This window comes from Streptomyces sp. NPDC007863 (genome assembly GCF_040633895.1).
In the GTDB taxonomy this organism is placed as follows: domain Bacteria; phylum Actinomycetota; class Actinomycetes; order Streptomycetales; family Streptomycetaceae; genus Streptomyces.
In genome coordinates, this window is record NZ_JBEYEI010000015.1 from 1 (window position 1) to 57297 (window position 57297).

Annotated in this window: 49 protein-coding genes, 1 tRNA gene and 1 pseudogene (1 of these 51 only partly in view); 32 read left to right on the plus strand and 19 right to left on the minus strand. The window is 72.9% G+C overall.

Features of this window, described 5'->3' with window-relative positions:
- Positions 1 to 266 precede the first annotated feature (266 nt).
- Positions 267 to 1154 (plus strand): helix-turn-helix transcriptional regulator, encoded by an 888-nt coding sequence (locus ABZ621_RS23100; protein WP_360607445.1) that lies wholly within the window; start codon positions 267 to 269, stop codon positions 1152 to 1154.
- A gap of 26 nt (positions 1155 to 1180) precedes the next feature.
- Positions 1181 to 2818, plus strand: coding sequence for a class I adenylate-forming enzyme family protein (locus ABZ621_RS23105; RefSeq protein WP_360607819.1), 1638 nt, complete (start codon positions 1181 to 1183; stop codon positions 2816 to 2818).
- A 24-nt stretch (positions 2819 to 2842) separates the two neighbouring features.
- On the opposite strand, the gene ABZ621_RS23110 is transcribed toward ABZ621_RS23105, so the two are convergent.
- Positions 2843 to 4114, minus strand: coding sequence for a M6 family metalloprotease domain-containing protein (locus tag ABZ621_RS23110; RefSeq protein ID WP_360607448.1), 1272 nt, complete (start codon positions 4112 to 4114; stop codon positions 2843 to 2845).
- Positions 4115 to 4356: 242 nt separating this feature from the next.
- Between ABZ621_RS23110 and ABZ621_RS23115 the strand changes: the two genes are divergently transcribed.
- Both ABZ621_RS23115 and ABZ621_RS23120 read left to right on the plus strand, forming a co-directional pair.
- Positions 4357 to 5040, plus strand: coding sequence for a TetR/AcrR family transcriptional regulator (locus ABZ621_RS23115; protein WP_360607450.1), 684 nt, complete (start codon positions 4357 to 4359; stop codon positions 5038 to 5040).
- Positions 5041 to 5175: 135 nt separating this feature from the next.
- On the plus strand, positions 5176 to 6717 hold the full coding sequence (locus ABZ621_RS23120; protein WP_360607452.1) for an MFS transporter: 1542 nt from the start codon (positions 5176 to 5178) through the stop codon (positions 6715 to 6717).
- Positions 6718 to 6775: 58 nt separating this feature from the next.
- Here ABZ621_RS23120 and ABZ621_RS23125 read toward each other — a convergent pair whose 3' ends face one another.
- On the minus strand, positions 6776 to 7288 hold the full coding sequence (locus ABZ621_RS23125; RefSeq protein ID WP_360607454.1) for a MarR family transcriptional regulator: 513 nt from the start codon (positions 7286 to 7288) through the stop codon (positions 6776 to 6778).
- A gap of 102 nt (positions 7289 to 7390) precedes the next feature.
- Here ABZ621_RS23125 and ABZ621_RS23130 point away from each other — a divergent pair, with 102 nt between their 5' ends.
- Positions 7391 to 8182 (plus strand): class III extradiol ring-cleavage dioxygenase, encoded by a 792-nt coding sequence (locus ABZ621_RS23130; protein ID WP_360607456.1) that lies wholly within the window; start codon positions 7391 to 7393, stop codon positions 8180 to 8182.
- Between the two features lie 18 nt (positions 8183 to 8200).
- Here the strand turns inward: ABZ621_RS23130 and ABZ621_RS23135 are convergent, their stop codons facing one another.
- Positions 8201 to 9235 carry a questin oxidase family protein gene (locus tag ABZ621_RS23135; RefSeq protein WP_360607458.1) on the minus strand — a complete coding sequence of 345 codons (1035 nt, stop codon included), beginning with the start codon at positions 9233 to 9235 and terminating at the stop codon, positions 8201 to 8203.
- Between the two features lie 373 nt (positions 9236 to 9608).
- Between ABZ621_RS23135 and ABZ621_RS23140 the strand changes: the two genes are divergently transcribed.
- Complete coding sequence (locus tag ABZ621_RS23140; protein WP_360607460.1) at positions 9609 to 10610, plus strand: sigma-70 family RNA polymerase sigma factor; 1002 nt, start codon at positions 9609 to 9611, stop codon at positions 10608 to 10610.
- 73 nt (positions 10611 to 10683) lie between these two features.
- Here the strand turns inward: ABZ621_RS23140 and ABZ621_RS23145 are convergent, their stop codons facing one another.
- Positions 10684 to 11652 carry a YafY family protein gene (locus tag ABZ621_RS23145; RefSeq protein ID WP_360607462.1) on the minus strand — a complete coding sequence of 323 codons (969 nt, stop codon included), beginning with the start codon at positions 11650 to 11652 and terminating at the stop codon, positions 10684 to 10686.
- Positions 11653 to 11715: 63 nt separating this feature from the next.
- On the opposite strand from ABZ621_RS23145, the gene ABZ621_RS23150 reads away from it, so the two are divergent.
- Positions 11716 to 13278, plus strand: coding sequence for an MFS transporter (locus ABZ621_RS23150; RefSeq protein WP_360607464.1), 1563 nt, complete (start codon positions 11716 to 11718; stop codon positions 13276 to 13278).
- 274 nt (positions 13279 to 13552) lie between these two features.
- Here the strand turns inward: ABZ621_RS23150 and ABZ621_RS23155 are convergent, their stop codons facing one another.
- Positions 13553 to 14746, minus strand: coding sequence for a hypothetical protein (locus ABZ621_RS23155; protein WP_360607466.1), 1194 nt, complete (start codon positions 14744 to 14746; stop codon positions 13553 to 13555).
- A gap of 340 nt (positions 14747 to 15086) precedes the next feature.
- Between ABZ621_RS23155 and ABZ621_RS23160 the strand changes: the two genes are divergently transcribed.
- Positions 15087 to 16148 carry a glycosyltransferase gene (locus tag ABZ621_RS23160; protein WP_360607468.1) on the plus strand — a complete coding sequence of 354 codons (1062 nt, stop codon included), beginning with the start codon at positions 15087 to 15089 and terminating at the stop codon, positions 16146 to 16148.
- Positions 16149 to 16173: 25 nt separating this feature from the next.
- Here the strand turns inward: ABZ621_RS23160 and ABZ621_RS23165 are convergent, their stop codons facing one another.
- From ABZ621_RS23165 to ABZ621_RS23175, 3 genes are all read right to left on the minus strand, one after another.
- Positions 16174 to 16950 (minus strand): DUF6227 family protein, encoded by a 777-nt coding sequence (locus ABZ621_RS23165; RefSeq protein WP_360607470.1) that lies wholly within the window; start codon positions 16948 to 16950, stop codon positions 16174 to 16176.
- A gap of 161 nt (positions 16951 to 17111) precedes the next feature.
- On the minus strand, positions 17112 to 18191 hold the full coding sequence (locus ABZ621_RS23170; RefSeq protein WP_360607472.1) for a P1 family peptidase: 1080 nt from the start codon (positions 18189 to 18191) through the stop codon (positions 17112 to 17114).
- A 14-nt stretch (positions 18192 to 18205) separates the two neighbouring features.
- Entirely contained in the window at positions 18206 to 19384 is a 1179-nt protein-coding gene (locus tag ABZ621_RS23175) for a low temperature requirement protein A (protein WP_360607474.1), read from the minus strand.
- A 244-nt stretch (positions 19385 to 19628) separates the two neighbouring features.
- On the opposite strand from ABZ621_RS23175, the gene ABZ621_RS23180 reads away from it, so the two are divergent.
- The 9 genes from ABZ621_RS23180 to ABZ621_RS23220 all read left to right on the plus strand — a co-directional run bounded on the left by ABZ621_RS23180 (position 19629) and on the right by ABZ621_RS23220 (position 29824).
- Complete coding sequence (locus ABZ621_RS23180) at positions 19629 to 21050, plus strand: MFS transporter (RefSeq protein ID WP_360607476.1); 1422 nt, start codon at positions 19629 to 19631, stop codon at positions 21048 to 21050.
- A gap of 159 nt (positions 21051 to 21209) precedes the next feature.
- Complete coding sequence (gene pflB / locus ABZ621_RS23185) at positions 21210 to 23489, plus strand: formate C-acetyltransferase (RefSeq protein WP_360607478.1); 2280 nt, start codon at positions 21210 to 21212, stop codon at positions 23487 to 23489.
- A gap of 130 nt (positions 23490 to 23619) precedes the next feature.
- Positions 23620 to 24417, plus strand: a complete 798-nt coding sequence (pflA, locus tag ABZ621_RS23190) for a pyruvate formate-lyase-activating protein (RefSeq protein WP_360607480.1) — start codon at positions 23620 to 23622, stop codon at positions 24415 to 24417.
- Positions 24418 to 24502: 85 nt separating this feature from the next.
- A complete protein-coding gene (locus ABZ621_RS23195; protein WP_360607481.1) occupies positions 24503 to 25630 on the plus strand; it encodes an MFS transporter in 1128 nt (375 codons plus the stop codon).
- Positions 25627 to 27939 (plus strand): molybdopterin oxidoreductase family protein, encoded by a 2313-nt coding sequence (locus ABZ621_RS23200; protein ID WP_360607483.1) that lies wholly within the window; start codon positions 25627 to 25629, stop codon positions 27937 to 27939. Before ABZ621_RS23195 ends, ABZ621_RS23200 begins: the two co-directional genes overlap by 4 nt.
- Positions 27940 to 27945: 6 nt before the next feature.
- Positions 27946 to 28545, plus strand: a complete 600-nt coding sequence (locus ABZ621_RS23205) for a 4Fe-4S dicluster domain-containing protein (RefSeq protein ID WP_360607485.1) — start codon at positions 27946 to 27948, stop codon at positions 28543 to 28545.
- A complete protein-coding gene (locus tag ABZ621_RS23210) occupies positions 28542 to 29195 on the plus strand; it encodes a Rieske (2Fe-2S) protein (RefSeq protein WP_360607487.1) in 654 nt (217 codons plus the stop codon). Before ABZ621_RS23205 ends, ABZ621_RS23210 begins: the two co-directional genes overlap by 4 nt.
- The gene (locus ABZ621_RS23215; RefSeq protein WP_360607489.1) at positions 29192 to 29563 is read left to right on the plus strand and encodes a DUF6755 family protein; all 372 of its coding nucleotides are present in this window, start codon (positions 29192 to 29194) and stop codon (positions 29561 to 29563) included. The genes ABZ621_RS23210 and ABZ621_RS23215 overlap by 4 nt, the downstream gene beginning before the upstream one ends.
- Before the next feature lie 42 nt (positions 29564 to 29605).
- Positions 29606 to 29824, plus strand: a complete 219-nt coding sequence (locus ABZ621_RS23220; protein WP_360607491.1) for a hypothetical protein — start codon at positions 29606 to 29608, stop codon at positions 29822 to 29824.
- Between the two features lie 19 nt (positions 29825 to 29843).
- Here ABZ621_RS23220 and mscL read toward each other — a convergent pair whose 3' ends face one another.
- The 5 genes from mscL to ABZ621_RS23245 form a co-directional block, all read right to left on the minus strand.
- Positions 29844 to 30332, minus strand: a complete 489-nt coding sequence (mscL, locus tag ABZ621_RS23225) for a large conductance mechanosensitive channel protein MscL (protein ID WP_360607493.1) — start codon at positions 30330 to 30332, stop codon at positions 29844 to 29846.
- Positions 30333 to 30446: 114 nt separating this feature from the next.
- Entirely contained in the window at positions 30447 to 31079 is a 633-nt protein-coding gene (locus ABZ621_RS23230) for a hypothetical protein (protein WP_360607495.1), read from the minus strand.
- A 152-nt stretch (positions 31080 to 31231) separates the two neighbouring features.
- Complete coding sequence (locus ABZ621_RS23235; RefSeq protein ID WP_360607497.1) at positions 31232 to 31549, minus strand: FmdB family zinc ribbon protein; 318 nt, start codon at positions 31547 to 31549, stop codon at positions 31232 to 31234.
- Positions 31550 to 31617: 68 nt separating this feature from the next.
- Positions 31618 to 32910 (minus strand): MFS transporter, encoded by a 1293-nt coding sequence (locus ABZ621_RS23240; protein ID WP_360607499.1) that lies wholly within the window; start codon positions 32908 to 32910, stop codon positions 31618 to 31620.
- A gap of 266 nt (positions 32911 to 33176) precedes the next feature.
- Positions 33177 to 34703, minus strand: a complete 1527-nt coding sequence (locus ABZ621_RS23245; protein WP_360607501.1) for a potassium/proton antiporter — start codon at positions 34701 to 34703, stop codon at positions 33177 to 33179.
- A gap of 270 nt (positions 34704 to 34973) precedes the next feature.
- Between ABZ621_RS23245 and ABZ621_RS23250 the strand changes: the two genes are divergently transcribed.
- Positions 34974 to 37703, plus strand: a complete 2730-nt coding sequence (locus tag ABZ621_RS23250; RefSeq protein ID WP_360607503.1) for a penicillin acylase family protein — start codon at positions 34974 to 34976, stop codon at positions 37701 to 37703.
- Here ABZ621_RS23250 and ABZ621_RS23255 read toward each other — a convergent pair whose 3' ends face one another.
- Complete coding sequence (locus ABZ621_RS23255; protein ID WP_360607505.1) at positions 37704 to 38288, minus strand: 5-formyltetrahydrofolate cyclo-ligase; 585 nt, start codon at positions 38286 to 38288, stop codon at positions 37704 to 37706.
- Positions 38289 to 38405: 117 nt separating this feature from the next.
- Here ABZ621_RS23255 and galU point away from each other — a divergent pair, with 117 nt between their 5' ends.
- From galU to ABZ621_RS23295, 8 genes and pseudogenes are all read left to right on the plus strand, one after another.
- The gene (gene galU / locus ABZ621_RS23260) at positions 38406 to 39317 is read left to right on the plus strand and encodes a UTP--glucose-1-phosphate uridylyltransferase GalU (RefSeq protein WP_360607507.1); all 912 of its coding nucleotides are present in this window, start codon (positions 38406 to 38408) and stop codon (positions 39315 to 39317) included.
- A 100-nt stretch (positions 39318 to 39417) separates the two neighbouring features.
- Complete coding sequence (glp, locus tag ABZ621_RS23265) at positions 39418 to 40686, plus strand: gephyrin-like molybdotransferase Glp (protein ID WP_360607821.1); 1269 nt, start codon at positions 39418 to 39420, stop codon at positions 40684 to 40686.
- A 59-nt stretch (positions 40687 to 40745) separates the two neighbouring features.
- Positions 40746 to 41231: a cyclic pyranopterin monophosphate synthase MoaC gene (gene moaC / locus ABZ621_RS23270; protein ID WP_031007335.1), complete on the plus strand. Its 486-nt coding sequence runs from the start codon at positions 40746 to 40748 to the stop codon at positions 41229 to 41231.
- Positions 41228 to 41755 (plus strand): MogA/MoaB family molybdenum cofactor biosynthesis protein, encoded by a 528-nt coding sequence (locus ABZ621_RS23275; RefSeq protein WP_360607510.1) that lies wholly within the window; start codon positions 41228 to 41230, stop codon positions 41753 to 41755. Before moaC ends, ABZ621_RS23275 begins: the two co-directional genes overlap by 4 nt.
- A complete protein-coding gene (locus ABZ621_RS23280; protein WP_360607512.1) occupies positions 41752 to 42372 on the plus strand; it encodes a GNAT family protein in 621 nt (206 codons plus the stop codon). Before ABZ621_RS23275 ends, ABZ621_RS23280 begins: the two co-directional genes overlap by 4 nt.
- A gap of 165 nt (positions 42373 to 42537) precedes the next feature.
- A complete protein-coding gene (glpR, locus tag ABZ621_RS23285; RefSeq protein ID WP_360607514.1) occupies positions 42538 to 43587 on the plus strand; it encodes a gephyrin-like molybdotransferase receptor GlpR in 1050 nt (349 codons plus the stop codon).
- An 87-nt stretch (positions 43588 to 43674) separates the two neighbouring features.
- Positions 43675 to 43751 (plus strand) — tRNA-Ala (locus ABZ621_RS23290).
- 100 nt (positions 43752 to 43851) lie between these two features.
- Positions 43852 to 44028, plus strand: a pseudogene (locus ABZ621_RS23295) (helix-turn-helix transcriptional regulator); the annotation flags it as partial.
- 884 nt (positions 44029 to 44912) lie between these two features.
- On the opposite strand, the gene ABZ621_RS23300 reads toward ABZ621_RS23295, so the two are convergent.
- The 3 genes from ABZ621_RS23300 to ABZ621_RS23310 form a co-directional block, all read right to left on the minus strand.
- The gene (locus tag ABZ621_RS23300) at positions 44913 to 46325 is read right to left on the minus strand and encodes an MFS transporter (protein WP_360607516.1); all 1413 of its coding nucleotides are present in this window, start codon (positions 46323 to 46325) and stop codon (positions 44913 to 44915) included.
- Between the two features lie 83 nt (positions 46326 to 46408).
- Positions 46409 to 48142, minus strand: a complete 1734-nt coding sequence (locus ABZ621_RS23305; protein ID WP_360607518.1) for a VCBS repeat-containing protein — start codon at positions 48140 to 48142, stop codon at positions 46409 to 46411.
- Positions 48143 to 48237: 95 nt separating this feature from the next.
- Positions 48238 to 48723, minus strand: a complete 486-nt coding sequence (locus tag ABZ621_RS23310) for a GNAT family N-acetyltransferase (protein WP_360607520.1) — start codon at positions 48721 to 48723, stop codon at positions 48238 to 48240.
- A gap of 50 nt (positions 48724 to 48773) precedes the next feature.
- On the opposite strand from ABZ621_RS23310, the gene ABZ621_RS23315 reads away from it, so the two are divergent.
- Positions 48774 to 49577 (plus strand): exodeoxyribonuclease III, encoded by an 804-nt coding sequence (locus tag ABZ621_RS23315; protein ID WP_360607522.1) that lies wholly within the window; start codon positions 48774 to 48776, stop codon positions 49575 to 49577.
- A gap of 32 nt (positions 49578 to 49609) precedes the next feature.
- On the opposite strand, the gene ABZ621_RS23320 is transcribed toward ABZ621_RS23315, so the two are convergent.
- A complete protein-coding gene (locus tag ABZ621_RS23320) occupies positions 49610 to 50233 on the minus strand; it encodes a MerR family transcriptional regulator (protein WP_360607823.1) in 624 nt (207 codons plus the stop codon).
- 171 nt (positions 50234 to 50404) lie between these two features.
- On the opposite strand from ABZ621_RS23320, the gene ABZ621_RS23325 reads away from it, so the two are divergent.
- From ABZ621_RS23325 to ABZ621_RS23345, 5 genes are all read left to right on the plus strand, one after another.
- A complete protein-coding gene (locus ABZ621_RS23325) occupies positions 50405 to 51961 on the plus strand; it encodes an NAD(P)/FAD-dependent oxidoreductase (RefSeq protein ID WP_360607524.1) in 1557 nt (518 codons plus the stop codon).
- Positions 51958 to 52851 (plus strand): alpha/beta hydrolase, encoded by an 894-nt coding sequence (locus ABZ621_RS23330; RefSeq protein WP_360607526.1) that lies wholly within the window; start codon positions 51958 to 51960, stop codon positions 52849 to 52851. The genes ABZ621_RS23325 and ABZ621_RS23330 overlap by 4 nt, the downstream gene beginning before the upstream one ends.
- Entirely contained in the window at positions 52848 to 53729 is an 882-nt protein-coding gene (locus ABZ621_RS23335; protein WP_360607528.1) for an SDR family oxidoreductase, read from the plus strand. Before ABZ621_RS23330 ends, ABZ621_RS23335 begins: the two co-directional genes overlap by 4 nt.
- Positions 53730 to 53850: 121 nt before the next feature.
- Entirely contained in the window at positions 53851 to 54033 is a 183-nt protein-coding gene (locus ABZ621_RS23340; RefSeq protein ID WP_360607530.1) for a hypothetical protein, read from the plus strand.
- A gap of 133 nt (positions 54034 to 54166) precedes the next feature.
- Positions 54167 to 54691 carry a GNAT family N-acetyltransferase gene (locus ABZ621_RS23345; RefSeq protein ID WP_360607532.1) on the plus strand — a complete coding sequence of 175 codons (525 nt, stop codon included), beginning with the start codon at positions 54167 to 54169 and terminating at the stop codon, positions 54689 to 54691.
- On the opposite strand, the gene ABZ621_RS23350 is transcribed toward ABZ621_RS23345, so the two are convergent.
- A protein-coding gene (locus tag ABZ621_RS23350; RefSeq protein WP_360607534.1) for a S41 family peptidase crosses the window boundary here: on the minus strand, positions 54634 to 57297 show its 3' portion. Its footprint extends 642 nt past the window's final position; the window shows 2664 of its 3306 coding nt (coding positions 643–3306); the start codon falls outside the window, past its right edge — the gene reads right to left on this strand; its stop codon occupies positions 54634 to 54636. The genes ABZ621_RS23345 and ABZ621_RS23350 overlap by 58 nt on opposite strands.

A 57297-nucleotide genomic window follows, 5' to 3' on the forward strand; every position in this document is an offset into this window, starting at 1 on the left:
GCCTGTCCGGCACCGGCTCACCGGCACCACCACTCGCCGCCGCGCTCGCGTCCGGACCCGGACGCGCACTCTCGACAACCGACATGACCAACCAGCCTTTCCGGTGAGGTGAGGGGTGAACGGCCCCGACGGGCCTTCCGGAAACGACTCTGCTGCGGTCGGAGCGCGTTACCCAGCCCCGTGGTGTCGCCAGCGCCGCGGAAGCTAGCACTCACAAGGCCACCTTCGGCTCCCCGTTCCGCCCGCCGTCCCGGCACACTGGGGCCATGGACACCCCCACCGCCCTGGGCGAATTCCTCCGCAACCGCCGCGCGCAGCTGCGGCCCGAGGACGTCGGTCTGCCGGCGCACGGCCGCCGCCGGGTGCCGGGGCTGCGCCGCGAGGAACTGGCCCTGATCGCCGGGGTCAGCATCACCTACTACACGCACCTGGAGCAGGGGCAGAGCACCAACGCCTCGGACAGCGTCCTCGACGCGCTCGGGCGTGCCCTGCGGCTGACCCCGGACGAGCACACGCACCTGCGGAACCTGGCCCGGCCGCCGCGTACGCACCGGGTGGCGTCGTCCGTGCCGGAGCGGGTGCGGGACACGACGCGCAGGCTGCTGAAGGCGATGCCGGACGTGCCGGCGGTCGTCCTGGACCGGCGCAACGACGTGCTGGCGTGGAACCCGCTCGGGCACGTGCTGCTCGCCGGCCACCTCGACCCGGCGAGCCCGGAGGACCCGGAGAACCGGCCGAACCTCACCCGGATGCTGTTCCTCGACCCGCACACCCGTGACCTGTACGTGAACTGGCGGGACGAGGCCCGGATCTCCCTGGCCGCGCTCCGGCTGGTGGCCGGGCGCTGCCCGGAGGACCGGGCGCTGGCGGAGCTGATCGGCTCGCTGATGATCCAGAGCGAGGACTTCGCGGACCTGTGGGCCGAGCATCCGGTGCGGGACTGCACGACGGGTTCGCGGGCCCTGCGGCATCCGGTGGTGGGGGCGCTCACCCTGGACTTCGAGAACCTGCGGCTGAGCGACGGCACGGGTCACCGCATGCTCGTGTACACCGCCCCGGAGGACTCGCCGGCGGAGGCGGCGCTCCGGCTGCTGTCCACGACCCTCCACTCCGATCACTCCGACCGCTCCGAGGCGTCCGGTGAGGGCCGGTGAGGGAGGAGAGGGACGAGGTCGGGCGGCTGAGCGCGGCCGGGGGGCTGTTCGAGGCGCGGGACGGGGTGTACGTCCGGGGGCCGAGGACGCTGCGGGAGTTCGTGGAGGCGGTCTGGGCGTTCGGGGACCGGGTCTTCCTGGTCTCGGAGGACGGTCCCGTCACCTACCGGGAGTTCTTCGACGAGACCTGTGGTCTCGCGCGGCGCCTGGTGGGGGAGTACGGGCTGGGGCGCGGGGACCGGGTCGTGGTCGCGATGCGGAACGTGCCGGAGTGGCAGGTCGCCTTCTGGGCCGTGCAGTTGGCGGGGCTGGTCGCCGTGCCGCTGAACTCCTGGTGGCGTGAGGCGGAGTTCGCGCACGCGCTGGACGACTGCGGACCCCGGCTGTTGCTCGTGGACGGCGAGCGGGCGGAGCGGGTGGCGGACTGGGCGGCGGCGGCCGGGGTGCCGGGGATCGTCTTCCGGGGCGGGGCGCGGCCGGGGTTCGCCGCGTACGAGGCCGACGACGACCCGCTGCTCGGGCCGCCGGACGTCGAGGTGTCGGGCGAGGACGACGCGACGATCTTCTACACCTCGGGGACCACGGGCCGCCCGAAGGGGGCCGTCGCCACGCACCTCGCGCAGGCCGGGGCGGCCGTCCATCCGCGGTACTTCGCGGCGGCGGCGGCCGCGGCGCGGGGGGAGCGGCCGGGCGGCGGGGCGCCGGTCGTGTCGCTGATGACGTATCCGTTCTTCCACGTGGCCGCGTTCACCGCGCTGTACGGAGTGATGGCGGGCGGCGGGACGCTGGTGACGATGCGGAAGTGGGATGCCGGGCGGGCCCTGGAGCTGATCCGCGAGCACCGCGTCACCCACTACGCGGGGGTGCCGACGACGGCGCTCCAGCTCCTCGCGCTGGCCCGCGAGAGCGGCGACCCGCTGGAGACCCTGGTGCAGCTGAGCAGCGGCGGGGCGGCCGCCCCGCCGGGGATCGTCGCCGGGCTCGCGGAGGCGTACGGGGAGCGGATCCAGCCGCGGAACGGGTACGGGCTCACCGAGACCTGCGGCGGGATCTTCGCGAACACGGGCGACGAGTACCGGGAGCACCCGGGGAGCGTGGGCCGGCCCTCGCCGGCGACCGAGGCGCGGGTGGAGGCGCCGGGCGCCGACGGCGTCGGCGAGCTGTGGGTGCGCGGGCAGTCGCTGTTCCGGGGGTACTGGCGGAACGAGGAGGCGACCCGCGCCGCGTTCGCGCCCGGCGGCTGGTTCCGCACCGGCGACCTGGCGCGGATGGACGCGGACGGGCGGGTGTCGATCGTCGACCGGCTCACCGACATGGTGGTCAGGGGCGGCGAGAACGTGTACTGCGTCGAGGTCGAGGGGGTGCTCCAGGAGCATCCGGACGTGGTCGACGCGGCCGTCGTGGGGGTGCCGCACCCGCTGCTCGGCGAGGAGGTCGGGGCGGTCGTGCGGCTCCGGCCGGGGGCGGCGGCCGGTGCCGGGGAGCTGCGGGCGCACGTGGGGGAGCGGCTCGCCGCCTTCAAGGTGCCCGCGCACGTCCTCGTGCGGGACGAGCCGCTGCCGCGCAACGGCGGCGGCAAGGTCCTCAAGGGCGAGCTGCGGGGACTGCTCGCACCCGTCGGCGGCCCCGGAGGCCCCGGCGGCTCCGACGGCCTCAGGGGCTGAGCCGCAGGGGCTCGTCCCGCGCGTTCAGCCCCGGCTGACGCGGACGCGGAAGTTGCCGGCCGCGTCCTCGTCGAGGACGCCTATCCGGATGCCGTTGGCGCGGTCGGTGAAGGTCTCGCCGGGGCGGAAGGGGGCGTCGGAGAGTTCGGCGTGGACGTTGGGGCGGCGGGTGCAGCCGCCGCTGGTGCGGTCGCTGTCGGCGACGGTGACGGGGCCGTGGCCGGTGTCGACGTCGGCCTCGACGCGGTAGACGAGCACGCCCGGTTCGCAGACGGCCTCGTCGTTGCCCTCGCGGGTGCGGACCTCGACGGCGTAGCCGGTGGTGTCGGAGAGCGGGACGAAGACCACCTTGGGGCCGCCGGCGAGGGCCAGCGGGGTCAGCAGGTGGTCGCTGGTGCCGGTGGCGGAGGCGCAGCGGATCTGGTCGTTGTCGAGCCAGCCGAGCTTCCACTTGTGCCAGCCGAGGAGGTCGTTGTTGGCCCCCCAGTCCTCGGACATGATGTCCCAGTGGCCGACCGTGCCGCCGCCATCGGCGGTGTAGAGGTCGGGCAGGCCGAAGACGTGCCCGTTCTCGTGGGGCAGGACGCGGTAGCCGGTCTCGGCGTAGCTGCCGGAGCCGTCGTCCTGGCGGCTGTAGACGAAGGACGTGTTGGCGAGCGGGACGCCGTCGGCGTAGGGGGCGTCGTCGTTCCCGGAGAAGGTCACGGAGAGGACCGTGTCGAGGGCGGAGGGGCCGGCGTTCGGCGTGACCAGCACGTTGACCAGGTCGTAGGCGCTGAAGTCGACCTTGGGGTCGGCCGCCTTCACGATGTCCTCGACGAAGGAGCGGTAGCCCGGCTCGTAGGGGGCGCCGCGCTCGATCCCGTACGAGGAGAACGGCCGCGGCATCCGCAGCCAGTCGGATACCGGGGTCTCGGCCCGGTACTGGAGCCGGCCGTAGGAGCTGACCCGGAACCAGTCGGAGGTCTGCGGGAAGAACTCCCGGAAGCGGGCCATGGCCGTGCCGTCGCCCCGGGCGTCGGGGAAGTCGACCATGAGGGTCAGCGCGCGGATCCGGCCGGTGGAGCGGGCGTACCCGGGGGCGGTCGGCAGCCCTTCCGACATCTGCACACCCAGGGTGGTGGCGATGCGGCACGGTCCGAGCCGGGTGGTGTCCGGCGCGGCGGCCACCGGGCCGGCCGAGGCCGGGGCGGGCCCGGGGAGCGTGGTGCTCGCCGAGACGAGCACGGTGAGCATCAGGGCCGAGGTCGCCGCGAGGGCGACCGGTCTGCGTATCCGCCGGCGGGTGTGCTGCATGCGGTCGCCTTCCGGTCGGGGCCAGGTCAGCGGCGTGGTGCGCCGTGCGATCAGCCTGTGCGGAGGCGGGCGGGGGCGCGCGCCGGGTGGACCGATCGTGGGTATCCGCCCACCGAACGTTCCTGTGACCTAGGTCACAGCGTGGTCCGAAATAACCGGGGATTCCTTCCCCGTTTAGGAGAGAGTCCGATGAAGTGGGGAGCGTTTCCCCGGATGGCTCGAAAGGTCGAGGAGGTCGTGGCGTGATCCGCACCGACGGAGGAGCCCCCGCGGGACGGGGCGCGACGGGGGAGGCCCCCGCGCGCCGGGTGCCCCGGCCCCGCGCCGACGCGCTGCGCAACCGCGAACGGCTGGTCGCGGCGGCCCGCGAGATGTTCGTGGAGTTCGGCTGCGCCGTGCCCTACGACGAGATCGCGCGCCGGGCCGGCGTCGGCAACGCCACGCTCTACCGGAACTTCCCCGAGCGCCCCGAGCTCGTCCACGAGGTCGTCCTGTCGATCCTCGGCCGGCTCACCGAGCGGGCCGAGCGGGCCGCCGCCGAGGAGGGTGACACCTTCGCCGCCGTCAGCCGCTTCGCGCACGAGGCGGCCGACGAGCGGGTCGGCGCGCTCTGTCCGATGCTCGACGGCACCTTCGACAAGGACCATCCCGACCTGGTCGTCGAGCGCGAGCGCCTGGAGGAGGCCGTCGAGGGCCTCGTCCGGCGGGCCCAGGCGGCCGGCCGGCTCCGCGCCGACATCGCCGTCAGCGACCTGATGATCGGCGTCTCCCAGCTGACCCGGCCGCTGCCGGGCAGCGGCTGCGAGGACTTCGCCCCCTTCGTCCACCGCCACCTCCAGCTCTTCCTCGACGGCCTGGAGGCACCCGCCCGTTCCACCCTGGAGGGCGCCCCGGCGACCCTGGGAGACCTGAGGCGGGAGGCGTGACGCCAGGCCTCCGCTGAGCTGCTTCCAGGCCTCCGCTGAGCTGCTTCCAGGGCTCCGGCCGCGAGTCCTGAAGGCCCCCGAACTTTTCCAGAACGTCCTTTTTCTTCACCTACGCACCAAGAGGTGGCTACCCCCATGCCCGAAACCGCCGGCACTCCCCGGTCGACGGCCGCTTCCCAGCCCGACCCCGGTCGCTGGAAGGCACTCGTCTTCATCGCCCTCGCCCAGCTGATGGTCGTGCTCGACGCGACCATCGTGAACATCGCCCTCCCCTCCGCCCAGCAGGACCTCGGCATATCGGACGGCAACCGCCAGTGGGTCATCACGGCCTACGCCCTCGCCTTCGGCGGTCTGCTGCTCTTCGGCGGCCGCATCGCCGACCTCTGGGGCCGCAAGCGCGCCTTCGTCGTCGGTCTGATCGGCTTCGCCGCCGCCTCCGCCCTCGGCGGCGCGGCGACCGGCGAGGCCATGATGCTCGGGGCCCGCGCGCTCCAGGGCGCCTTCGGCGCGCTGCTCGCGCCCGCCGCGCTCTCGCTGCTCGCGGTGACCTTCACCGACGCCAAGGAGCGCGCCAAGGCCTTCGGCATCTACGGCGCGATCGCCGGTGGCGGCGGCGCCGTCGGCCTGATCCTCGGCGGCTTCCTCACCGAGTACCTGAACTGGCGCTGGACCTTCTTCGTCAACATCCCGTTCGCGATCGTCGCCGCCATCGGCGCGTACCTGGTGATCCGCGAGCCGGCCGGCGGCCGCAACCGCTCCGCGCTCGACATCCCCGGCGTGATCCTCTCCACCCTGGGTCTGGTCGCGCTCGTCTACGGCTTCACCCGCGCCGAGTCCGCGGGCTGGAGCGACGCCGGCACGATCGGCATGTTCGTCGGCGCGGTGGTGCTGCTCGGTGCCTTCGTGCTCGTCGAGGCGAACGTGAAGAACCCGCTGCTGCCGCTGCGCGTCCTCACCGACCGCAACCGCGGCGGCGTCTACCTCTCGCTCGGCCTCGCCGTCATCGCGATGTTCGGCCTCTTCCTCTTCCTGACCTACTACCTGCAGGTCGTGAAGGGCTACTCGCCGGTCATGACGGGCTTCGCGTTCCTGCCCATGATCGCGGGCATGATCATCGGCTCGACCCAGATCGGCACGCGCCTGATGACCCGGGTCCCGCCGCGGCTGCTCATGGCCCCCGGCTTCCTGACCGCCGCCGTCGGCATGCTGCTCCTGACCCAGCTGGAGGTCGGCACCTCGTACGCCGGCCTGATCCTGCCCGCGCAGCTGCTGCTCGGCCTCGGCATGGGCACGGCCTTCATGCCGGCCATGTCGCTCGCCACGCACGGCGTGGACCCGAAGGACGCCGGTGTGGCCTCCGCGATGGTGAACACCTCGCAGCAGGTCGGCGGCGCCATCGGTACGGCCCTGCTGAACACGATCGCCGCCTCGGCGACGACCGCGTACCTCGTCGACCACGCGGCCGGCGCCACCACCCCGGCCGCCCAGAAGCTGCTCCAGCTCCAGGGCATGGTCGAGGGCTACACCGCCGCGATCTGGTGGGCGGTCGGCATCCTGGTGGTCTCCTCGGCCATCGCGGCCGTGCTGATCACCACCGGGAAGCCGGACACGGGCGTGGTCGCCGGCTCCGGCGCGGGCGCGGACGACGAGGTGAAGGTCCCGGTCATCGCCCACTGACCCCCGCGATCCCCGAAGATCCCCGGAGATCCCCGGAGGTTCCCTGCCCTGGTCCCGCTCAGCGGAGCCAGGGCAGGTCCGCGTCCGGGCCCGTCGGTTCGAGGCCCTCGGCCATCACCCGCATGATCGTCCCGAGCTGTTCGACCTGCTCGGGGCTGAGCCGGTCGAACATCGCCTGCCGCACCGCCTCCACGTGCCCGGGGGCGGTGCGCCGCAGCACCTCCACGCCCTCGTCGGTGAGGAGCGCGAACTGGCCGCGCTTGTCGGACGGGCAGTCCTCGCGCCGGACCCAGCCGTTCTTCTCCAGGCGGGCGATCGCGTGCGAGAGCCGGGAGCGGGTGATCTTGGCGCTCCTGGCGAGCTCGGTCATCCGCAGCCGGCGGCGCGGGGCCTGGGAGAGCTGGACGAGCAGGCCGTAGTAGACGTGCGGCATGCCCGCGTCGCGCTGCAGCTGGCGGTCGAGGTGATCCTCCAGGAGCGTGGTGGCGTGGAGGTACGAGCGCCAGACGCACTGTTCGCCGTCGCTGAGCCAGCGGGGTCCGGTTTCGGTCCTGTCTCCCATGTCACCCATCGTACGACCCGTCCTTGAAAGTTGAACTATGTAGGTTTACGCTGCACCCAGAGAGCTTGAAACTTCAAGCGTCTGGAACCGGCTGTGAAACGGAGGCCCGCCATGGACACCGCCCCCGACGTGCGGATGCCCGCGCTCTACCTGTCCCACGGCGCCCCGCCGCTCGCCGACGACCCGGTCTGGCCCGGCGAGCTCGCCGCCTGGTCCGCCGGGCTGCCCCGCCCCAAGGCGATCCTCATGGTCTCCGCCCACTGGGAGGAGGCCCCGCTCGCCCTCGGCGCCACCGAGACCATCCCCCTCGTCTACGACTTCTGGGGCTTCCCCGAGCACTACTACCGGGTACGGTACGAGGCCCCCGGCGCCCCCGGACTCGCCGCGTCGGTCCGCGCGCTGCTCCGCTCGCCCGGCACGCCCGTGCAGGACATCCCCGACCGGGGCCTCGACCACGGCGCGTACGTCCCCCTCGTCGAGATGTACCCCGCCGCCGACATCCCGGTCCTGCAGATCTCCATGCCCACCCTCGACCCGCGCCGGCTCATGGACATCGGCCGCAAGCTGGCCCCGCTGCGCGACGAGGGCGTGCTGATCGTCGGCAGCGGCTTCTTCACCCACAACCTCGCCGCCCTCCGCCACACCGGCGGCGGCGTGCCCGGCTGGTCCGCCGAGTTCGACGCCTGGGGCCACGAGGCCCTCGCCGCCCGGGACGTGGACGCCCTGCTCGACTTCACGCACAAGTCCCCGGCCGGCCGCCTCGCCCACCCCCGCACGGAGCACTTCGCCCCGCTCTTCGTCACCCTGGGCGCGGCGGACGCGGCCGGCGACCTCGACGCCGAACGCTCGGTGATCGACGGCTTCTGGATGGGCCTCGCAAAGCGCTCCGTCCAGTTCGGCTGAGCCGCCCGGCGCCGGTCCCTATCCGTACGCGGGCGGGTTCAGCTCCACCGACCGGACGGCGGCGGCCAGCGCGAGCGGCCCGCCGACGTCCAGGGCGGTGTCGGTGAACTTGATCGTGTGGTCGTCGCCGTGCGCCGCCGCCCGCGCGAACACCTCCTCCGGCGCGAGCCCCGTCCCGGCGTTCACGACGCCCTCCCGCGGGGTGTAAGCGGCCGTCACCGCCGCCGAGGCCGCCCACGCCGCCTCCAGGCTCGGCACCCACAGGGCGCGGGGCAGCGCGGGCAGCGTCCGCAGCACCGCGTTCGGCGCCGTCGCCGCGTGCACCAGCATGACCGGCTCCCCGTGCCCGTGCGTCGCGTACCGGTGCACGGCCGCGGTCACCAGCTCGCCGAGCAGCTCCCGCGCCGCCTCCGGGCCGGCCGCCCCGCCCCAGACGGGGAAGGCCGTCAGCTGCGCGAGCCGCTCCCGGATCCCGCCCTCCTGTACCGGGACCGGCGGTACGGCGGCGAGCGCGGCGGCCGCGTCCGGGGCGGCGGCCAGCGGGGCGAGCGGCGGCAGCGGCTGGTGGCGGGCGGCCCAGTAGCCGAGCGCGTGCGCCAGCTCCGCCCGCCGGGGCTCCGTCTCCCCGCCGGGCGCGAGCAGGGTCCGTACGGCGTGCCCGGTGCGGATCACCGGATGCGTCGCGCTGCCCGCGATGCCGGGCAGCAGCCGGGGCCACCACTCCGCGAGCACCTCCCGCCACGGCCGGCCCGCCAGCTCGTGGGCGAAGAAGCGGGTCCAGTCCGTGATCCGGACCGGATCGCCGAGTGCCTCCCGCCAGTTCGCGGCGGTCACCGGGGCGTACGGCGCCGGGGCCTCCTCCAGCTTCGGCGCGTACGCGTCCAGCCAGCGGTGCACGGCCGCCGCGTGCCCGTGCCGGGCCAGCGCCTCCACCGCCATCGGCGCGTGATTGGTGAGCCACCCGTGCCGCTCGGGGCCGGTGGAGTGAAGCCGTTCGAGAGCCTCGTCGAGGATGCCGGTGGTGTCCGTGTCGGTGTCCGTTTCGGTGTCCATGCCCGGGACGGTAGGCCCGGGAGGGCAGGGCGGGTAACGGCCGAGCGACCTACACCGCAGGACGGAGGCAACCTGGGGCCGGGGAAGCGGCGTCGTAGAAGTCGTAGAAGGGGAGAGGCGAGGAACAGCTCGACAATGTGACGCCCGTCTCACCGACAGCGAGGTCGGAAGCCCACGAGGCGCCCAGGGACGCCCCTGACCTGCACATCCACGCGGACGACGGTCCGCCGGGCGGGGCAGGGGCCGCGCAGGATACTGCATGATCGCGAAAATCCTGAGCCTCCTGGGAATTCTGTCCCGATTCCGGTCGTTGTTTCCGTCGGATGCAGGGCACCCGCAAGGGTGTCGCGACCTACTCAGCAAGGGAGCACGCATGGCAACCCGTGCCGTCGCCCGTCGTCAGTCCACCGCCAAGAGCGGGGGCGGCCGGGCAAGCAGCGTTCGCGCCGTGGGCGGGGAGATCGCCGACCGCGACCTGGTCGGCATGTACCTCGACGAGATCGCGCGCACGCCCCTGCTCGACGCCGCCAAGGAGGTCGAGCTCTCCCAGACCATCGAGGCGGGCGTCTACGCCCGGCAGATCCTCGAAGGCGCGGCCGAGAGCGAGGCCGGCGAGGCGACCCGCGAGGAGCTCGAAGCGCTGGTCGAGGAGGGCGAGCGCGCGAAGGACCTCTTCATCAAGTCCAACCTGCGGCTCGTCGTGGCCGTGGCCCGGCGCTACCCGCGCAGCGGGCTGCCCCTGCTCGACCTGATCCAGGAGGGGAACGCGGGCCTGGTGCGCGCGGTCGAGAAGTTCGACTACGCGAAGGGCTTCAAGTTCTCCACGTACGCCACGTGGTGGATCCGCCAGGCCATCACCCGGTCCATCGCCGACCAGTCCCGCACCATCCGGCTCCCCGTCCACCTGGTGGAGGAGCTGGGCCGGATCCGCCGCGTCCAGCGCGAGTTCAACCGCGAACACGGCCGCGAGCCCGAGCCCGCGGAGGTCGCGGAGGAGCTGGGCTCGACCCCGGAGCGGGTCACGGACGTCCTGGACTGGGCGCGCGACCCGGTCTCCCTGAACATGTCGGTGGACGACGAGGGCGAGACCCAGTTCGGCGACCTCCTCGAGGACACCTCCGCGATCTCCCCCGAGCAGTCGGTCCTCACCCTGCTGCGCAGCGAGGAACTCGACGACCTCATCGACAAGCTCGACCACCGGACCGCCTCGATCATCCGCATGCGGTACGGCATCGAGGACGGCCGCGAGCGGACGCTCACGGAGGTCGGCAAGGAGCACGGCCTCACACGCGAGCGCATCCGCCAGATCGAGAAGCACGCCCTCCTGGAACTGAAGAAGATGGCCCGGGACACCGGCTTCGACGCGGTCGCCTGACCCGCACGACAGGCCGGGAGCCCCCGCCCGCAGACCCGGCGGGGGCTCGGCTCCGGTGCGGGCGGGGTGCGGGTCAGCGGGTCGCGTTCGCCAGGCGGGCCGCCAGAAGGCCCAGGCGGTCGCGGAGGGACGCCGGCGCGTGGATCGTGAAGTCGAGCCCCAGGAGCGCCAGGCGGACGGCCAGCCAGTCGACGGAGTCGGTCACCCGGGCCCGGAGGCGGCAGGAGTCGGGCCCGGTCGCGACCGGTACGAGGTGCGCCGGCAGCGCCGCGACCACCTTCTCCAGCGGCGCCGCGAACTCCACGTCCAGCTCCACCTCCCGCTCGCCCTCCCCGTACGCCCGCGCCATCGACCGCACCAGATACGCCCCCGCGTCCCCCTCCGGCAGCTCCCGCGGAGCGAACCGCGCGCCGGTCGCGAGCGGATCCGACACCCGGTCGACCCGGAACGTCCGCCAGTCCTCGCGCCCGAGGTCGTATGCCACGAGGTACCACCGGCTGCCCGTCGACACCAGCCGGTACGGCTCGACCAGCCGCTTCGACTCCTCCCCGGCCCGCGCCCGGTACCCGAACCGCAGCCGCTCGTGCCCGGTGACCGCGCCGGCGATCGTCGTCAGCGTGGACGGCGCGACGGTCGCCCCGTCCCCCCGGGTCAGCGGCAGAGTCGCCGCCTGCAGCGTGGAGACCCGGTGCCGCAGCCGCGCCGGCAGCACCTGCTCCAGCTTCGCCAGGGCCCGTACCGACGCCTCCTCGACGCCCTCGACGGCGTGCCCCGCCCCGGCCCGCAGGCCGACGGCGATGGCGACGGCCTCCTCGTCGTCGAGGAGCAGCGGCGGCATCGCCGCACCCGCGACGAGCCGGTAGCCGCCCACCGCCCCCTTCGTCGCCTCCACGGGATAGCCCAGCTCCCGCAGCCGGTCGATGTCGCGTCGGATCGTGCGCGCGGAGACCGCGAGCCGTTCGGCGAGCTCGCTGCCGGGCCACTCGCGCGGCGTCTGGAGGAGCGAGAGCAGAGTCAGGAGTCGTGCCGGAGTGTCCGTCATGCCGACCAGCATGCGGCAGAAATAGGACGCAACCTGACCTACATCACTCCTATGGTTCCTTCCATGAGCGCACACGAGACCGACGCCGCCACGGGGGCGGACAGCACCACCACGGGGGACAGCAGACGCTGGATCGCCCTGGCCATCGTCATGACGGCCGCCTTCATGGACCTGGTCGACGCCACGATCGTGAACATCGCGATCCCCAGCATCGAGCACGACCTCGGCGCGAGCTTCGGCGCGATCCAGTGGATCACCGCCGGCTACGCGCTGGCCTTCGCCGCCGGCCTGATCACCGGCGGCCGCCTCGGCGACATCTACGGCCGCAAGCGGCTCTTCCTCCTCGGCACCGCGGGCTTCACGCTCGCCTCCGCCCTGTGCGGCCTCGCCGCGAACCCGGAGATGCTGGTCGCCTCCCGCCTCCTCCAGGGCGCGGCGGCGGCGATGATGGTGCCGCAGGTGCTGTCGATCGTCCACGTCACCTTCCCCGCGCACGAGCGCGGCAAGGTCTTCGGCATGTTCGGCGCGGTCGTCGGCCTCGGCGCGGTCTCCGGCCCGCTGCTCGGCGCGCTGCTCACGGAGTGGAACATCGCGGGCCTGGAGTGGCGCCCGATCTTCCTGATCAACCTTCCGGTCGGCGTCGCCGCCCTGATCCTCGGCCGGAAGTACATCATCGAGTCGAAGGCGCCGAAGGCGCTCCGCCTCGACCTGGTCGGCGTCGTGCTCGTCACGGCCGCGCTGCTCCTGCTGATCTACCCGCTGACCCGGGGCCGCGAGCTCGACTGGCCGCTGTGGGGCCACCTGATGATGGCGGCCAGCCCGCTGGTCTTCGGCGCCCTCGTCGCGTACGAGCGGTACAAGACGCGGAAGGACGGCTCCCCGCTGGTCGAGCTCTCGCTGTTCCGCGTGAAGTCCTTCGCCGCGGGCATCGCCGTGCAGCTGACCTTCGGCATCGTGCTCGGCGTCTTCTTCCTGGTGTGGACGCTCTACATGCAGATCGGCCTCGGCTGGAGCGCCCTCAGGGCGGGTCTGACCGGCGTGCCGTTCTCGATCGCGGTCTCGGTGGCGGCCGGCCTGTCGGTGCAGCTCCTCGTGCCGCGCTTCGGCCGCAAGGTGCTCCAGACGGGCGCGCTGACGATGGTCGCGGGCATCCTGCTCTACTTCTTCCTCGCGGGCCGGTACGAGGCGGGGATCTCGCCCTGGCAGATGATCCCGGCGCTGGTGGTGATGGGCCTCGGCATGGGCCTGATCGTGGCGCCGCTGACGGACGCGGTGCTCTCGGAGGTCCCGAAGGAGCACGCGGGTTCGGCGTCCGGCCTGATCAACACGACGGGCCAGATGGGCAACGCGATCGGTCTCGGCCTGGTCTCCGTGGTCTTCTTCGGCGTGATCGACGACCGGGGCCCGGCCAAGGTCCCGGCGGACGTCACGGCCGCCTTCGTCGACGCCTTCCGCAACTCGCTCGGCTGGGTCGCGGTGGTGCTCGCCGGCATCTTCCTGGTGATGTTCGCCCTGCCGGCCCGCCCGAAGCAGCACCTGGAGGGCGGGGACGCCGACGGCGCGGACGGCGCGGGCGGTGGAGAGCCGGACGGCCTGGTGGAGAAGGCCCCGGCGCTCGCCACCTGAGCCTCCGTACGGCGCGAAGGGCCTCGGTCCCCGGATCTCCGGGGCCGGGGCCCGTTCCTGTACCTGCTCGCCATCGCCGCGGGCACGGTGGTGAGCGCCGCGCTCGTCATCGTCCTGAAGAGCCTGCGCGGGACGGCCCCGGGGGCACGGAGACCACCGCCGCGGCCACCGGCCCGAAGGTGACCGTGGCCGCCTGACCGGCCCCCGGACAGGAGGGGCCGGACCGTGAGGGGCGGTGCGCACCGCGAGCGCACCGCCCCTCGTCGGGCTCAGGTCACCTCTTCAGCGAGCCGAGGAACCGGTTGGCGTTGTTGAGCGGCGGGGCGCCGGGCGTCGTGAGCTCGGTCCACGGGCCGAGCGCGTCCGTCGGCGTGCCCACGCAGTCGAGCACGTCCGGGGTGCCGGTCGTGATGTCGCACAGGGTCTCCCACACCTCGCCCTCCTTCGTGAGGACCTGGATGGAGACGTGGTTCGCCTGGGACGCGACGGAGACCGAGCAGGCGGTCGCCGGGTAGTTGGGGTGGAGCATCGGGTCGGTGAGGTCGGTCCACACGAACGGCGTGACGGTCGGCGTGACGTCCCGGATGCCGACGTAGGTCACCCCGTTGGTGAGCACGCCCTTGACCTCGCGGCTCTCGGCCGGGTTGTAGGCGTCGACGTCACTGCAGGGCCCGGTCGGACCGGTGGCACCCGTCGCACCCGTCGCACCGGTGGCACCCGTGGCACCCGTCGCACCCGTCGCACCGGTGGCACCCGTGGCGCCGGTCGCGCCCGTCGCGCCGGTGGGACCCTCAGGGCCGGTGGCGCCGGTCGCGCCCGTGGCGCCCGTCGCTCCGGTCGGTCCCTCGGGCCCGGTCGCGCCCGTGGCACCCGTGGCACCCGTCGCACCCGCCGGACCCTCGGGCCCGGTCGCGCCCGTGGCGCCCGTGGCTCCGGTGGCGCCGGTCGCACCCGCCGGGCCTTCGGGTCCCGTGGCACCCGTCGCACCCGTGGCACCCGTGGCACCCGTGGCGCCCGTCGCTCCCGTCGCTCCCGTGGCGCCCGTCTTGCCCTTGTCGCCCTTCGGGCCGGTCGGGCCCGTCGGGCCGGTGGGGCCCGTGGCGCCGGTCTTGCCCTTGTCGCCCTTCGGGCCCTTCGGTCCGGTCGGGCCGGTGGGTCCCGTCGGGCCGGTCTTGCCCTTGCAGCCGCCCGCCACCGTCGCCGGGTCGGCGGCGGCCTCCGCCTGCGCCAGGATCTCCTCCAGGGAGGCGGCCGCCTCGGAGCCCGGCAGGGCCCGGGTCTTGCAGCCCGTCATCGGGTTCGACACCGCCGTGTCCGAGGCCGGGGCCTGCGGGGTGCCCCACGCCGAGGCGGTCGGCGCGAAGCCGGTGAGGACGAGCGCGACCGAGGCGAGCGCGCCGCCGCCGAGCCAGGCGCGACGCCGGGGCAGCGGGCCGAGCGGGGACCGGGTCCTGGGGTCAGGACGCATGAGGGTGCTCCTTCCTCCGCCGGCGCCCAGCGGCGCCGGCGCGAGTGCCGGTGGGGGGGATCCGCGCGGGGGACCGCGGTGGATCCGGATCTTCGAAGTCCGAAGTGGGATGAACTTCCCATCAGGTCATCGGACCGTCGTCGCGCCGCCTTGACGGCCCCCGGGGCACTCTCAGCGCACTGGCGTAGCGGTGCCAGCCGAACGGATGCGTACACGCCGGGGAACGCGGAACCCCCGGTCGGCGCGCCGCCGCCGTGCCCGTACCGGCCCGTGCCTACCGTCGCCCCCCGACCGAACCGCGAGAAGTGGTGTTGCCATGCGGCCGTCCCTCTGCTTGTGCATGATCGTCAAGAACGAGTCCTCGGTCATCGAGCGGTGCCTCGCCTCCGTCCGAGACCTCGTGGACACCTGGGTCGTCTCCGACACCGGCTCCACCGACGGCACCCAGGACCTGGTGAGAAGGGCCCTCGCCGGCGTCCCGGGGGAGCTGGTCGAAGAGCCGTGGGTGAACTTCGGGCACAACCGCAGCCTGAACATCGCCCGGGCCCGCGCCCGTGGGGCCGACTACCTGCTGCTGCTCGACGCCGACCACGTGCTCCGCCAGGACGGGCCGCTGCCGGAGCTCACGGCCGACGCGTACATGCTGCGCCACGCGGGGGAGGTCGAGTACCGCATCAAACGGCTGGTCAGAGCGGCCCTTCCGTGGCGGTACGAGGGCGTCACCCACGAATACCTGACCGCGGACCGCGACCACGAGCAGCGGAACCTGGACGCGCTCGTCATCGAGGACCACGCCGACGGCGGCTCGCGGCACGACAAGTTCGAGCGGGACGCCCGGCTCCTCGGCGCCGAACTCGTCCGCGACCCGGGCAACCCCCGGACGGTCTTCTACCTCGCCCAGACGATGCGCGACATGGGTCGCACCGGGGAGGCGATCGGGCTCTACGAGCGGCGCGCGGCCATGGGCGGCTGGGCCGAGGAGGTGTACTACGCGCTGCTCCAGGCCGGGGTGCTGGCCGCCGAGGCGGGCGACTGGCCGGCCGCGCAGGACGCCCTGGTCCGTGCCTGGGAGGCCCGCCCGGAGCGCCTGGAGGCGGTGTACGAGCTGGCCTCGCGGCTGCGCGTGGCCGAGCGGCACCACACCGCGCACGCCCTGCTCGGCACCGCCCTCGACCGGCCCGCGCCCACCGACGACCTGCTCTTCGTCCAGCCGTGGGTGTACCGCTGGGGGCTGCTCTTCGAGTACTCGATCACCGCCTACTGGGTCGGCGACCACGCGGCCTCGCTCGCCGCCTGCGACCGGCTCCTCGCCCTGCCCGACCTGCCCGCGCCCTACCGTGAGCAGACCACCGCCAACCGGGAGTTCGCGATCCGCGCCCTCGGAGTGCCGGCCCAGGTCTGAGCCGGCACCCCGGGGCGACGGGGAGTCAGCGGACCCGGGAGCGGGCCTCCATCGCCCCGCGGGCCGCGGCCTCCGACTCGTACACCTCGCACATGTGCCGGCCGTCCGGTGTGGCCGTGTGCTCGACCTCCCAGAGGCTCAGCTCGCTGCCGTCGAGCAGCAGGAACTGGTGCTCGTAGAGGGTGAAGCCGGCGTCCCGGCCGCCCTCCACCGGGCAGTTGCGGCCGAAGACCTGGGTGATGTGGTGGCCGAAGGCGATCCGCAGCCGGCGGGCGGTCCGCTCGCCGGGCCGGTCGCCGTTCTCCGCGCGCCGCAGGACGCGGCGGGCGTGGTCCGCCGAGTTGTCCGGCACGTACATCCGGGGCTGGGCCGGTATCGGATGGGCGAGGAGCGCGCCGAGCGCCGCCAGGTCGTCGTCCTCCTCCAGCGGACGGCCGTCGGACCGCTCCACCGTCCACTCCGGCAGCGGTCCCGAGGGCAGCCGGGACGCGGCGAGCCGGGCCTCGGCCTCCTCCGCGTACAGCTCGTGCTGCTCGGCACCGTCCCGGCCCGCGTTGTGCGCGAGCTCCCACAGCACGAGGGCGCTGCCGTCGGCGAGCAGATAGGTGTGGCGGTAGGTGGTGCGGTTCAGGGTGGAGCTGTGGTGCGAGGAGTGCAGCGCGGTGGAGTGGGCGAGCGCCGACTCCAGGCGCTCCACCATCGCGTCGGGCAGGTCGAAGGAGTTGAGCGCCCGGCCGAGGAGCCGCTCGACGTGCGTCTCGGTCGTCTCGTACGGATCGAGATGATCCCGCGGATCGTTCAAGAGGGTCTCCAGGCCGTCGCCGCATGTCACTTGGTGCTTGCTTAACGTAGTCCCTGGGTCCGACAACGGGGTCGGGGTTACGGAAAACGAGGGGCCCCGGGCGGAAGTTCCCGCACCCGCGAGCCCCTCGACTCCCGCGCGGATACCGGGAGTACGGCCGGCTACCCCCTGCCGTACAGCTCCCCGTACGAAGGGAAGTCGCCCCCCGGCCCCCGATGACCGCCCGGCGCCGCCAGGACCGCCCGGACGATCGCCCGCGTCACCAGGTCGGCACCGGCCGCCAGGATCTCGTTCAGGGCCAGCGGCCCCGGCGCGGCGGGCAGCTCCCGCGCGCCCGTGGCCAGCGCGAAGACCGTGTCCCCGTCGTTCATCAGATGCACCGGCCGGATCGCCCGGGCGATTCCGTCGTGCGCCGTCCCCGCCACCTTCTGCGCCTGCGCCCGGGTCAGCGCCGCGTCCGTGGCCACCACCGCCAGCGTGGTGTTCATCGGAGGAGCGGCGGAGGCCGTACGGGCCTCCGCGAGCCGCAGGGCCGCCGCCTCCCGCACCGCCTCCGGCGGCGGCACGGGCAGACCGCCGCCCTCGAAGAGACTGCCGTACAGGACCCCCGTCCCCGGGTCGAACGCCGACCCCACCGCGTTCACCACCACCAGGGCCCCGACCGTGATCCCCGACCCCAGACGGACGCCCGCCGTGCCGACGCCGCCGCGCACCCCGCCGACCACCGCGCCCGTCCCCGCGCCCACCGCACCCGTCTCCACGCGCGCGTGGTCCCCCGAAGCCGCCGCGGCCGCCACCGCCGCCCGCCCCGTGACGGCGTCCGGACGGGCCGCGAAATCACCGCCACGGCCCAGGTCGAAGACGCACGCCGCCGGCACCACCGGCACCACGTGCGCCGGATCCGGCCCCACCCGCACCCCCCGCCGGTGCTCCTCCAGCCAGGCCATCACCCCGGCGGCCGCCTCCAGGCCGTACGCGCTGCCCCCGGTCAGGACCAGCGCGTCGATCCGCTGCACCAGGTTCCTCGGATCCAGGGCGTCCGTCTCCCGGGTGCCCGGCCCCCCGCCCCGTACGTCCACGGCGGCCACCGCCCCGCCCTCCGGCGCGAGCACCACCGTCGTCCCCGACAGCGCCCGCGCCCCCGCCACGCGCGCGTGCCCCACCCGCACACCGGGCACATCGGTGATTCCGTCGGACGAGGGCGAGGGCGAGGACGAGGACAAGGGCGCGCCGGCTGTCATGTCCCCTTCCTACCTCAGGAGGGGCGGGCCGTCCTGGCGGACGGGTTGCGTGCGGTGAGCGTCACGCCCACCGCCACCGTCGCCGCCGCCACGAGACCCGCCGCGAGCACCGCCCACCGGCCCGCGAACGAACACAGCAGGATCGCCAGCGACGCCCCCGGCAGCACCGCCTGCTGCGCCAGACCCACCTTGAAGTACCGGGCGTGCAGCAGCCACACCGACAACAGGAAGACCGCCGACGGGATCGTCACCGACGCCGACGCCGCCAGCGTGCTGATGTGCGCCTTCCCGACGGCCTGCTCGACCGCGATCTCAAGCCCCGCGCCGATCGCCGCCGCCGACATGAAGATCACATAGTGGCCGTACCCCCACAGGAACCCCTGCCGGCTGTCCGTCAGCCGGTCGTGCGCCGGGACCACGAAATACACCCACCACGAGGCGAACACGATCAGCAGCCCGCCCGCCGCGATCGGCAGCAGCTCGTTCAGCGCGTCGTTCTCCACCACCCCCGTCTTCACCGCCACCGTCGCCGCCGCCACCGACTCGCCGAGCACGATGATCGTGAACAGGCCGTACCGCTCCGCGATGTGATGCGGATGCCAGGTGCTCGGCGCGACCTTCTCCGCGTACACCGGCACCGCCAGCTCCGCCAGCGCCATCACCAGGAACACCCACGGCTGCGCCCCCTCCGGCACGAACAGCAGCGCCAGCCAGCCGATCTGCACGGCCAGCACCCCGCCCGCGTACCGCCGGCACATCGTCCGCTCCTCCGCCGACGAGGCGTGGTGCGCGGCCCGCAGCCACTGCGTGGCGAGCGCCACCCGCATCACCAGATAACCCAGGTACACGACGAGGAAGTCATGGTCCTCGAAGGCCCGGGAGACACCCGCGGCCAGGATCAGCACACCCGCGATCTGCACGAGCGTCACGACCCGGTACGGCACGTCGTCGTTGTCGTAGGCCGAGGCGAACCAGGAGAAGTTCATCCACGCCCACCAGATGGCGAAGAAGACCATCGCGTAACTCGCGACTCCCTCGCCCGCGTGCCCCTCGGCGACCGCGTGCACGAGCGACGCGCCCGCCTGGGCGACGGCGACCACGAAACACAGGTCGAAGAAGAGCTCCAGAGGCGTCGCGGTCCGGTGCGCCTCCTCACGGGAGCGCGCGGTGAGCGGCAGGAAAGGTTGTGTCATCGCCCCAGCACAGCAGAGCCGCGCCCCCCGCCTCCCCAGCCACGCGGAACGGTACGGCCTCCGGGCGGTACCCCCGACGGACCCTCCCTCCCCTCGGGACCTAAGGCCGCCCGAGGAGCCGACCTAGGCCCGCCCCGCTCGCGACCATCGGCACTGATCACCCCCTGCTCCGAGGAGCAGCCTGGAAAGGCAAGGAAGAGGCCTCGAAAGGGCTCGCAAACGTCAGGGAAGTCAGGGAAGCGCCATGAGTTCCGTAGTCCAGGACAGCAGAACCACGGGCGGGTCACCCGCCTCGTACGACACGGAGCAGTACCGCCCCGGCCGGGCCATCACCGACTGGGAGCCGGAGAACGAGCTCTTCTGGAAGTCGATCGGCAGGAAGGTCGCGAACCGCAACCTGTGGATCGCGGTCCCGGCGCTGCTCGTCGCCTTCGTCGTCTGGCAGGTCTGGTCGGTCACCGCGACCAACCTCGCGGACGTCGGCTTCACCTTCTCGACCTCGCAGCTCTTCTGGCTGACGGCCATCCCCGGCCTGACCGGCGGCACGGCCCGGATCCTCTACACCTTCCTCGGCCCGATGATCGGCCAGCGGCGGTTCACCGCCCTGTCGACGGTCGTCCTCGTCGGCCCGCTCATCTGGCTGGGCATCGCCATCCAGGACCCGACGACCCCGTACACGGTCATGGTCGTCATCGCCGCCCTCTGCGGCATCGGCGGCGCCAACTTCGCCTCCTCCCTCGCCAACATCGGCTTCTTCTTCCCGAAGGCCAAGAAGGGCAGCGCGACCGGCATCAACGGCGGGCTCGGCAACCTCGGCGTCTCCGTCGTCCAGCTGCTCACCCCGATCGTCATCACCTGGTCGACGATCGCCATCGGCTCCGCCCAGCACAAGGCCGACGGCACCCCCGTCTACCTCCAGAACGCCGCCTTCGTCTGGGTCCCCGTCGTCCTCGTCCTCGCCGCCGTCGCCTGGTTCGGACAGAACGACCTGAAGGTCGCCTCCACCCCGTTCAAGCAGCAGAAGATCATCTTCAAGCGCAAGCACAACTGGCTGATGACCTGGCTGTACGTCGGCACCTTCGGCTCCTTCATCGGCTTCGCCGCCGCGCTGCCGATGCTGATCAAGACCACCTTCCCGGACTACTCCGTCGCCACCTACGCCTGGATGGGCCCCGCCGTCGGCGCGCTCGCCCGCTGGGCCGGCGGCTGGATCGCCGACAAGTGGGGCGGCGCCCGCGTCACCATCCTCTCCTTCGTCGGCATGGCCCTCTCGATCGTCGGCGTCATCGACTTCCTGCCCTCGGGCGGCGACGGCGGCAACTTCCACGGCTTCTTCCTCTGCTTCCTCGCCGCGTTCTTCTTCTCCGGAATCGGCAACGGCTCCACCTTCCGCCAGATCCCGGTCATCTTCCGCGGCACCCACCTGAAGGGCCTCACCGAAGGCACCCCCGAACACGCCAAGGCCCTCAAGCAGGCCGAAATGGAATCGGGCGCCGTCACCGGCTTCACCTCCGCGATCGCCGCCTACGGATTCTTCTTCATCCCGGCGCTCTTCGGCTCGGTCGCCGTCACCAGCGCGATGTGGGGCTTCGTCGCCTTCTACGTCAGCTGCATGGTCGTGACCTGGTGGTTCTACGCCCGCAAGGGCGCCGAGGCACCCAGCTGAACCGATGCTCGAAAAAGGCCCCGCCGAGGCGGGGCCTTTCCGCACGCCCGGGGCGGGACCTCGGTCCATCGAGAGGTGACCATTGCCGCCCGGAATGATCGATCAAAAGGAGTGCAATGGAGGCAAGCGAAAAAGCTGATTCGAGCGATCGAGAAGGCGGTGCGGGCAGTGACTGCGACCCCTGCTGAAGCAACGGTGAACGACGGCGCCTGGAAGGGCTTCAAGGGCGGACTCTGGCGCGACGCCATCGACGTCCGCGACTTCATCCAGCAGAACTACACCCCGTACGAGGGCGACGACACCTTCCTCGCCGGCCCCACCGAGCGGACCACCGCCGTGTGGAAGGCGATCACGGACAAGTTCCCCGAGGAACGCGCCAAGGGCGTCTACGACGTCGCGCACGACATCCCCTCCACCATCACCGCCCACGCCCCCGGCTACATCGACCGCGACAAGGACCTGATCGTCGGCCTCCAGACCGACGCCCCGCTGAAGCGGGCGATCATGCCCTACGGCGGCTGGCGGATGGTCGCCGGCGCCCTGGAGACCTACGGCTACCCGGTCTCCCCGGAACTGGAGAAGGTCTTCACCCAGTACCGCAAGACCCACAACGCCGGCGTCTTCGACGCCTACACCCCGGAGATCCGCGCCGCCCGCAAGGCCGGCATCGTCACCGGCCTCCCCGACGCCTACGGCCGCGGCCGCATCATCGGCGACTACCGCCGCGTCGCCCTCTACGGCGTCGACCGCCTCATCGAGGCCAAGAAGGAGGAGAAGGCCGAACTCGACGTCCTCCCCGCCGGCGACCGCTCCCTGGAAGAGACCATCCGGCTCCGCGAGGAACTGTCCGAGCAGCTGCGCGCCCTCGGCGAGCTGAAGGCCATGGCCGCCTCGTACGGCCACGACGTCTCCGGCCCCGCCACCACCGGCCGCGAGGCGATCCAGTGGCTGTACTTCGCCTACCTCGCCGCCGTGAAGGAGCAGAACGGCGCCGCGATGTCCCTCGGCCGCACCTCCACCTTCGTCGACGTCTACCTCCAGCGCGACATCGAGGCCGGCCTCCTCACCGAGGAGCAGGCCCAGGAACTCGTCGACGACTTCATCATCAAGCTCCGCATCGTCCGCTTCCTGCGCACCCCCGAGTACGACGAGCTGTTCTCCGGCGACCCGACCTGGGTCACCGAGTCCCTCGCCGGCATGGGCGAGGACGGCCGCCCGCTCGTCACCAGGACGTCCTTCCGCTACCTCCAGACCCTCTACAACCTCGGCCCGGCCCCCGAGCCGAACATGACCGTCTTCTGGTCGCCGCGACTGCCGCAGGGCTTCAAGGAGTTCTGCGCGAAGGTCTCCATCGACACCTCGTCCGTGCAGTACGAGTCCGACGAACTGATGCGGCCCCGCTTCGGCGACGACACCGCCATCGCCTGCTGCGTCTCCGCGATGCCCGTCGGCAAGCAGATGCAGTTCTTCGGCGCCCGCGTGAACCTCGCCAAGACCCTCCTGTACGCGATCAACGGCGGCCGCGACGAGAAGTCCGGCGCCCAGGTCGGCCCCGCCACCGGCGCCCTCACCTCCGAGGTCCTCGACTACGACGAGGTCATGGCCAAGTTCGACGAGCAGATGGAGTGGCTCGCGAACGTCTACGTCCACGCGCTCAACGTCATCCACTACATGCACGACAAGTACGCGTACGAGCGCATCGAGATGGCCCTCCACGACCGCGACGTCCGCCGCACCATGGCCTGCGGCATCGCCGGCCTCTCCGTCGCCGCCGACTCCCTCGCCGCCATCAAGTACGCCGAGGTCACCCCCGTACGCGACGAGACCGGCCTCGCCACCGACTACCTGATCGACGGCGACTACCCGGCCTACGGCAACAACGACGAGCGCGCCGACGAGATCGCCGTCCGGCTGGTCGAGGAGTTCATGCGGAAGGTGCGCAAGCACCCCACCTACCGGAACGCCGAGCACACCCAGTCCGTCCTGACCATCACCTCGAACGTCGTCTACGGCAAGAAGACCGGCAACACCCCCGACGGCCGCCGCGCCGGCGAACCGTTCTCCCCGGGCGCCAACCCGATGAACGGCCGCGACACCCACGGCTACGTCGCCTCCGCCCTGTCGGTCGCCAAGCTGCCGTACGAGGACGCCGAGGACGGCATCTCGCTCACCAGCACCGTCACCCCCGACGGCCTGGGCCGCACCCCCGAGGAGCGCGTCAGGAACCTCGCCGGCGTCCTCGACGGCTACATGGCGAGCGACGGCTTCCACATGAACGTCAACGTCCTCAACCGCGACGTCCTCATGGACGCCATGGAGCACCCGGAGCACTACCCCCAGCTCACGATCCGCGTCTCCGGCTACGCGGTCAACTTCGTCCGCCTGACGCGCGAACAGCAGCTGGACGTCCTGAACAGGACCTTCCACGGCGCCCTCTGACCGACCGGCCCCGCAACACGACAGAAGGGGGGGAAGGGGGCCCCTCCCCCCTCCCCTCCCCACCCCACCCCACCCCTCCCGCCCCCGCCCCAGGCCCCACCCCTCCCTTCCTCCCTCAGGAGGTCCTGCCATGACCAGCCTCGCCACGAGCCCCGCCACCGCCCCCGTGACGGTCGCCGCGGCCGCGACCCAGCGCCCGTCCGAGGGGTCGGTGCACTCCTGGGACCTCTCCACCGGTGTCGACGGGCCCGGCACCCGCTTCGTCACCTTCCTCTCCGGCTGCCCGCTGACCTGCCTCTACTGCCACAACCCCGACACGTGGCGGATGCGGAACGGGAAGCGGACCTCCGCCGACGACGTGATCGCCGAGGCGTCCAAGTACGTCCGTTTCATCTCCGCCTCCGGCGGCGGCGCCACCGTCTCCGGCGGCGAACCGCTCCTCCAGCCCGTCTTCACCGGCGAGCTGCTGCACCGCATGAAGCACGAGCTGGGCCTGCACACCGCCCTCGACACCTCTGGCTTCCTCGGCGTCCGGGCCACCGACGCCCTGCTGCGCGACACCGACCTCGTCCTCCTCGACATCAAGTCCTGGGACCCGGAGACGTACCGGAAGGTCACCGGCCGGCCGCTGAAGCCGACCCTGGACTTCGCCCGGCGCCTCGCCGACCTGGGCCAGGACGTGCACGTCCGGTTCGTCCTCGTCCCCGGTCTCACCGACGACCCCGCCAACGTCGAGGGCGTCGCCGCCTTCGCCGCCGGCCTCGGCAACGTCTCCCGCGTCGACGTCCTCCCCTTCCACAAGCTGGGCGAGGCCAAGTGGCAGGCCCTCGACATGCCCTTCACCCTCCACGACACCCCGTCGCCCGCCCCGGAGCAGGTGGCGGCCGTCCGGGAGGTCTTCCAGGGCCACGGCCTGTACGCGGTCTGACGTCCGCCCCCTCCGGCCGGCGACACGTTCACCCACACGCCGGGCATAGCGGGCTCAAAAGGTACATACGTCCTACCGTGGCCCCGTGACCGAGCCACCACAGACCGCCGAGCCCACCGCTCCCGAGCCGGAGGCGACCGCTCCGGTCCCGGACGGCCCCGCACCCCAGAGCCCCGCCGCCGTCCGCCGCCGCGCCCTCCTCGCCGGCACCGCCGTCTCCGCCCTCCTGATCCTCGCGATCGTCTTCGGCAGCCGGCTCCTGCGCGACTTCGACTCGGCCCTGCTGCCCTACGCCGTCGCCACCGTCTTCCTCGCCTTCGGCGTCGCCTACCGCTACACCGTCTGGATCTCCGCCCCCGGCGCCCGGCGCCTCTTCCGCCAGGGCTGGCGCTCCTTCTTCTCCGCCGCCAACTTCCGCAAGGCACCCACCGCCCTGCCGAAGATGATCGCCACCTATCTCGGCTTCCAGAAGTTCCTCGGCGCCCGCTCGCACGCCCGCTGGGCCGCCCACCAGCTCCTCTTCTGGGGCTGCGTCCTCGCCGCGCTCATCACCTTCCCCCTCACCTGGGGCTGGTTCACCTTCACGTCCGGCACCGGCGACGGCCCCGGCTACGAGATGCGGATCTGGGGCTTCAAGGTCCTCGGCTTCGACTCGCTGAACATCTTCGGCTGGCTCATGTTCCACGGCCTGGACATCGCCGCCGTCCTCGTCATCGCCGGCGCCTCCTACTTCCTGTGGCGGCGCATGAAGGACCGCGGCGCCATCACCGGCCAGCGCTTCGCCTACGACCTGATCCCGCTGATCGCCCTCATCGTCATCTCGGTCACCGGCCTGCTGCTCACCTTCTCCTCGATCTTCCTGCACGGCGGCGGCTACGAGTTCCTGGCGATCCTCCACATGGTCTCGGTCGTCTTCACCCTCATCTACATCCCCTTCGGGAAGTTCTTCCACATCGTCCAGCGGCCCGCCGCCGTCGGCATGCAGCTCTTCAAGTACACCTCCCGCCGCAAGGACGGCGCCGCCGAGGAACTCCAGGCCTGCCGCCGCTGCCACGAGCCCATCGACACCCCCGCCTACGTCGAGAACCTGCGCGGCACCATGCAGGACCTCAAGCTCGACTTCGACGAATGGGCCGAGTACTGCCCCCGCTGCAAACGCGTCCTCCGCGGCAACGCCTACCTCACCCACGTCAAGAAGGGCTTCAGTAAGTGACCGCGACCGACCCGTCCCGTGCGCTGCCGCTCGATCCCTCCGTCGCCCCGCCCGGGACGCGGAACTTCCGGGACGCCGGGGGGATCCCCGCCGACCGGTGGCACGCCGACCAGAACGAGGAGACGCTCGTCCCCACCCACTGCTGCTTCTGCGGGGTGCAGTGCGGCATGTACCTGCGGGTCGACCGCGGGGGCAAGGTGTTCGGGGTGGAGCCCCGGAACCACGACATCAACCGGATGCGGCTCTGCCCCAAGGGCATCAACGCCTACCAGCAGGTCAACCACCCCGACCGGCTGACCTCGCCGCTGATGCGGCGCAACAGGGACGAGGAGTTCCGGCCGGTCAGCTGGGAGGAGGCGCTCGACCACACCGTCGCCGAGATCCGCCGCATCCAGGGCGAGTACGGCAACGACGCCTTCGGGCTGCTCGGCGGGGCGAGTCTCTACTCCGAGAAGACGTACCTCGTCGGGAAGTTCGCGCGGGTCGCGCTGAAGACCAAGCACGTCGACTACAACGGGCGTCTCTGCATGGTGTCCGCCGCCGGCGCCAACAAGCTCGCCTTCGGCATCGACCGGGCCGGGAACCCCTTCTCCGACATCCTCCTCACCGACTGCCTCCTCATCGCCGGCTCCAACGTCGGCGAGTGCTTCCCGGTGATGACCCAGTACCTCTGGGGGGCCCGTGACCGGGGGGCCTCCCTCATCGTGGTCGACCCCCGGCAGACGGCCATCGCCCGAACCGCCGACGTCCACGTCGCCCTCAAGCCCGGCACCGACGCGGCCTTCTTCAACGCCGTGCTGCACGTGATCGTCGCCGAGGGCCTCACCGACGAGGCCTACCTCGCCGCCCACACCACCGGCTGGGACGAGGTCAGGGCCACCGTCGCCGCGTACCCGCCGGCCCGCTCCGCGCAGATCTGCGGCGTCCCCGAGGAACAGATCGTCCAGGTCGCCCGGATGTTCGCCGGCGCGGGCAAGGCCATGGCCTGGCACGCCCGGGGCGTCGAGCACCACTCGCAGGGCGTCGAGAACTGCCTCACCATCATCAACCTCTGCGTCGCCACCGGGAACATCGGCAAGCCCGGCGCCGGCTACGGCACCATCACCGGCCAGGGCAACGGCCAGGGCGGCCGCGAGCACGGCCAGAAGTCCGACCTCCTCCCGGGCGGCCGCTCCATCTCCAACCCCGAGCACCGCCGGCAGATCTGCGAGATCTGGGGCATCGAGGAGTCCGAACTCCCGCCCGCCGGCACCTCCATGATGGAGATGGTCTGGCAGATGCAGCGCGCCGAGATCCGCGGCCTCATCGGCATCTGCAACAACCCCTTCGTCTCCCTCCCGAACTACGCCACGGTCAAGGAGGGGTACGACACCCTCCAGTTCCACGCCCAGTTCGACTTCTTCCTCTCCGAGACCGCCGCCAACGCCCACGTCGTCTTCCCCGTCACCGTCTGGGCCGAGGACGAGGGCGTCATGGCCAACGCCGAGGCGCGCGTCGTCAAGCACAACAAGGCCCAGGAGCCCCCGGCCGGGGTCCGCACCGACACCTGGGTCATGTGCGAGCTCGCCAAGCGGCTCGGCGCCGGCGACAAGTTCGCCTTCCCCGACTCCCGCTCGGTCTTCGAGGAACTGCGGATCGCCTCCGCCGGCACCGTCAACGACTACTACGGCATCACCTACGAGCGCCTGGAGGAGACCGGCGGCATCGCCTGGCCCTGCCCGACGACCGAGCACCCCGGCACCCCCCGCCTCTTCGAGGACGGCCGCACCTACCACCCCGACGGAAAGATCCACATGCAGGTCGTCGAGTGGCACCCGCCGATGGACCCCTACAGCGAGGAGTACCCGCTCTCGCTCACCACCGGCCGCACCGTCGCCCACTTCCTCTCCGGCAACCAGACCCGCCGGCTCGGCGCCCTCGTCGAGCAGACGCCCCGGCCCTGGGTCGAGGTCCACCCCTCGCACGGCTTCCGCAACGGCGACCCGGTCCGCGTCGTCACCCGGCGCGGCAGCGAGGTCTTCCCCGCCCTGGTCACCGAGGCCATCCGCCCCGACACCGTCTTCGTGCCCTACCACTGGCCCGTCCCCACCGCAGCGAACGCCCTCACCATCGACGCCCTCGACCCCCGCTCGAAGATCCCCGAGTACAAGGTCTGCGCGGCCCGCATCGAGGCCGCCGAACGCGTCGACGAGGTCCCCGCGCCGCCGACGGCCCCCGGGCAGCTCGCCTACCCGGAGACGCAGGTCTCCCGCACCGACCCCCTGCCCCCCACGTCCCCGCAGGGCCGTGGCACCGCGGAGAGGAGCTGACCGCACATGATGGGCCGCACGATCTTCATCGACCCGGGCCGCTGCATCGGCTGCCAGGCCTGTGTCTCCGCCTGCCGCGAATGCGACTCGCACCGCGGCAAGTCGATGATCCACCTCGACTACCCCGACGAAGGCCACTCCGTCGCCTCCCTTCCCACCGTCTGCATGCACTGCGAGGACCCCGTCGCCCCCTGCGCCGAGGTGTGCCCCGCCGACGCGATCCTGGTGACCGCCGACGGCGTGGTGCAGCAGGCCGACACCACCCGCTGCATCGGCTGCGCCAACTGCGTCAACGCCTGCCCCTTCGGCGTCCCGAAGATCGACCTCCAGGCGAAGCTGCAGATGAAGTGCAACCTCTGTTACGACCGCACCGCCTACGGCCTCGCCCCGATGTGCGCGACCGTCTGCCCCACCGGCGCCCTCTTCTACGGAACCCTCGAAGAGCTCCAGAACGAGCGCCCCGGCGTCCAGGTCGCCGACTCCTTCACCTTCGGCACCACCACCGTCACCACCGGTGTGGCGATGGTCGTCCCCGCCGACAAGGTCCAGTGGCCCGTGCCCGGCGGCCTGCCCGTCGTCGAGATCAACGGAAGGGACGTCCGATGAGCGTCACCGACCCGCAGCCGCCCGCGCCGGACGCCGGCGCCGACGCGGCGCAGGAGGCGCTCCGCGACCGGATCGCCGCCGACTCCCTCACCACCCGCCGCGACTACCTGCGGATCGTCGCCACGGTCTCCGGCGGTCTCGCGGTCGGCGGGGTCGCCGTCGCCTCCGGCATCCTGCACCGGCACGGCGACGCCGACGGCGTCCCCGAGGTGAAGAAGATCGCCGACGTGATCCCGCCCGGCGAGTCCCTCGCCTTCCGCTACCCGGGTGACGAGGACCGGGCGATCGCCGTCCGAATGGAGGACGGCACCCTCGCCGGCTACTCCGCCGTCTGCACCCACCTGGCCTGCGCCGTCCTGTGGCGCAAGGACCGGGGCAGCGAGGGCGAGCTGTACTGCCCCTGCCACGAGGGGGTCTTCGACGCCCGTACGGGAGAGGTGACCGCGGGCCCGCCGCCGCGCGGGCTGCCGAAGGTGATCCTGGTCGAGCAGGTCGACGGCAGCGTCTGGGCCATCGGCACCGCCCGCTCCGGGGAGAGCCTGCAGGAGGGCTACTGCCGCCAGCGCGGCGCCGGCACCCCGCCCTGTGCCGCCCTGCGGGCCGACGCGCCCGCCGGCCGGCCCGGCACCGAGAGGAGCGAGCGCGCATGACGAACGGAGATCCGGTCCCGGAGCGTCCCGCCTACCGCCCGGGGAGCGCGCAGCCGCGGCTGAACCGTCCGGTGCACGAGCGCTATCCGCAGATCCGGCCCACGAGCGGGTACGGCGACCCGCGGATCCGGCACACGGGGCCGGGTCCGGGGGCGGGCACGGAGCAGGAGCCGGAGCGCTCCTCGAAGCTGTCGGCGCGGCTGGCGCTGGCGCTCACGGTGGTGATCGGCCAGCTCTGGGGGCTGACCATCGTGGTGGACGAGTGGATGTCCGGCGACACCGGTACCGCCTGGTGGGGGGCGGGATTCCTCGTCCTGTCGTTCCTGGTGGTCCTCGGGCTGTGGGCGCTGGATCCGAAGGACCGCTGATCGGGCCGGTCCGGGGCGGGGGAGCGGGCGTACTCTGAAGACATGAGCACCGCCCCCGCCCACGGACCGCGAGACGCGAAGCCGAACGGCATTCGGCCGAATTCCCAGAAGCCTCCGAAGCCGGTGATCGTCTTCGACGATCCGCTGGACGTGCAGTCCGCGGACGACACGGACCGCGGGTGGGGTGAGCGGCCTCCGGCCGGCGGTGGTGCCGCCGATCTCGCGCGCTTCCTCGACGAGAAGCCGCCGCACCACCTCTGACGCCGGGGCGAGCCTCCGGTCAGGAGGTGGAGTGCGTCCCCTTGTCGCTGCTGGGGCCGCGCTGCGCGACCAGGTGGTCGCGGATCTCCTTGAGCACCTCCAGCTCGCTGACCTCCAGGACCTCGTCGACGCCCTCCTTCGCCTTGTCGTGCGCGGCACGCTTGGCGAGGACCTTGGCCATCGGCAGGACCATCAGGAAGTAGACGACGGCGGCGGTGATGATGAAGCTGAGGATCGCGCTGAGGACGATGCCCCACATGATCGGGATGCCGGTGACCACGTTCCCGGCCTCGTCGATCTCGCAGGGGCCCTTGAGGCAGGACCGGTAGCTCTCCAGGTCCTTGGTGCCGAAGGCACCCACCAGCGGGTTGATGATTCCCTTGACCACCGAGTTCACGATGTTGGTGAACGCGGCACCGATGACGACCGCCACCGCGAGGTCGATCACGTTTCCGCGCATCAGGAAGGCTTTGAAGCCCGCCATCACGCTTTCCTTCTTCTCGGCCACCAAGGTGCCTTTCTTCGGGTGTGCTGCTGTGTGCGCAGCCATTAGGCCGTGAAGGGCGCAAGGCCGTCCAATCCGTACACACGGGACGGTGACTTGACAGTGAGTCAGTGCGAATCAGCACACTGTCACCGCCAGTTGGGACGTGACACCGGCACCTGCCAGCGCTGTCGCGGTCGCCCGGGGCACGGAGAGGACGATCAACGCCCCGCCGTCCGGACGAGTCTCGCCCGGGCGCGGGACTTCGGCCACTCGGGCGGCCCGCGCCACCACCCGCACCGTGCTGTCGCCGTTTCCCAGCGGGGAGTTGGCGACGGGTGCGGCGATGACGTCCACGCGGTCGCCGGCGCGCAGGAGCCGTACGGCCTCCGCGTCGGCGATCCGTACCGGCGCGGACACGAGCCGGACGGGTGCGGGTGCGGGGGTGGGGGCGGGTGCGCGGGCCGCGGGTGCGGAGACGGGCCGGGCCCCGGGGTCGTACCGGCCCGGTGGCCCGGTCCGGGAGTCGGTGGCGGTGGTCAGCGCGAGGGTGGCGGCCGTGAGCAGGAGGAGCGCGCCGGGCGCGCGGCGCAGTCGGGGCAGGAGCCGTCCGCCGCGGATCCGCAGCGGGGGGAAGTCCGGCACCGCGCAGGGCCCGGGCACGGGCCCGCCGGCAGGCGTACCCGCCGCGCTCGCGTCGTCCCCGCTCGTGCCCGCCGCGTGCGCGTGGGCCGCGTTCACGCGGGTCGTCCTCATGTGCGTCGTCTTCATGCGCCCACTGTGGCGCCCGTCCGGCGATCCCGCTCCGGCCTGTGGAGAACCCACCGCCTGTGGACAACTCGCCCCCACGTGAGGGGGCATGCCGAAGCCCCGGTCCCCCTGTGGGGGGCCGGGGCTTCGGCAACGCTGTGTGCGGGGTGGCCTCAGGCGGTCGGCGTCGAGCCGGCCGACGACGTCGAGGTGCTCGTCGACGAGGCCGGCTTCGCGTCCGAGGACGACGACGAGGAGGTGGACGTCGTGGAGGACGTCGAGCTCTTCGCGGCCGGGGAGCTGCTGGACGAGGCGCCGCGGCTGTCGTTCCGGTAGAAGCCGGAGCCCTTGAAGACGATGCCGACGGCGGAGAACACCTTCTTGAGGCGGCCGTGGCAGGCGGGGCACTCGGTCAGCGCGTCGTCCGTGAACTTCTGGACCGCCTCAAGGCCCTCGCCGCACTCGGTGCACTGGTACTGGTAGGTCGGCACTAGTCTTCCTCCTGGCACTCACACTCATCGAGTGCTAACGACGATCCATAGTGACGTATTCCGTCGGTTCAGTCCACCGCCACCGGCACGCGGTGACCGATGCCACGTGCCGCGGCCCGTGCCGCGACCCGGCTCGTCTCGCGCGGCCTGAGCCGCGAACGCAGGGCGATCAGCGTGACGAAGGCGAGCGCGGTGCCCGCGGCGGGGACGAGGAATCCCGCGCCGGAGCCCTGGGCGTCGGCGAGGCGGCCGGCGACCGTGACGGCCAGCGCCTGGCCGAGGGCGACGGCGCCGGTGAGCCAGGTGAAGGCCTCGGTCCGGGCGGAGGCCGGGATCAGGGTCTCGACGATGGTGTAGCCGGTGATCAGGGCCGGGGCGATGCACAGGCCGACGACGAGGCCGAGGGCGCCGAGCAGCAGCACGGAGTGCGCGGTCCACAGCAGGGAGGCGGCGACGGTGAGGCCCGCGTAGCCCAGGATCAGGCGGCGGCGGGGGCCGGTCTTCCAGGCGACGGCGCCCATGGCGATGCCGGCGAGCATGTTGCCGGCGGCGAAGACGCCGTAGAGGAGGCCGTTGGCGCCGGGGTTGCCGATCTCCTCGCTGAAGGCGGTGAGCGAGACCTGCATGCCGCCGAAGACGGCGCCGATGCCGAGGAAGGCGACGATCAGGACGCGGACGCCGGGGACGGAGAGCGCGGAGCGGTGCGGCTCGGCGCCGGCGCGGCCGGCGGCGGCGAGCGTGCCGAAGGCCGGCTGGGTGGCGCGCTGGGCGGCGAAGAAGAGGCCGCCGACGAGGGTGAGGACGGCTTCGGTGATCAGGCCGGCGGCCGGGTGGACGCCGGTGCACAGGGCGGTGGCGAGGACCGGGCCGACGACGAAGGTGAACTCGTCGGTGACGGACTCGAAGGCCGCGGCGGTCGGCATCAGCGGGGTGCCGTCGAGCTTGGCCGCCCAGCGGGCCCGGACCATGGGGCCGACCTGCGGGACGGAGGCGCCGGCGGGCACGGCGGCGAGGAACAGCGCCCACAGCGGGGCGCCGGCCAGCGCGAGGACGACGAGCAGCGAGACGGCCGCGGAGTGGACGATGACGCCCGGGACGAGGACGGCCCGCTGGCCGAAGCGGTCGGCGAGCTTGCCGCTCTGCGGGGCGAAGACCGCCATGGAGACACCGGTGACGGCGGCGACGGCGCCGGCGCTGCCGTAGGAACCGGTGGTGTGCTGGACGAGCAGGACGATGCCGATGGTCAGCATCGCGAAGGGCTGCCGGGCGGCGAAGCCGGGGATCAGGAAGGAGAGCGCACCGGGGGTGCGCAGCAGCTGCCCGTAGCCGGGCCGCTTCTCGGAGACGACCGTGGACGCCACGGTCCTGGCCTTTCTGCCGCCTGGTAGCGCGCCGGGGCACGGTGGTGCCGGTCTCGCCGAGAGCTGTCCTCTTGCGCGGAACTGCGGTAGATACCGGGAGGGCCCCCACTGCGGGAGGGGGCGCTGCGGCCGCCATACGGTCGCGCCAGCTCTGCGTCAGGCAGAGTTGGTTCGATCAAGTGTGCCTTCATGGTACAGGGAGGAGTGCTCTCCCGCCTGCGATTCCACTGGGAAGAACACTCCTGACCCCGAAATAATGCCGGCGATTAACGTTCTGTCGGCTTGTGCTTTCCCGTCACGGACGCCGGCCGGTGGAACCGGGTCGCGGTCGTGGTGACGGTCTTCCGCCCGTCCCCGGTGCCGAGCCAGCCGGCGAGCTTGCCGCCCTGGCCGACCGCGCGCAGCCGACGCTCGGTGGCGTCGCGCACCGGGTCGGTGGCGACGACGAGCAGCTCGTCGCCCTTGCGCAGCACGGTCGCCGGGCCCGGTACGAAGCTGGTGTCGTCCCGTACGACGAGGGTGACGGCGGCACCGGTCGGGAGGCGCAGTTCGGCGACCTCGACGCCGTGCATGCGGGAGCCGGGCGGGATGGCGACGGAGAGCAGGTGGCCGCGGAGCCGCTCCAGCGGGGCGGACTCGACGCCGAGGTCGGCGGCGCCGGCGGAGTCGCCGAGCTTCAGCGCCCTGGCCAGGTAGGGGAGGGTCGGGCCCTGGACGAGGGTGTAGACGACGACCAGGACGAAGACGATGTTGAAGATCCGCTCGCTGCCCTCGATCTGCCCCACCATCGGGATGGTGGCGAGGATGATGGGGACGGCTCCGCGCAGGCCGGCCCAGGACATGAGGGCCTGCTCCTGCCAGGGGATGCGGAAGGGCAGCAGGCTGACCAGGACCTCCATGGGCCGGGCGACCATGGTGAGGACGAGGCCGATGACGACGGCCGGCCAGAAGTCGTTGACGAGCTCGTGCGGGGTGACGAGCAGGCCGAGCAGGACGAACATGCCGATCTGGGCGATCCAGCCGAGTCCCTCGGCGAAGCCGCGGTTGGCGGGGGCGTGCGGCAGCTTGGCGTTGCCGAGGATCATCGAGGCCAGGTAGACGGCGAGGAAGCCGGAGCCGTGGGCGAGCGCGCCGGCCGCGTAGGCGGTGACGGCGATGGCCATGACGGCGATCGGGTAGAGGCCGGAGGCGGGCAGGGCGATGTGCCGGAGCCCGTACGCCCCGAGGAAGCCGACGGCGAGGCCGACGGCGGCGCCGATGGCGAGCTCCAGGGCGATCTCGCCGACGAGGACGTACCAGTGGTCGACGGGTCCCGCGGTGGAGAAGGCGACGACGAGGATGACGACGGGGGCGTCGTTGAACCCGGACTCGGCCTCCAGGACGCCGGTGACCCGGGCGGGCAGCGGCACCTTGCGGAGCACGGAGAAGACGGCGGCGGCGTCGGTGGAGGAGACGACGGCGCCGATGATCAGCGCCTGGCGCCACTCCAGGCCGACGAGGTAGTGGGCGCCGGCGGCGGTGATGCCGACGGAGACGGCGACGCCGACGGTGGAGAGGACGACCGCGGCCGGCAGGGCCGGCCTGATCTCCTTCCACTTCGTGCCGAGACCGCCCTCGGCGAGGATGACGACGAGGGCCGCGTAGCCGATGACCTGGGTGAGTTCGGCGTTGTCGAAGGCGACGTTGCCGATGCCGTCCTGTCCGATGGCGACGCCGATGCCGAGGTACAGCAGAAGGCTGGGGAGCCCGCTCCGGGACGAGATCCGCACGGCGGCGACCGCGATCAGCAGCACCAGCGAGCTGATCAGCAGGAGTTCGTTGAGCTCGTGGACAGTCAGTGCGCCGTTCCTTCCCCTCGTCCGCGCCGGATCGTTCCTCCGGCGGGCGGTACTTCGTTACCTTACCTAATCTTTAACGTTTTCTTGACGCCCTCCCCGCGGCCCGTGCTTCCCCGATGCGGTCATCGGTGCGGTTCCTCCCTGACACCGAGTCCAGGGCGCTCAGGCGCTGCGCCTAAGGTTGCTCCCGTACTCCAGGACCACCCTGCCCCTCGAAGGACAGCGATGCCCTCCAACACGACCGCGCCCCCCGCCAAGAAGAAAGGCAGGCGCGCCCGCCTGATCGTCCTGCTCCTGGTCCTTGCGCTGGTCGGGGCCGTCGCCTTCGGCGGCTGGTGGGGGGTCGGCACCGTCCGCGCCTCGTTCCCGCAGACCACCGGCGAGGTCAGGATCGACTCCCTCTCCGGCGACGTCGAGGTCAAACGGGACGCCCTCGGCATCCCGCAGATCTACGCGGACAACGAGACCGACCTCTTCCGCGCCCAGGGCTACGTCCAGGCGCAGGACCGCTTCTACGAGATGGACGTCCGCCGCCACCTCACGGCCGGCCGCCTCTCCGAGATGTTCGGCGAGGGCCAGGTCGAGACCGACGCCTTCCTGCGCACCCTCGGCTGGCGCCAGGTCGCGCAGCAGGAGTACGACAAGGTCCTGACGCCGGAGACGAAGAAGTACCTCCAGGCGTACGCGGAGGGCGTCAACGCCTATCTGAAGGACCGGGAGCCGAAGGACGTCTCCGTCGAGTACGCGGCCCTCTCCTTCACCAACGACTACACGATCGAGCCGTGGACCCCGGTCGACTCGGTCGCCTGGCTCAAGGCCATGGCCTGGGACCTGCGCGGCAACATGCAGGACGAGATCGACCGCTCGCTGCTCACCAGCCGGCTGACCCCGGCCCAGATCAAGCAGCTGTACCCGGAGTACCCGTACGAGCTCCACCAGCCGATCGTCGACCGCGGCGCGGTCGACCCGGTGACGAAGAAGTTCGACCCGAAGGCCGGCAAGGACGAGGAGTCCGAGGGCGGTACGGGGACGGGCACCGGTTCCGGCGGCGCGAGCCCCCAGCTCGCCGCGCTCTCCGGCCTCTCCGAGGTCCTCGACTCCGTCCCGGCCCTGCTCGGCCCGAACGGCAACGGCATCGGCTCCAACTCCTGGGTCGTCTCCGGCGACCTCACCACCTCCGGCAAGCCGCTGCTCGCCAACGACCCGCACCTCGCGCCGATGCTGCCGTCCCTCTGGTACCAGATGGGCCTGCACTGCCGCTCGGTCTCCGCGACCTGCCGCTACGACGTCGCCGGCTACACCTTCTCCGGCATGCCCGGCGTGATCATCGGCCACAACGACAGCATCGCCTGGGGCCTCACCAACCTCGGCGCCGACGTCACCGACCTCTACCTGGAGAAGGTCAGCCCCGAGGGCTACCTCGTCGACGGCAAGGTCAAGCCGTTCGACACCCGCGAGGAGGTCATCAAGGTCGCCGGCGGCAGCGACCGGCCCATCACCATCCGCTCCACCGAGCACGGCCCGCTGGTCTCCGACCGCTCCGCCGAGCTGGAGAAGGTCGGGCAGACCGCCCCCGTCGGCAACTCCGCCCCGGACCGCTCCACCGGCTACGGCGTCTCCCTCCAGTGGACCGCCCTGACGCCCGGCAAGTCCATGGACGCGATCTTCGCGATCAACCGCGCCAAGGACTTCAAGCAGTTCCGGGCCGCCGCGAAGAACTTCGAGGTCCCCTCGCAGAACCTCGTCTACGCCGACACCAAGGGCAACATCGGCTACCAGTCCCCGGGCAAGATCCCGCGCCGCGCCACCGGCGACGGCACCCTGCCCGCCCCCGGCTGGGACTCCCGCTACCGCTGGAAGGGCTACCTCCCCTTCGAGCAGCTGCCGTACGAGTTCAACCCCGAGCGCGGCTACATCGTCACCGCCAACCAGGCCGTGATCTCCCCCGAGCAGTACCCCGACCTGCTCACCAAGGACTGGGGCTACGGCTCCCGCAGCCAGCGGATCAACGACCTCATCGAGTCGAAGACCAAGGACGGCGGCAAGATCTCGCCGGACGACATGCGGACCATGCAGACCGACAACCGCAGCGAGATCGCGACCCTGCTCAACCCGTTGCTGCTGAAGATCGACATCTCCGACCCGTACGTCCGCGAGGCCCAGAAGCTCCTGGAGGGCTGGGACTACACCCAGGAGCCCGACTCGGCCGCCGCCGCCTACTTCAACGCGGTCTGGCGCAACGTCCTCAAGCTCTCCTTCGGCGACAAGCTGCCCAAGGAGGTCCGGGCCGAGGGCGACTGCGTCATGGTGCGCCCGGTCGACTTCACCGGCCCGGTCGACGAGCAGAACAAGCTGGTCCGCGAGTGCGGCGAGCGCGACGCCGACTCGGCGCAGCCGGACGGCGGCGACCGCTGGTACGAGGTGGTCCGCCCGCTCCTCAAGCAGGAGAAGAGCGCGTGGTGGAAGACCCCCGCCACCCGCACCGACCCGGCCACCGAGACCCGCGACCAGCTGCTCGCCCGGGCCATGAAGGACGCCCGCTGGGAGCTGACCGCCAAGCTCGGCAAGGACGTCTCCACCTGGAGCTGGGGCCGGCTGCACCAGCTGACCCTGAAGAACCAGACCCTCGGCACCGCCGGGCCCGGCATGGTGCAGCAGCTGCTCAACCGCGGCCCGTGGAACCTCGGCGGCGGCGAGGCCGCCGTCGACGCCACCGGCTGGAACGCGGCCGGCGGCTACGAGGTCATCTGGGTGCCGTCGATGCGGATGGTCGTGAACGTCGGCGACTGGGACAAGTCCCGGTGGATCAACCTGACCGGTGCCTCCGGTCACGCCTTCCACGACAACTACACCGACCAGACGGACGCCTGGGCCGAGGGCGAGCTGTACGACTGGGCCTACGGCAAGGCGGCGGTCGACGCGGCGGCGAAGGACACGCTGACGCTCAAGCCGTGATCAGGAACGGCCGAAACGGGTCGCCCCCTCCGGGGTGACCACCGCGTGCACGGGGTGGTCGTGCGGTTCCTCCGGGACCCGCGCGACCACCTCGTCCGCGTAGAGGAGCACCACCAGGGCCGGGTCCTTCCCGGCCCGCGCGAGCCGGGCGAGGACCCGGTCGTAGGAGCCGCCGCCCCGGCCGAGGCGCATGCCGCGCGTGTCCACCGCGAGCCCCGGCAGCAGCACCGCGTCCGCCGTGCACACGGCGTCCGGGCCGAGCCGCGGGCCGGTCGGTTCGAGGAGGCCCCGGCCGGCCTTCGCGAGCGCCCCGGGTCCTTCGTAGACCGCCCAGTCCAGGTCGTTGTCGGGCAGCAGGACCGGCAGCAGGACCCGCACCCCGCGCGCGTGGAGCGCGTCGAGCAGGGCGCGGGTGCCGGGTTCGCGGCCGACGGAGACGTACGCGGCGACGGTGGCGGCGCCGGACAGCTCGGGCAGGCCGGTGCCGTGCCCGGCCAGCGCCCCGGCGGTCCGCGCGAGGGTCTCGGGGGAGAGGGCGGCGCGCGCGTCGAGCAGCCGACGGCGCAGCAGGGCCTTTTCGGACAAGTCGGGATTCTCTCTCTGCACAGCGGATCCTCATAAATCGCTCGTCATGGGTTTTATGGGGGGAAAGTTAATCGGAGCCCCATCTTTCCCTCATTCATCAGCGGATAAGGTGCCCGTATGACACAGCAGTTCCCCCGGCCCGGCCGGATCAGCAAGGCCGTCGTTCCGGCCGCCGGGCTCGGCACCCGTTTCCTGCCGGCGACCAAGGCGACGCCCAAGGAGATGCTTCCGGTCGTCGACAAGCCGGCCATCCAGTATGTCGTCGAGGAGGCCGTCGCCGCCGGACTCTCCGACGTGCTCATGATCACCGGTCGGAACAAGCGTCCGCTGGAGGACCACTTCGACCGGAACTACGAGCTGGAGGAGGCGCTGATCCGCAAGGGCGACGACGAGCGCCTCTCCAAGGTCCAGGAGTCCAGCGACCTCGCCACCATGCACTACGTGCGCCAGGGCGCCCCCCGCGGCCTCGGCCACGCGGTGCTGTGCGCGGCCCCGCACGTCGGCGACCAGCCCTTCGCGGTCCTCCTCGGCGACGACCTGATCGACCCCCGCGACCCGCTGCTCGCGCGGATGGTGGAGGTCCAGGAGCGCCACGGCGGCAGCGTCGTCGCGCTGATGGAGGTCGAGCCCTCCCAGATCCACCTGTACGGCTGCGCGGCGGTCGAGGAGACCGTCGACGGCGACGTGGTGCGGGTGACGGACCTGGTGGAGAAGCCGGACCCGGCCGAGGCGCCCAGCAACTACGCGGTCATCGGCCGTTATGTGCTCGACCCGGCGATCTTCGGCACGCTGCGGGAGACCGAGCCCGGCCGGGGCGGCGAGATCCAGCTCACGGACGCGCTGCAGAAGCTGGCGGGCGACGAGAAGATCGGCGGTCCGGTGCACGGCGTCGTCTTCAAGGGCCGCCGCTATGACACCGGCGACCGCGGTGACTATCTGCGTGCCATTGTCAGACTCGCGTGCGAACGTGAGGATCTGGGACCGGACTTCCGGGACTGGCTCCGGAGATACGTCAACGAGGAGATGTAGGACCTTGAGCAGCGACACGGCACCGTCCCAGGACCCCCAGGACCACGGTCACGGTCACGGCCACGCCGCGGGCGACCCCTGCGCGGGGCCGGCCCGCGACCTGTGGTCGGTCGACGAGCACCTGGCCGACATCCTGGCGACCGTCCGCCCCCTCGACCCGATCGAGCTCCAGCTGCTCGACGCCCAGGGCTGCGTCCTGGTCGAGGACGTGACGGTGCCGGCGGCGCTGCCGCCGTTCGACAACAGCTCCATGGACGGGTACGCGGTCCGGGTCGCCGACGTCGCGGGCGCGACCGAGGAGTACCCGGCCGTCCTCACCGTCGTCGGCGACGTCGCCGCGGGCGCGGACGGCCTGCCGGAGGTCGGCCCCGGGCAGGCCGCCCGGATCATGACCGGCGCCCCGCTGCCGCCCGGAGCCGAGGCCGTCGTCCCCGTCGAGTGGACCGACGGCGGCGCGGGCGAGGGCGCGGCGACCGGCATGCGGGCCGCGAGCAGCGCCCCCGAGGGCGCCGCCGGCGAGGTGCGCGTGCACCGCGCGGCGGAGGCCGGCGCCCATGTCCGCCGGGCCGGCAGCGACGTGCGGGCCGGGGAGCTGGCCCTCGCCGCCGGCACCGTCCTCGGGCCGCCGCAGCTCGGCCTGCTCGCCGCGATCGGCCGCGGCACGGTCACCGTCCGCCCCCGCCCGCGCGTGGTGGTCCTCTCCACCGGCAGCGAGCTCGTGCAGCCCGGCGAGGAGCTGGGCCCGGGCCGGATCCACGACTCCAACAGCTTCGCGCTCGCCGCCGCCGCCCGCGACGCCGGCGCGCTCGCCTACCGGGTCGGCGCGGTCGCCGACGAGGCCGAGTCGCTCCGGGCCGCCATCGAGGACCAGCTCATCCGGGCCGACCTCGTGGTCACCACCGGCGGTGTCAGCGTCGGCGCCTACGACGTGGTGAAGGAGGCGCTGACCGCCGACGGCCGGGTCGACTTCCGCAAGCTCGCCATGCAGCCGGGCAAGCCGCAGGGCTTCGGCACGGTCGGCGCCGAGCAGATCCCGCTCCTCGCCCTGCCGGGCAACCCGGTCTCGTCGTACGTCTCCTTCGAGCTCTTCGTCCGGCCCGCCATCCGCGCCCTGATGGGCCTGGAGGACCTGCACCGCCCGGTCGTCCGCGCCACCCTGAAGGCCGACGCCCCGCTCTCCTCGCCGTCCGGCCGCCGCCAGTACCTCCGGGGGACGTACGACGCCGAGTCCGGCACCGTCACCCCCGTGGGCGGAGCCGGCTCGCATCTGATCGCGGCCCTCGCCCACGCGGACTGCCTGCTCGTCGTCCCGGAGGACCGCGACACGGCCGCCCCCGGCGACGAGCTGGACGTGGTCCTCCTCGGCTGAGGGGGGCGGCGCGGGGGTACGGTGTGTCGTCCCACACAGCGACCGGGAGTGTCACGGCGATGAGCACGCAGCAAGGCCTCACCCACATCGACGAGGCGGGCGCCGCCCGCATGGTCGACGTATCGGCGAAGGACGTCACGTCCCGCACGGCGCGCGCCAGCGGGCGGGTGCTCGTCTCGCCGCGCGTGATCGAGCTGCTGCGCGGCGAGGGCGTGCCGAAGGGCGACGCGCTGGCCACCGCCCGGATCGCCGGGATCATGGGCGCCAAGAAGACCCCGGACCTCATCCCGCTCTGCCACCCGCTGGCCGTCTCCGGCGTGACGCTCGACCTCACCGTCGCGGACGACGCCGTGGAGATCCTGGCGACGGTGAAGACGACGGACCGCACGGGCGTCGAGATGGAGGCGCTCACCGCCGTGTCGGTGGCCGCGCTGACCGTCGTGGACATGGTGAAGGCCGTGGACAAGGGCGCGGTCATCTCCGACGTACGGGTCGAGGAGAAGACCGGCGGCAAGTCCGGGCACTGGACCCGGGACGACGCGTGACCGGCGGCGGCTCGCTCACGGCCCCGTACGCGGCGCTCGTCGTCACCGCCTCCAACCGTGCCTCCGCCGGGGTGTACGAGGACAAGGGCGGCCCGCTGATCGCCGAGGGCCTGCGCGCCATGGGCTTCGCCGTCGACGGGCCGCGGGTCGTCCCGGACGGGGCGCCCGTCGAGGCCGCCCTGCGCGCCGGTGTGGCGGCCGGGTACGACGTCATCCTCACGACCGGCGGCACCGGCATCTCGCCGACCGACGAGACGCCCGAGGTCACCGCCCGGGTCCTGGAGCGGCACATCCCCGGCATCCCGGAGGCGATCCGGGCGTACGGCCGGGAGAAGGTGCCGACGGCGGCGCTCTCGCGCGGTCTCGCCGGCGTCGCGGGCGGGACGCTGATCGTGAACCTGCCGGGGTCGACCGGCGGGGTGCGGGACGGGCTCGCCGTCCTGGAGCCGCTGCTGCGGCACGCCGTGGACCAGATCCGCGGCGGCGACCACCCGAGACCGGCGGAAGCGGGCCCGGCGTCATGACCACGGCCTGGCCGGCGGTCCTCGTCGACGGAGACGTGGTGCTCCGTCCGATAAGGATGCGCGACCAGCGGGAGTGGCGGGAGGTGAACCGCCGCAACCGCGAGTGGCTGCGCCCCTGGGAGGCGACGGTCCCGCCGCCCGCGCCCGGCATGCCGCCCGCGCGGCGCCCCACGTACCGTCAGATGGTGCGCCATCTGCGGTCGGAGGCGCACGCCGGGCGGATGCTGCCGTTCGTCATCGAGTACCGCGGCCGGATGGCCGGGCAGCTGACGGTCGCCGGGATCACCTGGGGCTCGATGTGCTCCGGGCACGTGGGCTACTGGGTGGACAGCGAGGTGGCCGGGCGCGGGGTGATGCCGACGGCGGTCGCGCTCGCCACCGACCACTGCTTCCGCGCGGTGGGACTGCACCGGATGGAGGTGTGCATCCGCCCGGAGAACGGCCCCTCGCGGCGCGTGGTGGAGAAACTCGGCTTCAGGGAAGAGGGATTGCGGCCGCGCTATCTCCACATCGACGGCGCCTGGCGGGACCACCTGGTCTTCGCGCTGACGGCGGAGGAGATTCCGGAGGGGCTGCTGGCCCGCTGGCACCGCACGCGCCGCAGGGACGCCGCCTAGCCCTTCGCGATCGCCGTTATTCACATAACTGTTCGAATTTCAGCGGCATATGAACAGCGATCGATCTGAACAATCACAAAAAAGTTCAGTGATATCAGCCAGATCGTGCGACACACCGGGCCAATTGGCCGATGCCCCGTCGCGAACCCCTCTACCGTGTGAGGCGTGAGCAGCAGCGGCCTCATCTACGCAGTCATCGTCGGGGCCTGGGCCGCCTACCTGGTGCCGATGTGGCTCCGCAGGCAGGACGAGCTGAACGAGGCCCGTCCGACGGAACGCTTCAGCACCGCCATCCGGCTCCTTTCCGGACGGGCGGGCATGGAGCGCCGTTACGCCAAGGAGCTCCGCGAGCGGGACCGTACGGCCCTGGAGGCGGCGACCGACGTGGACCCGGACGCGGCGACCGAGCACCTGAGCTCGGTCGACGTCCGGGCCTTCGCCGCGCCTCCGGCCAGGACCGAGGCACGCCTCGAACTCCCCGAGCCCGACCCGCACCCCGTGCCCGCCCCCGGGCCCGAGGCCGCGTCCGCGCCGGCGGCCCGCACGGCCGCCGAGCGGGCCCGCCGCGGCAAGGCCCTGGCGCGCCGCCGGCGCACCACGATCGTGCTGTTCTCCGCCTTCACCCTCGGGGCCGTCGTCGCCGCCGTCGGCGGCGTCGCCTTCCTGTGGGCGCCCGGCGTCCCCGCCGTGCTGCTCAGCGCCTACATCGTCCATCTGCGCGGACAGGAGCGCCGCCGCTTCGTGTACGTGATGGACCGGCGCCGCGCCGAGGCCGCCGCCGCCCGGCTCCGCGAGACCCGCCGGGCCGCCGCGCCGGCGCCCGAGCCCGAGCCGTCGCCCGCGCCGCCGGTCTCCCCGCAGGAGGCCGACCGGCGCGCCCTGGTCGAGCAGACCGACCACGCCGAGTGGGTGGACCAGCAGCGCGAGCGCGGCCCGGCCCGCGGCGACAGCTGGGACCCGGTCCCGGTGCCGCTGCCCACGTACGTCACCGCGCCGGTCGCGCCGCGCGCCTCCAACGGCGTGGACGTCACCGACCCGGAGACCTGGAGCGCCGCCCGCTCCTCCACGGCCGGCGAGCAGCCGCCGGCCGCCTCCCCGGCGCCGCGCCGCCGTCAGGCCCCGCCGCGCCGCGGCCGGGACCACGGCCGGACCCCGCTCTTCGACCAGTACGCCGACCACGGGGACGACGAGCGCCCCCGCGCCGCCAACGAATGACGGACCCCGTACGGGGCCTCATCTGACCTGCGGCGTAAGCGATTTTTCTTCTCGGCGACGGGGATGCTAATGTTTCACACGTCGCAGGGGCCTGTGGCGCAGTCCGGTAGCGCACCTCGTTCGCATCGAGGGGGTCAGGGGTTCGAATCCCCTCAGGTCCACCAGCGGAAGACGAGATCCCGTCCGATCGAAAGATCGGGCGGGATCTTCGTCGTCCACCCCGCGTCTTCGTCCCGCGTCTTCGTCGTCCATGGGGTTGATCACGTGCTGGAGCAGCCGTACTTCGGACGCAGGCTCAGGCGGCTGCGGACCGAGCGGGGCCTGTCGCAGGCGGCGCTCGCCGGGGACGGCATGTCCACCGGCTACCTCTCCCGCCTGGAGTCAGGCGCCCGCAACCCCACCCCGCGCGCCGTGGAGCACCTCGCCGCCCAGCTCGGCGCCGACGTCTCCGTCTTCGACGAGGGCACCGGCGACGACTCGCTCGGCCAGGCGCTGGCCCTCGCCGCCTCCCTGGAGTCCGACGAGACCCTGGAGGCCCTGGAGCGCGCCCTCACCGCCGACGCCGGCACCGACCAGGACCCGCCGCTGCGCTGGCAGGCCCTCTGGCAGGTGGCCCGCTGGCACCGCCGCCACCACCGGCAGGAGCGCGAGCGGGAACTCCTGGAGGAACTCGTCGCGCTCGGCGAACGGCTCGGCCAGCCCGCGCTGCGGGTCCGCGGCCTCGCCCGCCTCGCCCGCTGCCTGCGCACCCTCGGCGCGATCGGCCCCGCCGTCGACGCGGCCGCCGAAGCCCACCGGCTGGCCCGGGAGCACGGCCTCGCCGTGCCCGACGTCGCCGCCGGGCTGCTCGCCCTGGTCTCCGTGGAGTCCGAGGCGGGCCGCCTCGCCGAGGCCCGCGCCCACGCCGACGAACTCACCGCGCTGACCGCGGGCCGCGGCGACGCGCTGTGGGCGGAGGCGCTGTGGACCGGGGCGGCGGTACGGGTCCGCCAGGGCGATCCGGAGGGGGCGCAGGTCCTCCTGGACCAGGCCCTCGCCGGCTTCCCCAGCACCGGCGACCTCGGCCTGTGGACGCGGCTGAGGATCGCCGCCGCCAGCCTCCACGCGCAGAAGACGCCGCCCGAGCCGGAGGCGGCCGAGCGGTATCTGGAGCAGGCGGAGAGCGGCCTCGCCTTCCTCGGCCTCCCGGCCCTGAGCCACGACGTCACCTCCCTCCGGGCGGAACTCGCCTTCGAGGACGGCCGGTTCGCCGAGGCGCGGGCCCTCCTGGAGCGTGCCCGCGGCGATCTGGGCGGGGAGACCGGCGACGCCGGCCCTCGGCCGACCTACCGGGGCCGGGTCCGGCTCGACGTCCTGGACGGCCGGCTGCTGGTCGTCGAGGGCCACGAGCGGGCCGGTCTCGACCGGCTGCGCGCCCTCGCCGCGGAGGCCCAGGCCTCCGCCAACCTCGACCTCGCCGCCGACATCTGGCGCCTCCTCGCCGAGACCCTGGACGGCCCGCCCGGCGCGTAGGCCGCCCCTGACGGGCCCGGGTCTCGGTCGGGGTGGCGGGTGCGGGCGAGGCCCGCGCCCGCCAGGGCGAGGACGCCGAGGCAGCCCAGGACCAGGCCGGTCCAGCCGTACCGGGCGTGGAGCGCGGCGCCGCCGAGGGAGCCCAGCGCGCCGCCGCAGAAGCTCGCCAGCATGAAGAGGGTGTTCAGTCGCGCCCGGATCTCCCCGGACAGCCGGAAGATCCGCACCTGGTTGGCGATCTGGGAGCAGGCGCCGCCGTACACCAGGAGGTTGGTCCCGAGGACCAGGACCGGCAGGGAGTCGCCGTGGAGGCCCATGCCGGCGAACGCCACCGCGCAGCAGCCGAGCGCGAGGAGGTTGACGTACCGGGGGCCGCGCCGGTCGGCGATCCGGCCCGCCGGGTAGGACAGCAGCGCGGCCGGCAGGCTCAGGAGTCCGAAGAGCCCGGCGCCCGCCGTGCCGAGGGAGAACGGCGGGCCCGCGAGGTGGAAGGCGAGCGTCGCCCAGAAGGCGCTGAAGGCGCCGAAGACGGTGGCGCCGAGGAAGGCGGAGAGCCGCAGCCCGGGGTGGGTGCGCACCAGGCCCGGCAGCGAGCCGATCAGCCGCCGGTAGGGCAGCCTCGCGCCGCCTCCCGGGGCGCGCTCGGGCAGCGCCCGGGGGACGAGGAGGGCGAGCGCGCCGGTGAGCGCGGCGGCCACCAGATAGGCGGTGCGCCAGTCGCCGCTGAGGGCGGCGACCGTGCCGGAGAGCGTGCGCGAGAGCGTCGAGCCGAGCGTGATCCCGATCCCGATCAGCCCCACGGCCCGGCCGCCGTGCGCGGGCCCCGCCAGGGAGGCGGCGGTCGGCATCAGCACCTGGGGCAGCACGGTGGTCGTGGAGAGCGCGACGGTGGCCACGGTGAGCGTGGCCAGGCCGGGGGCGGCGGCCGCGACGAGCAGTCCGGCGCAGGTCAGCACGAGCAGCGTGGCCGTGAGCCGGCGCAGCCGCGCGGTGTCGGCGAGCGGGACGACGAGGGCGATCCCGAGCGCGTATCCGGCCTGCGCCGCGGTGGCGACGAGGCCGGCGGCGGTGTCGGAGACCCCGAGCCCGGCCGCGATGGCGTCGAGCAGCGGCTGCGGGAAGTAGATGTTGGCCACCGTCAGCCCGCCCGCGGTGGCGAAGAGCAGCGCGGTGCGCCTCCGCAGTCCGGGCGGCGCGGGGGAGGCGGTCGGGGCGGCGGCGGTCATGGAGGGGATGTTGCCAGCAAGGCAACAGGCTTGGCAATAAATTGCCAAGCCTGTTGGGGGGTGTCCCGGGTCCGGGTGCCGGCTCAGAAGAGCAGGTTGTACCTGTTCCAGCCGCCGCCGACCGTGACGCGGGCCGCGAACGGACGGGTCGCGGTGCCGGAGCCCTGGTAGTACCAGAGGGTGCCGGCGGAGTCGCGGGCCACCAGGTCGGCCTTGCCGTCCGCGTTCAGGTCGCCGGGCGAGACCAGGGAGGTGTACCCCTGCCAGCCGCCGCCGACCTGGATCCGGCCGGCGAAGGTGCCGTTGCCCTTGCCGGCGTAGAGCCACAGGACGCCGGACTTGTCACGGGCGATCAGGTCGGCCTTGCCGTCCCGGGTGAGGTCGGTGCCGCCGGTGAGGGCGTTGTAGATCTGCCAGCCGCCGCCGACGCGGACCTTGGGCGCGAAGGGCGCGGTCCGGACGCCGGTGCCCTTGTAGAGCCACAGGACGCCCGCGGTGTCCCGGGCCAGCAGGTCGGCCTTGCCGTCGCCGGTCAGGTCGCCCGCGCCGGTCAGGGTGTTGTAGACCTGCCAGCCGCCGCCGACCTTGCGGCGGTCGTCGAAGAGGCCGCCGTCGCCGGAGGCCCGGTACGACCAGAGCACGCCGGCCCGGTCCCGGCCCACCGCGCCGGCGCCGGTGCTCTGCACGGTCAGCGGACCGAGGCGGGTGACGGCCGTGTAGCCGGCCCACTCGTTCGACGGGGCGCCGGAGAGGTCGCTGTACGCGAAGATCCGCGGGCTGCGGCCGGAGCCGTCGTAGTAGTACAGGTCGCCGGCCGGGGTGCGGCCGATCAGCTTGTAGCGCGGGGTCACCGGGATCGTGCTGGAGACGGCGAAGTCGGCCGCCGTCTCCGGGTTGCCGGTGCCGAAGTCGTACACCTCGTAGACGGCGGAGGCGCGCAGCTTCCAGGCGGGAGAGGCCGTGGCGGCCTTCAGGCCGTAGGTGATCGTGTAGTCGCCGGGTGCGGTGACCTCGCAGTGGACCTCGCCGCCCCAGCCGATCTCGCCGAGCGTGTGGTCGCACGAGGCACCCGCGGCGCCGGCCGCGTCCACGCCCGTGACCTCGACCTTCAGCTCGTTCTCGTCCCAGCGCCGCTCGCCGGGCGCCTCGGTGAGGCTGATGTCGAGCTTGCCCGCGTCGACCGCGTGCAGCTTCATGGTGTGCTGCGCCGTGCCGCCGGCCGGGAGGTTCGGCACGGTCAGATTCATGGTGTTGCGCGCCACGTGGGCGAGGGTCTTCACGGTGACCGTGGAGTGCGCCCGGCGGTCGCCGACCGGCAGGGTGGCGGCGGTCTGCGCCTCCTTGACGCCGGCGTCGACGCTGGCCCCGCGCGGCACGTAGACCAGCGAGTAGTACGCCGTGGTGTTGTCCGCCGCGGAGGCGGTCGCGCTGACCTCGGGCGCGGGGAAGGAGTAGGTGTCCTCCGACACGTCGCAGAGGTAGACGCCCGCCTTGCCCGCCTTCGGCGTGCAGCTCTCCGTCGGGTCGACGGTGAGGCCGGACGGGGCGCCGCCGGCGGTCCAGGCCGCGTCCGTCAGCGGCTTCTTGCTGACGGCGTAGACGAAGGTGCCGTCCGGCTGGCCGGACTCCATGCCGCCGCTTCCGGGCGGCGAGAGCTCCGCCCAGCCCTCGGCGGGCTGGAGGACCTTCGCGTCCACCGGCTCGAAGTAGTACGTCGGGTCGCCGGCCGCGAGGGCCGTGCCCGCCGCGCCGATGATGCCGCCGGTGGCGAGCAGTGTCGCCGCCACTCCGGCGCTGAGAAACGTGCGCGTACGCAAGTTGAGAGGCCCCCCTCGGGCGTTGGTCGCTGGACACGACTGTAGACGCCTGGTTGAACGCGTTCAAGTGCGTTCCGGGGGGACCGGGGCGGGGGTCAGGCCAGCGGCTTCACGAAGCAGAGGCTGTTGTCGTGGTGGCGGTAGTGGCCGAACTTGGCGGGGCTGGGCGCGTAGCCGCTGGAGGTGTAGAGGGCGATGGCCTCGGGCTGTTCGGTGCCGGTCTCCAGGACCATGCGGGTGCGGCCGGCGGCGCGGGCGTCGTCCTCCAGGGCGGCCAGGATGCGGCGGGCCAGGCCCAGGCCGCGGGCCTCGGGTATGACGTACATGCGCTTCAGCTCGGCGTCGCCGTCCGCGTACCCCTCCCCGTTCTCCTCCTGGCCGCGCCAGGCGCCGCTGGCGACCGGACGGCCCTCGGGGTCGTACGCGAGGAGGTAGAGGCCCCGCGGCGGGGTGAACATCGAGGCGTCGAGCGGGGTGGCGTCGCCCTCGTCGTCGCCGTAGCGGACGACGTACTCGGCGAGCACCTCGGCCTGCAGTTTCACGGAATCGGGGTGGTCGTAGGGGGTGGGCTCGATGCGCATGGCGTCGATCGTACGTGTATGCGAGCGGCGGGTGTCGGTATTCTCCCGGGATGTTCACTGTCACCAGCGCGAACGTCAACGGTCTCCGTGCCGCCGCCAAGAAGGGCTTCGTCGAGTGGCTGGCGGAGACCTCCGCCGACGCCGTCCTGCTCCAGGAGGTGCGCGCCGAGGAGGCGCAGCTGCCCGAGGAGGTCCGGACCCCCGAGGGCTGGTTCACCGCCCACGCCCCCGCCGCCGCCAAGGGCCGCGCCGGCGTCTCGCTCTACCTGCGGCGCGAGCCCGACGCCGTCCGCGTCGGCTTCGGGTCGGCCGAGTTCGACGGCTCCGGCCGCTACATCGAGGCGGACCTGCCCGGTGTCACCGTCGCCAGCCTCTACCTGCCCTCCGGCGAGGCCGAGACCGAGAAGCAGGACGAGAAGTACCGCTTCATGGGCGAGTTCCTGCCCTACCTGAAGGAGCTGCGGGTCCGCGCCGCCGCCGACGGCCGCGAGGTCGTGGTCTGCGGCGACTGGAACATCGCCCACCGCGAGGCCGACCTCAAGAACTGGAAGGCCAACCGCAAGAGCGCCGGCTTCCTCCCCGAGGAGCGCGCGTGGCTCTCCCGGGTCCTGGAGGAGACCGACGGCGGGTACGTGGACGTGGTGCGGGCCCTCCACCCCGAGCAGGAGGGGCCGTACTCCTGGTGGTCCTACCGCGGCCGGGCCTTCGACAACGACACGGGCTGGCGGATCGACTACCACATGGCCACGCCGGGCCTGGCGGCGAAGGCCGTGAAGGCGTACGTGGAGCGGGCCGCCACCCACGCGGAGCGGTGGAGCGACCACGCGCCCGTCACCGCCGTGTACGAGCTGTAGGCGGGTACGGCCCGGAGGCGGCGGTCCCGCCGTCACGCCCCCGGGTCGTGCAGGCGGCGGTCGAGGGCCAGGGAGAGCTCGGCCTCCACGACGGCCTTGGCCAGGGGGCGCAGGCGCTGGATGTCGGCGTCCTTCACATGGGGGCCGAGGGCCTCGGTGAAGAGCTCCGCGAGGGCCTCGGCGTGCGCCCGGACGCGGGCGCCGGCCTTCAGGACCTCGGCGAGGGGGACGCCCTCGCGGACCAGGGCGGCCGAGACGTCGAGCAGCCGGCGGCTGATGTGGACGATCTCCTCGCCGTCGGTCGCCAGATAGCCGAGGTCCAGGGCGGCCGCGAGGTTCTCCGGGGTGACCTCGCCGTCGAAGTGGTCGGCGAGCTCCTCGGGGGTGAGGCGGACCGGCTCCTCCTCGGTGGGGGAGCCCAGTTCGAGGACCTCGCCGACGTCCCGGCCCGATTCGAAGGCCGTGGTGAGGTCGGCGATGCCGGTGAGGGTGTGGCCGCGTTCGAGCAGGGCGGCGATGGTGCGCAGGCGGGCCAGGTGGCGGTCGTCGTACCAGGCGATGCGGCCCTCGCGGCGGGGCGGCGGGATCAGGCCGCGCTCGCGGTAGAAGCGGAGCGTGCGGACGGTGATGCCGGCCGCCTCGGCCAGCTCCGTCATCCGGTACTCGTGGGGTGGGTTGCCTGATCGTTCTGCCACACCGGCCAGCCTATGTTGTACCGCCGGTAACTTTCCCTCGCCGGACCCCTACCGCTCGGTATGGAGCTGCTCTACAGTCCGACTGTGCCAGTGATTGCTGGCGGAATCTTGGCCGGGCGCACGGGAGGCGGCATGGCGAAGCACGAGCACGTTCGGGTGGCGGTGATCGGATCGGGGTTCGGTGGACTCGGGGCCGCCGTCCGGCTGCGCCGCGAGGGGATCACCGACTTCGTCGTCCTGGAGCGGGCCGACTCCGTGGGCGGCACCTGGCGCGACAACAGCTACCCCGGGTGCGCCTGCGACGTGCCCTCGCACCTCTACTCGTTCTCCTTCGCGCCCAACCCCGACTGGCCCCGGACCTTCTCCGGACAGCGCCACATCCGGGCCTACCTGGAGCACGTCACCGACACCTTCGGGCTCCGGCCGCACCTGCGCCTCAACCACGAGGTCATGAAGATGACCTGGAACGAGGACGAGCTGCGCTGGGACATCGAGACCGGGCGAGGCAGCTTCTCCGCCGACGTCGTCGTCTCCGCCACCGGCCCGCTCTCCGACCCGAAGATCCCGGACATCCCGGGGCTCGACGGCTTCACCGGCAAGGTCTTCCACTCGGCCCGCTGGGACCACGACTACGACCTCCGGGGCAAGCGGGTCGCCATGGTCGGCACCGGCGCCTCCGCCATCCAGATCGTGCCCTCGATCCAGCCCGAGGTCGCCCGGCTCACCCTCTTCCAGCGCACGCCCCCGTGGGTCATGCCCCGCATGGACCGCGCCATCAGCGGCCCCGAGCGCTGGCTGCACCGCAAGCTGCCCGCCACCGCCACCCTGCGCCGCGGCCTCCTGTGGGGCATCCGCGAGCTCCAGGTCGGCGCCTTCACCAAGCACCCCGGCGAGCTCGGCCTGGTGGAGAAGCTCGCCAAGGCGAACATCGCCCGGGCGGTCAAGGACCCCGTGCTGCGGGCCAAGCTCACGCCCTCGTACCGCATCGGCTGCAAGCGGATCCTGCTCTCCAACGCCTACTACCCGGCCCTCGCCCAGCCCAACGTCGACGTCGTCGCCGGCGGCCTGAAGGAGGTCCGCGGCAATGTCGTCGTCGGCTCCGACGGCGCCGAGACCGAGGTCGACGCGATCATCTTCGGCACCGGCTTCCACGTCACCGACATGCCGATCGCCCCGCGCGTCGTCGGCGCCGACGGCCGCTCGCTCGCCGAGGCCTGGAAGGGCGGCATGGAGGCGCTGCGCGGCGCCACCGCCGCCGGCTTCCCCAACTGGATGACGATCATCGGGCCCAACACCGGCCTCGGGAACTCCTCCATGATCCTCATGATCGAGTCCCAGCTGAACTACATGGCCGACTACCTCCGCCAGCTGGACGTGCTCGGCGGCCGGGCCGCCCTCGCCGTCCGCCCCTCCGCCGTCAACGCCTGGAACCGCAAGGTCCAGAACCGCATGGAGCGGACCGTCTGGAAGGCCGGCGGCTGCGACAGCTGGTACCTCGACGCCAACGGCCGCAACACCACCCTCTGGCCGGGCACCACCGGCGAGTTCCGCCGCGAGACCCGGGGGGTCGACCTCTCCGAGTACGAGGTCCTCCGCGCCCCGAAGCCGCTGAAGGCCGTGGAGCCGGCCGAGGACGCCGAGCCGGTCAAGGCCGCCCGCGCCGCCCGCAAGAAGGAGGCCGCCTCGTGAACGTCCGCACCCTGACCGTCCGTTCCGCCGACGGCGCCGAACTGCACACCGAGGTGTACGGCCCCGAGGGCGCGCCCGCCGTCGTCCTCGCCCACGGCTGGACCTGCTCCACCGCCTTCTGGGCCGAGCAGATCCGGGACCTCGCCGTCGACCACCGGGTCGTCGCCTACGACCAGCGCGGCCACGGCCGCTCGCCCGTCCCCGCCGACGGCGGCTACTCGACCACCGCGCTCGCCGACGACCTGGAGGCGGTGCTCGCCGCCACCCTCGGGCCCGGCGAGCGGGCCGTGATCGCCGGCCACTCCATGGGCGGCATGACGATCATGGCCGCGGCCGCCCGTCCCGGCTTCGTCCAGCACGCCGCCGCCGTCCTGCTCTGCTCCACCGGCCCGTCCCGGCTCACCGCCGAGGCCACCGTCGTGCCCCTCGGGCCCGGCGGGCTGCGGACCCGGCTCACCGGCGCCGTCCTCGGCTCGAAGGCGCCGCTCGGCCCCGTCAACGGGATCTCGAAGAAGGTCCTCAAGTACGCCACCATGGGCCCCGGTTCGGCACCCGGGCGGGTCGACGCCTGCGCCCGGATCGTGCACGCCTGCCCCCGCCCGTCCCGCTACGGCTGGTCGCAGGTGCTCGCCCACCTCGACCTGGAGGCGGGCGTGCGCGACCTGCGGGTCCCGGCCGCCGTCCTCGTCGGCACCGCCGACCGGCTCACCCCGCCCGTCCACTCCCGGGCCATGGCCGAGGCGCTGCCGCACTGCACCGGGCTCACCGAACTGGCCGGCATGGGCCACATGACACCGGTCGAGGCCCCGGAGGCCGTCACCGCGCAGATCCGCGAACTGACGCTCACCTATCTCGGAGCGCGTCCGACCAGCAAGGAGGCAGGGGTATGAGCAGGGTCAGCCTGGAAGGACAGGTCGCGGTCGTCACCGGCGGCGCCCGCGGCGTGGGCGAACTGCTCGCCCGCAAGCTCTCCGCGCGCGGCGCGAAGATCGCCCTCGTCGGCCTGGAGCCCGAACTCCTCAAGGAGGTCGCCGGGCGGCTGCACACCGAGGCCGACTGGTGGGAGGCGGACGTCACCGACCACGAGGCGATGGCCCGGGTCGCCGCCGAGGTCAAGGAGCGCTTCGGGAAGGTCGACATCGTCGTCGCCAACGCCGGCGTCGCCGCCGGCGGCCCGTTCGTCGACTCCGACCCGGTCGCCTGGCGGCGGGTCATCGAGGTCAACCTCATCGGCGGGGCGGTCACCGGCCGCGCCTTCCTGCCGGTCCTCATGGAGTCCCGGGGGTACTTCCTCCAGATCGCCTCGCTCGCCGCGATCACCCCGGCCCCGATGATGACCGCCTACTGCGCCTCCAAGTCCGGCGTCGAGGCCTTCGCGCACAGCCTGCGCGCCGAGGTCGCCTACAAGGGCGTGAAGGTCGGCGTCGGCTACCTCTCCTGGACCGACACCGACATGGTGCGCGGCGCCGACCAGGACGACGTGATGAAGGAGCTGCGGCAGCGGCTGCCGTGGCCGTCGAACCGCACGTACCCGCTCGGCCCGGCCGTCGACCGGATCGTCGAGGGCGTCGAGCGCCGCTCGGCCCATGTGTACGCCCAGTGGTGGCTGCGCGGGATGCAGTCGATCCGCGGCTATCTGCCGGGCCTCATCGCCACCGTCGGCAAGCGCGAGGTGGCCCGCTTCGAGCCCCGCCTCGCCACGGTCTCCAAGGGCCTGGTGGGCGCGGGCGGCGCGGCCGACGAGCAGGCCCGCACCGAGAAGGCGTGAGGCCGCGGCCCACGGACCGTGACTGATCGAAATGCGTGTGATGTTCGCCCGTGCAAGGCTGGTCGAGGCCCTGGGGCACGCCGCCCCGCACCCCTCACACCCTTACTAGGAGTGAACCTTCATGGGCATCAAGGACCAGTTCCAGGACAAGGCGCAGGAGCTCCAGGAGCGCGCCAAGCAGGCCATGGGCAACGCCAAGGACGAGGCCTCCGAGCGCGCCCGTCAGGAGCGCGAGGGCTCGCAGGAGGCCAAGGAGCGCGGGCAGCAGGAGCTGCGCGAGCGCACCGGCCGCGACGAGGCCTGACGCCTGTCCTGTGACGGAAGGCGCACCCGGGACGCCGGGTGCGCCTTCCGTGTGTGTGCGCACGGCCGTCCGGGCGTGGCTTGAACTGCTCAACTCGCGCGCGCCCGCGCGTGGATCTTCGTACCCTCCCCTCATGTCCGTCGTACTCGAACGTCTCCGTCTCGACCACGCGCCCGCCCTGCTCGCCTTCGAGCGGGAGAACCGCGCCTACTTCGCCGCCACCGTGCCCGACCGGGGGGACGCGTACTTCGCCGACTTCGCCGCCCGCCACCAGGCCCTCCTCGACGAGCAGGAGGAGGGGACCATCCGCTTCCACGTCCTGGTGGCGGAGGACGGGCGGATCGTCGGCCGGGTCAACCTCGTCGACGTCGCCGACGGCGCGGCCGAACTCGGCTACCGGGTCGCGGAGTCGGCCGCCGGCCGGGGCCTGGCCACCCGGGGCGTGCGGGAGGTGTGCCGGCTCGCCGTGGACGAGTACGGGCTGCGCCGGCTGTACGCGAAGGCGTCGCCGGAGCACGCCGCGTCCCGGGCGGTGCTCGCCCGGGTCGGCTTCGGGGCGGTCGGCAGGGAGCGGTTGAAGACCGGGGAGTCCGCGATCGCCTACGAGCTGGATCTCGGCGGCAGCTTCGGACGGGAGCGGTCCGGCACGGACTCGTAGCCGGGCGGGCTCGCGGCGGGCTCCGCTTCGAGCAGGGCGAGGGCCCGGTGGACGGCGTCGTCGAGCTGGGCGTGCCGGCCCTCGGCCCAGTCGAGCGGGGTGCGCAGGACGGCCAGGTCGGGTTCGACGCCGTGGTTCTCCACGGACCAGCCCCAGTCGGTGAACCAGGCGGCGTTCATGGGGACGGTGATCCGGGTGCCGTCGCCGAGCTTGTGGCGGCCGGTCATGCCGACGACCCCGCCCCAGGTGCGCTGGCCGACGACGGGGCCGAGGCCGAGGAGCTTGAAGGCGGCGGTGATCATGTCGCCGTCGGAGGAGGTGGCCTCGTCGGCGAGGGCGACGACGGGGCCGCGCGGGGCGTTGGAGGCGTAGCTGACGGGCTGGGCGTTGCGGGTGAGGTCCCAGCCGATGATCTTCCGGGTGAGGGTCTCGACGACGAGTTCGCTGATGTGGCCGCCCGCGTTGCCCCGGACGTCGACGATGAGGGCGGGCCGGGAGACCTCCATCCGCAGGTCGCGGTTGAACTGGGCCCAGCCGGAGCCGCCCATGTCGGGGATGTGGAGGTAGCCGCAGCGGCCGCCGCTCAGCTCGCGGACGACGGCCCGGCGTTTGGCCACCCAGTCCTGGTAGCGCAGCGGGCGTTCGTCGATCAGCGGGACGACGGCGACGCGGCGGGAGCGGCCCTCGCCGCCGGCGGGGGTGAAGGTGAGCTCGACGGTGGTGCCGCCGGTGCCGGCGAGCAGCGGGTAGGGGCCGGCGACGGGGTCGACGGGCCGGCCGTCGACGTGGGTGAGGGCGGCGCCCTCGCGGATGCCGGTGCCGGCGAGCGGGGAGCGGGCCTTGGAGTCGGAGGACTCGCCGGGCAGGATCCGCTTGACCACCCAACCGTCGTCGCGGGGGACGAGGTTGGCGCCGAGGAGGCCCTGGGGGCGCTGGTAGTGCGGCGGTCCCTCGTTGCGCCGGGCCGGGGTGACGTAGGCGTGCGAGGTGCCGAGCTCGCCCATGACCTCGCGGAGCAGGTCGGCGAACTCGTCGGGGGAGGCGACCCGTTCGAGCAGGGGGCGGTACTGGTCGAGGATCGCCGGCCAGTCGACGCCGCCCATGCCGGGCTCCCAGAAGTAGGCGCGGACGATCCGCCCGGCCTCGTCGTAGGCCTGGCGCCACTCGGCGCCGGGGTCGACCTCGTGGAGGATGCGGCGCAGGTCGAGGTAGACGGTGGAGTCGCCGTCGCCGGCCTCGGTGGCGGGGACGGCCCGCAGCTCGCCCTCGTCGAAGACGACGAGCCGGGTGCCGTCGCCGCTGACGGCGAACCAGTCGAGGTCACGGGCGAGTTCGGTGCGGCGGGCCTTGGTGACGGAGAAGTGCTCCAGGGTGGGGCGGCCGGAGGTGTCGGCGGGGTTGGCGAAGGTCTCGCCGAGGGCGCCGGAGATGGGCCAGCGCAGCCAGACGAGGCCGCCGCCGGTGACGGGGGCGAGGGCCGAGTACTTGGAGGCGGCGACGGGGAAGGGGGTGACCCGGTCGGGCAGGCCCTCGATCTCGACGGTGACCGTGCCGTCGCCGCTGTCGGCGCCGTCGTCGGCCGGGTCGAGCCCGCCGGCCGCCGGGCGTCCGTCGGGCAGCAGCGCGAAGGGGGAGGGGGTCGCGGAGGAGAGCGGCACCAGGTAGGGGCGGCAGCCGAGGGGGAAGGAGAGGTCGCCGGTGTGGACGTCGTACACCGGGTCGAAGCCGCGCCAGGAGAGGAAGGCGAGGTAGCGGCCGTCGCTGGTGAAGACCGGGTTCTCGTCCTCGAAGCGGCCGTTGGTGACGTCGATGACCGTGCGCGGGCCGGGTCCCGAGATGCGGACCAGCTTGATGGAGCGCAGGGAGCGGCCGATGCCGGGGTGGGACCAGGTGAGCCAGGCGCCGTCGGGGGAGAAGGCGAGGTCGCGGACGGGGCCGTTGACGGAGCGGATGAGCTCGGTGACCTCGCCGTTGGAGTCCTCGGTGGCGTCGATGAGGAGGAGGCGGCCGTCGTTCGAGGCGATGGCGAGGCGCTCGCCGTCGGGGTCGGCGACGAGCTCCTCGACGCGGCCGAGCTCCCCGGCGGCGAGGCGGCGCGGCGGCCGGTCGCCGCTGGCCCGGGGGAGGTAGGCGATCTCGACGGCGTCCTCGCCCTCGGCGTCGGTGACGTAGGCGATCTGGCCGCCGCTGCCGAGCATCTCGGGGAGCCGGACGCGGACGCCGGGGGTGTCGGTGATGGTCCGGGCGGGCCCGTCCCGGTGCGTGAGCCAGTACAGGCTCCCGCGCACCCCGACGGCGCTGGCCCGGCCGGTCTCGTCGACGGAGAGCGCGTCGACGTGCTGGGCGGCCGGCACCTGGTAGGGGCGGCGGCCGGCCCGCTGTCCGCCGAGCCGCACCTCCAGGCGGCGCGGTGCGGCGCCGGCGCTCAGGTCGTCGGCGATCCACAGCTCGCCGGCGCACTGGTAGACGACCCGGTGCCCGTCGGAGGAGGCGTGCCGGGCGTAGAAGTCGGCGTGGTCGGTGTGGCGGCGCAGGTCCGTGCCGTCGGGGCGGCAGGAGTACAGGTTGCCGACGCCCTCGTGGTCGGAGAGGAAGGCGATGCGGTA

Bases quoted from the DNA above. Each gene is read 5' to 3' on its own strand.
- ABZ621_RS23100 (WP_360607445.1), top strand. From the start codon at position 267: ATGGACACCCCCACCGCCCTGGGCGAATTCCTCCGCAACCGCCGCGCG.
- ABZ621_RS23110 (WP_360607448.1), bottom strand. From the start codon at position 4,114: ATGCAGCACACCCGCCGGCGGATACGCAGACCGGTCGCCCTCGCGGCG.
- ABZ621_RS23120 (WP_360607452.1), top strand. From the start codon at position 5,176: ATGCCCGAAACCGCCGGCACTCCCCGGTCGACGGCCGCTTCCCAGCCC.
- ABZ621_RS23125 (WP_360607454.1), bottom strand. From the start codon at position 7,288: ATGGGTGACATGGGAGACAGGACCGAAACCGGACCCCGCTGGCTCAGC.
- ABZ621_RS23130 (WP_360607456.1), top strand. From the start codon at position 7,391: ATGGACACCGCCCCCGACGTGCGGATGCCCGCGCTCTACCTGTCCCAC.
- ABZ621_RS23135 (WP_360607458.1), bottom strand. From the start codon at position 9,235: ATGGACACCGAAACGGACACCGACACGGACACCACCGGCATCCTCGAC.
- ABZ621_RS23140 (WP_360607460.1), top strand. From the start codon at position 9,609: ATGGCAACCCGTGCCGTCGCCCGTCGTCAGTCCACCGCCAAGAGCGGG.
- ABZ621_RS23145 (WP_360607462.1), bottom strand. From the start codon at position 11,652: ATGACGGACACTCCGGCACGACTCCTGACTCTGCTCTCGCTCCTCCAG.
- ABZ621_RS23150 (WP_360607464.1), top strand. From the start codon at position 11,716: ATGAGCGCACACGAGACCGACGCCGCCACGGGGGCGGACAGCACCACC.
- ABZ621_RS23155 (WP_360607466.1), bottom strand. From the start codon at position 14,746: ATGCGTCCTGACCCCAGGACCCGGTCCCCGCTCGGCCCGCTGCCCCGG.
- ABZ621_RS23160 (WP_360607468.1), top strand. From the start codon at position 15,087: ATGATCGTCAAGAACGAGTCCTCGGTCATCGAGCGGTGCCTCGCCTCC.
- ABZ621_RS23170 (WP_360607472.1), bottom strand. From the start codon at position 18,191: ATGACAGCCGGCGCGCCCTTGTCCTCGTCCTCGCCCTCGCCCTCGTCC.
- ABZ621_RS23175 (WP_360607474.1), bottom strand. From the start codon at position 19,384: ATGACACAACCTTTCCTGCCGCTCACCGCGCGCTCCCGTGAGGAGGCG.
- ABZ621_RS23180 (WP_360607476.1), top strand. From the start codon at position 19,629: ATGAGTTCCGTAGTCCAGGACAGCAGAACCACGGGCGGGTCACCCGCC.
- pflA (WP_360607480.1), top strand. From the start codon at position 23,620: ATGACCAGCCTCGCCACGAGCCCCGCCACCGCCCCCGTGACGGTCGCC.
- ABZ621_RS23205 (WP_360607485.1), top strand. From the start codon at position 27,946: ATGATGGGCCGCACGATCTTCATCGACCCGGGCCGCTGCATCGGCTGC.
- ABZ621_RS23210 (WP_360607487.1), top strand. From the start codon at position 28,542: ATGAGCGTCACCGACCCGCAGCCGCCCGCGCCGGACGCCGGCGCCGAC.
- ABZ621_RS23215 (WP_360607489.1), top strand. From the start codon at position 29,192: ATGACGAACGGAGATCCGGTCCCGGAGCGTCCCGCCTACCGCCCGGGG.
- ABZ621_RS23220 (WP_360607491.1), top strand. From the start codon at position 29,606: ATGAGCACCGCCCCCGCCCACGGACCGCGAGACGCGAAGCCGAACGGC.
- ABZ621_RS23230 (WP_360607495.1), bottom strand. From the start codon at position 31,079: ATGAAGACGACGCACATGAGGACGACCCGCGTGAACGCGGCCCACGCG.
- ABZ621_RS23250 (WP_360607503.1), top strand. From the start codon at position 34,974: ATGCCCTCCAACACGACCGCGCCCCCCGCCAAGAAGAAAGGCAGGCGC.
- galU (WP_360607507.1), top strand. From the start codon at position 38,406: ATGACACAGCAGTTCCCCCGGCCCGGCCGGATCAGCAAGGCCGTCGTT.
- moaC (WP_031007335.1), top strand. From the start codon at position 40,746: ATGAGCACGCAGCAAGGCCTCACCCACATCGACGAGGCGGGCGCCGCC.
- ABZ621_RS23280 (WP_360607512.1), top strand. From the start codon at position 41,752: ATGACCACGGCCTGGCCGGCGGTCCTCGTCGACGGAGACGTGGTGCTC.
- ABZ621_RS23300 (WP_360607516.1), bottom strand. From the start codon at position 46,325: ATGACCGCCGCCGCCCCGACCGCCTCCCCCGCGCCGCCCGGACTGCGG.
- ABZ621_RS23310 (WP_360607520.1), bottom strand. From the start codon at position 48,723: ATGCGCATCGAGCCCACCCCCTACGACCACCCCGATTCCGTGAAACTG.
- ABZ621_RS23315 (WP_360607522.1), top strand. From the start codon at position 48,774: ATGTTCACTGTCACCAGCGCGAACGTCAACGGTCTCCGTGCCGCCGCC.
- ABZ621_RS23320 (WP_360607823.1), bottom strand. From the start codon at position 50,233: ATGACGGAGCTGGCCGAGGCGGCCGGCATCACCGTCCGCACGCTCCGC.
- ABZ621_RS23325 (WP_360607524.1), top strand. From the start codon at position 50,405: ATGGCGAAGCACGAGCACGTTCGGGTGGCGGTGATCGGATCGGGGTTC.
- ABZ621_RS23335 (WP_360607528.1), top strand. From the start codon at position 52,848: ATGAGCAGGGTCAGCCTGGAAGGACAGGTCGCGGTCGTCACCGGCGGC.
- ABZ621_RS23340 (WP_360607530.1), top strand. From the start codon at position 53,851: ATGGGCATCAAGGACCAGTTCCAGGACAAGGCGCAGGAGCTCCAGGAG.
- ABZ621_RS23345 (WP_360607532.1), top strand. From the start codon at position 54,167: ATGTCCGTCGTACTCGAACGTCTCCGTCTCGACCACGCGCCCGCCCTG.